At 67.9% G+C, this 57,406-nt stretch carries 47 protein-coding genes and 2 pseudogenes (1 of these 49 cut by a window edge); 19 read left to right on the top strand and 30 right to left on the bottom strand.

The genetic code is table 11. From position 1 onward, the window contains the following. Positions 1-72, top strand: the end of a protein-coding gene (locus tag BN3794_RS00240) for a YceI family protein (protein WP_078059482.1). The gene continues 627 nt to the left of window position 1, outside the view; only the last 72 of its 699 coding nucleotides appear in the window; its start codon lies beyond the left edge, outside the window; it ends in the stop codon at positions 70-72. Positions 73-762: 690 nt separating this feature from the next. On the opposite strand, the gene BN3794_RS00235 is transcribed toward BN3794_RS00240, so the two are convergent. Genes BN3794_RS00235 through BN3794_RS00225 form a run of 3 tightly spaced genes read right to left on the bottom strand, consistent with a single transcriptional unit; the run spans position 763 to position 2,519 of the window. Then, the gene (locus tag BN3794_RS00235) at positions 763-1,566 is read right to left on the bottom strand and encodes a siderophore-interacting protein (protein WP_066091594.1); all 804 of its coding nucleotides are present in this window, start codon (positions 1,564-1,566) and stop codon (positions 763-765) included. Beyond that, positions 1,556-1,915 carry a transcriptional repressor gene (locus BN3794_RS00230; protein WP_066091591.1) on the bottom strand — a complete coding sequence of 120 codons (360 nt, stop codon included), beginning with the start codon at positions 1,913-1,915 and terminating at the stop codon, positions 1,556-1,558. Before BN3794_RS00230 ends, BN3794_RS00235 begins: the two co-directional genes overlap by 11 nt. Continuing rightward, the gene (locus BN3794_RS00225; RefSeq protein WP_078059481.1) at positions 1,905-2,519 is read right to left on the bottom strand and encodes a PadR family transcriptional regulator; all 615 of its coding nucleotides are present in this window, start codon (positions 2,517-2,519) and stop codon (positions 1,905-1,907) included. The genes BN3794_RS00230 and BN3794_RS00225 overlap by 11 nt, the downstream gene beginning before the upstream one ends. Positions 2,520-2,713: 194 nt before the next feature. Between BN3794_RS00225 and aceE the strand changes: the two genes are divergently transcribed. From aceE to BN3794_RS00210, 4 genes are all read left to right on the top strand, one after another. Then, complete coding sequence (gene aceE / locus BN3794_RS00220) at positions 2,714-5,407, top strand: pyruvate dehydrogenase (acetyl-transferring), homodimeric type (protein ID WP_066091588.1); 2,694 nt, start codon at positions 2,714-2,716, stop codon at positions 5,405-5,407. Positions 5,408-5,441: 34 nt separating this feature from the next. Continuing rightward, entirely contained in the window at positions 5,442-6,212 is a 771-nt protein-coding gene (locus tag BN3794_RS16145; protein WP_147675597.1) for a hypothetical protein, read from the top strand. A 17-nt stretch (positions 6,213-6,229) separates the two neighbouring features. Continuing rightward, the gene (locus tag BN3794_RS00215; protein WP_066091585.1) at positions 6,230-7,855 is read left to right on the top strand and encodes an ORC-CDC6 family AAA ATPase; all 1,626 of its coding nucleotides are present in this window, start codon (positions 6,230-6,232) and stop codon (positions 7,853-7,855) included. Between the two features lie 439 nt (positions 7,856-8,294). Beyond that, positions 8,295-8,894 carry an XAC0095 family protein gene (locus tag BN3794_RS00210; RefSeq protein ID WP_066091582.1) on the top strand — a complete coding sequence of 200 codons (600 nt, stop codon included), beginning with the start codon at positions 8,295-8,297 and terminating at the stop codon, positions 8,892-8,894. Positions 8,895-9,236: 342 nt separating this feature from the next. Here the strand turns inward: BN3794_RS00210 and BN3794_RS00205 are convergent, their stop codons facing one another. From BN3794_RS00205 to BN3794_RS00180, 6 genes are all read right to left on the bottom strand, one after another. Continuing rightward, a complete protein-coding gene (locus BN3794_RS00205; RefSeq protein WP_201455239.1) occupies positions 9,237-9,812 on the bottom strand; it encodes a DUF6198 family protein in 576 nt (191 codons plus the stop codon). A 115-nt stretch (positions 9,813-9,927) separates the two neighbouring features. Then, on the bottom strand, positions 9,928-11,655 hold the full coding sequence (locus tag BN3794_RS00200; protein WP_078059480.1) for a M61 family metallopeptidase: 1,728 nt from the start codon (positions 11,653-11,655) through the stop codon (positions 9,928-9,930). A gap of 74 nt (positions 11,656-11,729) precedes the next feature. Beyond that, the gene (locus tag BN3794_RS00195; protein WP_078059479.1) at positions 11,730-13,001 is read right to left on the bottom strand and encodes an aminotransferase class V-fold PLP-dependent enzyme; all 1,272 of its coding nucleotides are present in this window, start codon (positions 12,999-13,001) and stop codon (positions 11,730-11,732) included. A 25-nt stretch (positions 13,002-13,026) separates the two neighbouring features. Further along, positions 13,027-13,545 (bottom strand): RidA family protein, encoded by a 519-nt coding sequence (locus BN3794_RS00190; protein ID WP_066091573.1) that lies wholly within the window; start codon positions 13,543-13,545, stop codon positions 13,027-13,029. 8 nt (positions 13,546-13,553) lie between these two features. Continuing rightward, a complete protein-coding gene (locus tag BN3794_RS00185) occupies positions 13,554-15,596 on the bottom strand; it encodes an amidohydrolase family protein (protein ID WP_147675595.1) in 2,043 nt (680 codons plus the stop codon). A 135-nt stretch (positions 15,597-15,731) separates the two neighbouring features. Beyond that, positions 15,732-17,981 (bottom strand): TonB-dependent receptor, encoded by a 2,250-nt coding sequence (locus BN3794_RS00180; protein WP_268872068.1) that lies wholly within the window; start codon positions 17,979-17,981, stop codon positions 15,732-15,734. A 275-nt stretch (positions 17,982-18,256) separates the two neighbouring features. Here BN3794_RS00180 and BN3794_RS00175 point away from each other — a divergent pair, with 275 nt between their 5' ends. Then, positions 18,257-19,057, top strand: coding sequence for a helix-turn-helix transcriptional regulator (locus BN3794_RS00175; RefSeq protein WP_066091563.1), 801 nt, complete (start codon positions 18,257-18,259; stop codon positions 19,055-19,057). 250 nt (positions 19,058-19,307) lie between these two features. Here BN3794_RS00175 and BN3794_RS15670 read toward each other — a convergent pair whose 3' ends face one another. The 5 genes from BN3794_RS15670 to BN3794_RS00155 form a co-directional block, all read right to left on the bottom strand. Further along, on the bottom strand, positions 19,308-19,814 hold the full coding sequence (locus tag BN3794_RS15670) for a transposase (RefSeq protein WP_078059501.1): 507 nt from the start codon (positions 19,812-19,814) through the stop codon (positions 19,308-19,310). Then, positions 19,763-20,686: a XamI family restriction endonuclease gene (locus BN3794_RS00165; RefSeq protein WP_078059476.1), complete on the bottom strand. Its 924-nt coding sequence runs from the start codon at positions 20,684-20,686 to the stop codon at positions 19,763-19,765. The genes BN3794_RS15670 and BN3794_RS00165 overlap by 52 nt, the downstream gene beginning before the upstream one ends. Continuing rightward, entirely contained in the window at positions 20,683-21,171 is a 489-nt protein-coding gene (locus BN3794_RS16730; RefSeq protein WP_236493087.1) for a hypothetical protein, read from the bottom strand. The genes BN3794_RS00165 and BN3794_RS16730 overlap by 4 nt, the downstream gene beginning before the upstream one ends. Then, positions 21,120-22,340: an Eco57I restriction-modification methylase domain-containing protein gene (locus tag BN3794_RS00160; RefSeq protein WP_236493080.1), complete on the bottom strand. Its 1,221-nt coding sequence runs from the start codon at positions 22,338-22,340 to the stop codon at positions 21,120-21,122. The genes BN3794_RS16730 and BN3794_RS00160 overlap by 52 nt, the downstream gene beginning before the upstream one ends. 103 nt (positions 22,341-22,443) lie before the next feature. Continuing rightward, complete coding sequence (locus BN3794_RS00155) at positions 22,444-22,728, bottom strand: helix-turn-helix domain-containing protein (protein ID WP_066091552.1); 285 nt, start codon at positions 22,726-22,728, stop codon at positions 22,444-22,446. Between the two features lie 384 nt (positions 22,729-23,112). On the opposite strand from BN3794_RS00155, the gene BN3794_RS00150 reads away from it, so the two are divergent. Further along, positions 23,113-25,518 carry a TonB-dependent receptor plug domain-containing protein gene (locus tag BN3794_RS00150; protein ID WP_066091549.1) on the top strand — a complete coding sequence of 802 codons (2,406 nt, stop codon included), beginning with the start codon at positions 23,113-23,115 and terminating at the stop codon, positions 25,516-25,518. 62 nt (positions 25,519-25,580) lie between these two features. Continuing rightward, the gene (locus tag BN3794_RS00145; protein WP_066091546.1) at positions 25,581-27,704 is read left to right on the top strand and encodes an Atxe2 family lasso peptide isopeptidase; all 2,124 of its coding nucleotides are present in this window, start codon (positions 25,581-25,583) and stop codon (positions 27,702-27,704) included. Here BN3794_RS00145 and BN3794_RS00140 read toward each other — a convergent pair. The 6 genes from BN3794_RS00140 to BN3794_RS00120 form a co-directional block, all read right to left on the bottom strand. Then, entirely contained in the window at positions 27,689-29,428 is a 1,740-nt protein-coding gene (locus tag BN3794_RS00140) for an asparagine synthase-related protein (RefSeq protein ID WP_066091544.1), read from the bottom strand. The genes BN3794_RS00145 and BN3794_RS00140 overlap by 16 nt on opposite strands. Then, complete coding sequence (locus tag BN3794_RS00135) at positions 29,428-30,111, bottom strand: lasso peptide biosynthesis B2 protein (protein ID WP_066091541.1); 684 nt, start codon at positions 30,109-30,111, stop codon at positions 29,428-29,430. Before BN3794_RS00135 ends, BN3794_RS00140 begins: the two co-directional genes overlap by 1 nt. A gap of 48 nt (positions 30,112-30,159) precedes the next feature. After that, a complete protein-coding gene (locus BN3794_RS16135; RefSeq protein WP_147675593.1) occupies positions 30,160-30,306 on the bottom strand; it encodes a benenodin family lasso peptide in 147 nt (48 codons plus the stop codon). Positions 30,307-30,538: 232 nt separating this feature from the next. Beyond that, positions 30,539-31,186 (bottom strand): GntR family transcriptional regulator, encoded by a 648-nt coding sequence (locus BN3794_RS00130; protein WP_236493077.1) that lies wholly within the window; start codon positions 31,184-31,186, stop codon positions 30,539-30,541. A 276-nt stretch (positions 31,187-31,462) separates the two neighbouring features. Further along, a complete protein-coding gene (locus BN3794_RS00125; RefSeq protein WP_236493075.1) occupies positions 31,463-32,260 on the bottom strand; it encodes a tyrosine-protein phosphatase in 798 nt (265 codons plus the stop codon). Between the two features lie 144 nt (positions 32,261-32,404). Then, a complete protein-coding gene (locus BN3794_RS00120) occupies positions 32,405-34,696 on the bottom strand; it encodes a TonB-dependent receptor (RefSeq protein WP_066091518.1) in 2,292 nt (763 codons plus the stop codon). A 72-nt stretch (positions 34,697-34,768) separates the two neighbouring features. Between BN3794_RS00120 and BN3794_RS00115 the strand changes: the two genes are divergently transcribed. Continuing rightward, entirely contained in the window at positions 34,769-35,464 is a 696-nt protein-coding gene (locus BN3794_RS00115) for a TetR/AcrR family transcriptional regulator (RefSeq protein WP_236493067.1), read from the top strand. Between the two features lie 544 nt (positions 35,465-36,008). Further along, entirely contained in the window at positions 36,009-36,761 is a 753-nt protein-coding gene (locus BN3794_RS00110) for a hypothetical protein (RefSeq protein ID WP_066091521.1), read from the top strand. Positions 36,762-37,131: 370 nt separating this feature from the next. Here BN3794_RS00110 and BN3794_RS00105 read toward each other — a convergent pair whose 3' ends face one another. Next, the gene (locus tag BN3794_RS00105) at positions 37,132-37,731 is read right to left on the bottom strand and encodes a hypothetical protein (RefSeq protein ID WP_147675590.1); all 600 of its coding nucleotides are present in this window, start codon (positions 37,729-37,731) and stop codon (positions 37,132-37,134) included. A 464-nt stretch (positions 37,732-38,195) separates the two neighbouring features. After that, positions 38,196-39,062: a glucose 1-dehydrogenase gene (locus BN3794_RS00100; protein WP_066091527.1), complete on the bottom strand. Its 867-nt coding sequence runs from the start codon at positions 39,060-39,062 to the stop codon at positions 38,196-38,198. Between the two features lie 744 nt (positions 39,063-39,806). Here BN3794_RS00100 and BN3794_RS00095 point away from each other — a divergent pair. The 5 genes and pseudogenes from BN3794_RS00095 (at position 39,807) to BN3794_RS00075 (ending at position 43,215) form a co-directional block, all read left to right on the top strand. Further along, positions 39,807-40,370, top strand: coding sequence for a peroxiredoxin (locus BN3794_RS00095; RefSeq protein WP_066091530.1), 564 nt, complete (start codon positions 39,807-39,809; stop codon positions 40,368-40,370). 152 nt (positions 40,371-40,522) lie between these two features. Further along, positions 40,523-41,071, top strand: coding sequence for a DUF2058 domain-containing protein (locus BN3794_RS00090; RefSeq protein ID WP_066092092.1), 549 nt, complete (start codon positions 40,523-40,525; stop codon positions 41,069-41,071). Between the two features lie 160 nt (positions 41,072-41,231). Then, on the top strand, positions 41,232-41,489 hold the full coding sequence (locus BN3794_RS00085) for a hypothetical protein (RefSeq protein ID WP_066091533.1): 258 nt from the start codon (positions 41,232-41,234) through the stop codon (positions 41,487-41,489). Between the two features lie 896 nt (positions 41,490-42,385). Further along, positions 42,386-42,712, top strand: a pseudogene (locus BN3794_RS00080) (hypothetical protein); the annotation flags it as partial. Between the two features lie 287 nt (positions 42,713-42,999). Beyond that, positions 43,000-43,215 carry an HP1242/YdcH family protein gene (locus tag BN3794_RS00075; RefSeq protein ID WP_066091535.1) on the top strand — a complete coding sequence of 72 codons (216 nt, stop codon included), beginning with the start codon at positions 43,000-43,002 and terminating at the stop codon, positions 43,213-43,215. A 72-nt stretch (positions 43,216-43,287) separates the two neighbouring features. Here BN3794_RS00075 and BN3794_RS00070 read toward each other — a convergent pair whose 3' ends face one another. Continuing rightward, a complete protein-coding gene (locus BN3794_RS00070) occupies positions 43,288-43,836 on the bottom strand; it encodes a YaeQ family protein (RefSeq protein WP_066091538.1) in 549 nt (182 codons plus the stop codon). A 2,004-nt stretch (positions 43,837-45,840) separates the two neighbouring features. Between BN3794_RS00070 and BN3794_RS00065 the strand changes: the two genes are divergently transcribed. Further along, positions 45,841-46,389 carry a YaeQ family protein gene (locus BN3794_RS00065; protein WP_066091538.1) on the top strand — a complete coding sequence of 183 codons (549 nt, stop codon included), beginning with the start codon at positions 45,841-45,843 and terminating at the stop codon, positions 46,387-46,389. Between the two features lie 72 nt (positions 46,390-46,461). Here BN3794_RS00065 and BN3794_RS00060 read toward each other — a convergent pair whose 3' ends face one another. The 5 genes and pseudogenes from BN3794_RS00060 to BN3794_RS00040 form a co-directional block, all read right to left on the bottom strand. Further along, complete coding sequence (locus BN3794_RS00060) at positions 46,462-46,677, bottom strand: HP1242/YdcH family protein (RefSeq protein ID WP_066091535.1); 216 nt, start codon at positions 46,675-46,677, stop codon at positions 46,462-46,464. Positions 46,678-46,964: 287 nt separating this feature from the next. After that, a pseudogene (locus tag BN3794_RS00055) lies at positions 46,965-47,291 on the bottom strand (hypothetical protein); the annotation flags it as partial. An 896-nt stretch (positions 47,292-48,187) separates the two neighbouring features. Then, positions 48,188-48,445, bottom strand: coding sequence for a hypothetical protein (locus tag BN3794_RS00050; RefSeq protein WP_066091533.1), 258 nt, complete (start codon positions 48,443-48,445; stop codon positions 48,188-48,190). 160 nt (positions 48,446-48,605) lie between these two features. Then, positions 48,606-49,154: a DUF2058 domain-containing protein gene (locus tag BN3794_RS00045; RefSeq protein ID WP_066092092.1), complete on the bottom strand. Its 549-nt coding sequence runs from the start codon at positions 49,152-49,154 to the stop codon at positions 48,606-48,608. Between the two features lie 152 nt (positions 49,155-49,306). Then, entirely contained in the window at positions 49,307-49,870 is a 564-nt protein-coding gene (locus BN3794_RS00040) for a peroxiredoxin (RefSeq protein WP_066091530.1), read from the bottom strand. 744 nt (positions 49,871-50,614) lie between these two features. Between BN3794_RS00040 and BN3794_RS00035 the strand changes: the two genes are divergently transcribed. Both BN3794_RS00035 and BN3794_RS00030 read left to right on the top strand, forming a co-directional pair. Then, the gene (locus tag BN3794_RS00035) at positions 50,615-51,481 is read left to right on the top strand and encodes a glucose 1-dehydrogenase (protein WP_066091527.1); all 867 of its coding nucleotides are present in this window, start codon (positions 50,615-50,617) and stop codon (positions 51,479-51,481) included. Positions 51,482-51,945: 464 nt separating this feature from the next. Beyond that, positions 51,946-52,545 carry a hypothetical protein gene (locus tag BN3794_RS00030; RefSeq protein WP_147675590.1) on the top strand — a complete coding sequence of 200 codons (600 nt, stop codon included), beginning with the start codon at positions 51,946-51,948 and terminating at the stop codon, positions 52,543-52,545. Between the two features lie 370 nt (positions 52,546-52,915). Here BN3794_RS00030 and BN3794_RS00025 read toward each other — a convergent pair whose 3' ends face one another. Further along, complete coding sequence (locus tag BN3794_RS00025; RefSeq protein WP_066091521.1) at positions 52,916-53,668, bottom strand: hypothetical protein; 753 nt, start codon at positions 53,666-53,668, stop codon at positions 52,916-52,918. A 544-nt stretch (positions 53,669-54,212) separates the two neighbouring features. Next, positions 54,213-54,908: a TetR/AcrR family transcriptional regulator gene (locus BN3794_RS00020; RefSeq protein ID WP_236493067.1), complete on the bottom strand. Its 696-nt coding sequence runs from the start codon at positions 54,906-54,908 to the stop codon at positions 54,213-54,215. A gap of 72 nt (positions 54,909-54,980) precedes the next feature. Here BN3794_RS00020 and BN3794_RS00015 point away from each other — a divergent pair, with 72 nt between their 5' ends. Further along, positions 54,981-57,272 (top strand): TonB-dependent receptor, encoded by a 2,292-nt coding sequence (locus BN3794_RS00015; protein WP_066091518.1) that lies wholly within the window; start codon positions 54,981-54,983, stop codon positions 57,270-57,272. Positions 57,273-57,406: the final 134 nt, after the last annotated feature.

Here is a 57,406-nt window from a genome sequence, read left to right as displayed (position 1 = left end):
AACGTCAGCGACGAGGTGCAGCTGAGCATCACCACCGAAGGCCTGCTGGACGACGCCCCGGCCGCCAAGTAACCCCGGCCGCGGTGCACGACGCGACAGGGCCCGCGCAAGCGGGCCCTGTCCGTTTCGGGCGCCGGTATTCCGTTGCGGCGGTGGCGGTGGCGGTGGCGGTCGCGGTGCTGATGCTGATGCTGATGCTGATGATGGTGATGGTGATGGTGATGGTGCCGATAGGGTGGCCTGCCAGGTTGCTTGACCGGCAAGAACACGACGGGCACCCCCTGCTGGCGCGCACGTCGCGTGCACGTATCGCGTATCGCTATCGCGGCACCCGCGCTCGCCAGCCTGTTCGCGTCGCGATGTATGCATCGGCCTGCACCGGCTGCGACCGCAGGCAGGCGCGGCGACAGGCATTGCCACCGCATCGCGGGCAGGACTTGCGCCGGATGGCGGAGACGCCGACGGCACCGACGTCGCGGTACCGGCAGGCGTGCAGCTGCAGCGCAGGGCATCGCCGGCGAGCGTGGATACACGACCGCCGACGGGAGGCACCGGACGCGGCGATGCCCGCCACGTCCGGCACCGGGCCGCTCCGCAGGAACGCCGGCCTCGGTCGCCGGCGCCTGCGCCAGGCAGCGAGGAATGCCGCCGGCACGGTACCGGCAGGCGCGCAGCTGCCGGGCGGGCCTGGCCGGCGTGCATGGATACCACCGGGGGCGCCGGACGCGGCCGGCCCCCGGTCGGCCTGGGGGCGGATCGGCCTCAGTCGTCGGCGTCGGGCGCGTCCGGGTCGGCCTTCCAGTAGCCGGTGGCGCGGATCGATTCGCGCGGCACGCCCAGGCGCTGCTCCAGGTACAGGCGCATGGCGCGGGCGCGGCGCGACTCGCAGGCGATCCACCAGAACGTCGTGTCCGCCGGCAGGTCGAAATCGAAGTCGCGCAGCGCATCCTCCAGCAGCGTGCTCGAGGCCGCATCCACGCCGTTGCGTTCCAGCCAGTGCACCTGCACGCCGTCGTCGTCGGGCAGCGGCTGGCGGTCGCCGGCCTCGGCGATCTCCACGAAGGCATCGATGCCGACGTGGCCGCCGTGTTCCTCGCACCAGCGCGCGATCGCCGGCAGCGCCGTCTCGTCGCCGACCAGCACGTGGTGGGCGTAGTCGCCGGCGACCAGGTGGGAACCGCGCGGGCCGCCGACGCCGAGCACGTCGCCGGGCCGGGCCGCGGCCGCCCAGCGCGAGGCGATGCCGTCGCCGTGCATGACGAAGTCCAGCGCCAGCTCGTTGCGCCCGGCATCGAAATGGCGCGGCGTGTAGTCGCGCGACGGCGACGGCGGCACGCCCTCGGCGAAGCGCATGCCGGCCTCGGTCATCGCCGGCAGCGCGATCTCGCCGGCGGCATTGGGGAAGAACAGCTTGACGTGATCGTCCGGGCTCGGACTGAAGAACCCGGCCAGGGCATCGCCGGCGACGACGATGCGGCGCATGTGCGGGGTCAGCGCCTCGGTGCGCACCACGTGGACGGTGCGGAAGCGCAGCTCATGGCGGACGCGGCGGTTGTCATGGGGCATGGGGAGTCCTCGTGGGCGAAACGGAAGGAGAGGGCGTGGCGGGCGCATGGCCATCGCCTGCCCGGGCCGTGGCCGGTACCAGGTCCGGGCGCAGTCGCCAGTGCATGCGCCCGCGCGGAGTCGCCTGCACCTGCAGCCAGCCCAGGCGCTCGAAGTCGCGCAGCCCGCGGTAGAGCGTGGACAGGTTGGCGTGGCCGCAGCGCGCCTGCATCAGCCGGTGCAGCTGCAGCGCGTCGGCGGGCGCGGGCAGGGCGCGCAGCACCTGCAGCAGCGCATCCCGCGCCGGGGTGCGGCGCAGGCCCGCGGCCGCGAGCAGCGCGCCCGCCGCGGCATCGTCCTCAGTCGCCATCGCCGCCGCGCTCCAGGGCCTGCGCCGCCGCCTCGAGCACGGCGGCCACGCGCGTGGCCTCGGCTTCGTCCCAGCGCTCCTGGCGCGCCAGCAGCGCCGTCTTGAGCCGGTGCATGGCCTTGCGTACCGGTGCCGGCAGGCTGGCCTTGGCGCGCAGCATGCGCGCGCTGGTGGCGGTGCGCTGCTGCGCGGCCACCAGGTCCTCGCGGTGGGCCTGCACGAAGGCCTGGCCATCGGCGGTGAGGCGGTAGCACTTGCGTCCGCCCTCCTCGCTGGCGTCGGCCTCGATCAGGCCGTGCGCCTCCAGGTGGGCGAGCACCGGGTACACCGCGCCGGGGCTGGGCTGGTACAGCCCGTCGAAGGCCTCGCCGATCTTGCGGATCAGCTCGTAGCCATGGCACGGCGCCGGCTCGATCAGCGCCAGCAGCAGCAGGCGCAGGTCGCCGTGGCCGAGGCGGCGCTCGCGGCCGGGCCCGCCGCGTCCGCCGCGCCCGGCGTGTTCGTCGCGGCCACCGCGTTCGGGCCTGCGCCCGGCACGCTCGCCGCGGTGGGGATGGCCGCCATGCGGGCGGTCGTCGAAACGGGAGGAGTCGAAGGGTCGCATCGTCTTTTCCGATATATCTGAAGTGGGCGGAACGATATATCGGATTGTCGGCGCCCGCAAGCCGCGCCGGTACCGCGTTCACCTTCCATACGCCTGCGTAGCGCGGCGTGCCTGCAAACGCTTGCGATACACTTCGGCCCTTCTTGCAACAGCCGTGGATCGCGCAGGTGCGCGGCCTCGAATCCGGGAGCGCTATGAACTGGTTGACCGATGTTCTCAACGACGATCCGAACCCCGCCGAGACCCGCGAGTGGATCGAATCGCTCAAGGCCGTCATCGACGTGGAGGGTGCCGAGCGCGCCCACCAGCTGCTCGAGGGCATGGTCGAGCTGACCCGCCGCAACGGCGCCTACCTGCCGTTCTCGCCGACCACCGAGTACGTCAACACCATCGATCCCCAGCACGAGGCCAAGAGCCCGGGCGACTCGGCCATCGAGTGGAAGATCCGCTCGCTGATCCGCTGGAACGCCATGGCCACCGTGGTGCGCGCCAACCGCAAGCCCGGCGACCTGGGCGGCCACATCGCCTCCTTCGCCTCCTCGGCCACGCTCTACGACGTCGGCTTCAACCACTTCTGGCGCGCGCCCAGCGAGAACCATCCCGGCGACCTGCTGTTCATCCAGGGCCACAGCGCGCCGGGCATCTACGCCCGCGCCTTCCTGGAAGGGCGCATCAGCGAGAACCAGCTCGACAACTTCCGCATGGAGGTGGACGGCAAGGGCATCTCCTCCTACCCGCACCCGTGGCTGATGCCGGACTTCTGGCAGACCCCGACCGTGTCGATGGGCCTGGGCCCGCTGGCGGCGATCTACCAGGCGCAGTTCATGAAGTACCTGGAGCACCGCGGCCTGATCGAGCCGTCCGACCGCAAGGTGTGGTGCTTCATGGGCGACGGCGAGTCCGACGAGCCCGAGAGCCTGGGCGCGATCGCCCTGGCCGGGCGCGAGGGCCTGGACAACCTGGTGTTCGTGGTCAACTGCAACCTGCAGCGCCTGGACGGGCCGGTGCGCGGCAACGGCAAGATCATCCAGGAACTGGAAGGCGTGTTCCGCGGCGGCGGCTGGAACGTCATCAAGCTGCTGTGGGGCTCGTACTGGGATCCGCTTCTGGCCCGCGACACCAACGGCGTGCTCAAGAAGCTGATGATGGAGACCGTCGACGGCGAGTACCAGAACTGCAAGGCCTTCGGCGGCGCCTACACGCGCGAGCATTTCTTCGGCAAGTACCCGGAGACACGCGAGATGGTGGCCAGCCTGTCCGACGACGACATCTGGCGCCTGAACCGCGGCGGCCACGATCCGCACAAGGTCTACGCCGCCTACCACCAGGCCATGCAGACCAAGGGCATGCCCACCGTGATCCTGGCCAAGACGGTCAAGGGCTACGGCATGGGCTCGGCCGGCGAATCGCTCAACCCGACCCACCAGACCAAGAAGCTCGACGACGACGCGGTGCGCACCTTCCGCGACCGCTTCAACATCCCGATCAGCGACAAGCAGCTGGCCGAGGCCGAGCAGATCCCGTTCTACCACCCGGGCGAGGATTCGGAAGAGGTCCAGTACATCAAGTCGCGCCGCGCCGCGCTCGGCGGCTACCTGCCCTCGCGCCGGCGCAAGGCCAGCAAGAGCTTCGTCGTGCCCGGCCTGGACAAGTACGAGCGCCTGCTGGCCGACAGCGGCGAACGCAAGTACTCCACCACCATGGCGTTCGTGCAGACGCTCAACATCGCCCTGCGCGACAAGGCGATCGGCCCGCACTTGGTGCCGATCGTGGCCGACGAGGCCCGCACCTTCGGCATGGAGGGCATGTTCCGCCAGATCGGCATCTACGCCCCGTTCGGGCAGAAGTACAAGCCGGTCGATGCCGACCAGCTCATGTACTACCGCGAGGACCAGTCCGGCCAGGTGCTGCAGCAGGGCATCAGCGAGCCCGGCGCGATCGCCTCGTGGATGGCCGCCGGCACCAGCTACTCGGTGTCCGACGTGCCGATGCTGCCGTTCTACATCTACTACTCCATGTTCGGCTTCCAGCGCGTGGGCGACTTCGCCTGGCAGGCCGCCGACATGCGCACCCGCGGCTTCCTGCTCGGCGGCACCGCCGGGCGCACCACCCTCAACGGCGAGGGCCTGCAGCACGAGGACGGCTTCAGCCAGGTGGTGGCCGGCGGCATCCCCAACGTGCGCAGCTATGACCCGACCTTCGGCTACGAGGTCACCGTCATCCTGCAGCACGGCATGAAGGCCATGCTCGAGGACCAGGTGGACGAGTACTACTACCTGACCCTGATGAACGAGAACTACGCCCACCCGGCCATGCCCGCGGGCGCCGAGGCCGGCATCATCAAGGGCATGTACCTGCTCAAGGACGCCGGCAAGCCGAAGAAGGGCGAGCTGCGCGTGCAGCTGCTGGGCAGCGGCACCATCCTGCGCGAGGCCATCGCCGCGGCCGAACTGCTGGACAAGGACTTCGGCGTCACCGCCGACATCTGGTCCTGCCCGAGCTTCAACGAACTGCGCCGCGACGGCTTCGCCGCCGAGCGCTGGAACCGCCTGCACCCGGAGGCCAAGGACCCGCGCAAGGCCTACGTCACCGAGCTGCTGGAGGCCCGCCAGGGCCCGGCCATCGCCGCCACCGACTACGTGCGCGCCTTCGCCGACCAGATCCGCGGCTTCGTGCCGATGAGCTACACCGTGCTGGGCACCGACGGCTTCGGCCGCTCCGACACCCGCGCCAACCTGCGCCGGTTCTTCGAGGTGGACCGCTACTACATCGCCCACGCCGCCATCGCCGCGCTGGCGAAGGATGGCAAGATGAGCGGGAAGGACGTGGCTCGGGCGATCAAGCAGTACAAGATCGATCCTGAGAAGGCTAATCCTGTTGGGGTTTGAGGTTGAGTTGAATTAGTCGGGAAAAAGGCGGCCGGTGGCCGCCTTTTTTTATACACTTTGGAGTGATGTCTACAATTTACAGAATCAAGGGGGGACAATGGGTATCTTGGAGCATTACAGGGGGTTGCATAAGAACGCAGGAATTGTCCTGGAGAGTTCGTTCTCGGACGATGGACTAAGAAAGATATTTACCGCTTCGCATAACTTCATCGGAGACTTTAATCTCATGAAGTTGCCAATGGATGCGCGTCCAGAGGTGGAGCTTCTTGATCTTGCAATCAAGGAGTATCAATTTGCATTGTACGCTGTATCAGTCGGTCAGTACCGGCATGCCTACATTGGCCTTCGACTATTCTTCGAGCTAGCTCTTTCTTGTATGCACTTTTCGGTGCGTGAATTCGAACTCAGGCAGTGGCTAGGGGATCGGCGAGATATTGTCTGGGCAAGCCTAAAAGATTTGGAAAATGGTATCTTTTCAAAGAATTTCATTTCTTTATTTGACGACAGTCTCGCGGAGTTTGGTCGACAATATTGCACCATTGCTGAGGCTGTATACAGAGAGTGCTCTGAATATGTGCACGGCAATGCGAAGACTCATGAGGCCATTCCATCTTCACTAGAATTCGATAAGGCTGCGCTCTGTGACTGGCATGAGAAAGCCAAGTCTATGCGGATGGTTTTGGTTTTTGCATTTTGTTGTCGGCACCTGCCTTCAATAAAGTCGGAAGATAGGGATAAGCTGGAAGTGATGTTACTTGAAGTTCTCGGTCATCTTGCGCCGGTGCGTAAATACTTTCAACAATAATTCTTCGGAGATTTTTAATGTCTGACTTTTTCTATCGTACTGAAGATATTCGGCCGGATGAAGTTCTCAACTATTTCGTCGAGACGCAACAAGATCGAGCCGTCATTGAAGCACTTAAGAGCAGAAATCCAACTATCTTGGTTGGCAGTCGTGGGGTTGGAAAATCTTTCCTCCTTCGGGTGGCGCAGAAGGAACTTCTTGACACCTTCGACAAGCAACGGGTTTTCCCGATCTATATAAGTTTTGTACGTAGCTCGTTGCTTCAATCTTCCGATGCAGAGCAATTTAAAAATTGGATGCTTGCGAGAATCTGTGCAGGTGTGATCCGCGCTTTAAGCAAAGAGGGCCTTCTTGGCGTGGTTCCGAGGAGTGTTTCGATTCTCGCAGGCGGCAATGTGGGTGGGGACCTAACTCAGACAAAGATTGAACGGATCGCCGAAGATTATGAGGAAACGTGGAGAAAGGCCGACGTCCAAGTAGATGCGAGTAAACTGCCATCTATTGACGACTTTCGTGAGGCAATTGAAGATCTTGCCGAATCACTGAGTATTGATCGTTTTGTGCTGTTCATCGATGAGGCAGCACATATCTTCTTGCCGGAACAGCAGCGACAATTCTTTACTCTTTACAGGGACCTGCGCTCGCACTGCCTGACCTGTAATGCAGCCGTCTATCCTGGCGTGACCAGTTACGGTGAAACTTTCCAGCCAGTCCACGATGCGACCATGCTCTCGATCGAACGTGATGTTTTGTCACAATCATATGTAGATAACATGAGGGAGATTGTGGAAAAACAGGCAGATAGCAGCGTCCTCAGCGCAATCGCTCAGAATGGTAGAAATTTCTCCACTCTAGCTTATGCATCTACTGGCAATCCGCGTCTTCTTCTAAAGACTTTGGCAAAAGCGCCAAAGGTCAATTCAAGTCAAATCAATGAGGTTATCAAGAATTTTTTCAGAACCGATATATGGTCTGAGCACTCAACTCTTTCTGAAAAGTACAGTGGTCACAAGGGGCTCATTGACTGGGGGCGTGATTTTATTGAGAATTACGTTATTCCAGAAACTAGGCAGAAAAATGATCAGTATCTCGTGTCAGGCGCAAGATCCAGCTCATCTGGAACCAGTGCTTTTTTTTGGATCCATCGGGATACTCCAGAGATTGTCAAGGAGGCGCTGCGTGTCCTCGCCTACACGGGAATAGTGGTTGAGTATGGATCCGGAATTAAGGCGAGCAGGAGCGAGATCGGGAAAAGATACTTGGTCAATCTCGGCTGTCTTTTCTCGCAGGAGCAAACTCCAACTAGTACTGCCTTCGAAATTGCGAAGGCGCTCGCGCCTAAGCGGATGACCGAGTACGGCGCCAATCACCCGTCACATAAGTCACTCGTGGATCGGGAGGTAAGCGAGGCGCAGGCTAAGGTAGCTTTGGCGTTAGAGGCGCAGCTTGCCAAGCCGATCTCCGTTCTTGATATAACTTCGTGGCAGAAGGAAAAGCTGCAGGAACTTGGGCTCACGACGGTAGGTGACATCCTGGGAGCCACCGAGGAGAAACTTAAGGAGGCCAGTTATGTGGGGGATGTGCGCGCTCGACGCATGAGGAACGCAGCGGTTGCGGCGGTGCTTGAGTATCTCTCAGGTTAACTAGCATGCCGGAAATCGTAGCCGGAAAAAGGACCCGGACAAAGGAGCTAGAGTAAATATCTGCTTGAAGTGGATTTTTACTCCTGCCCTTTTGGGTCCGCCCTTTGGGATCCCGGTTCTTTTTGGTTCGCCAAGCGGTAAGAAAAGCCTGACTCCGCCGTAGGTAATACCCTGTTGACTTTGCTCGAAATCGATAGCATTCTCGGTCTTAAGGAGCGTCGAAACTCCTCTAACAGCGGTACCCACCTCCGACAAACTGGTGGGTTTTTTGTGCCTGCACGTTTGCAGCGTACAGCCGACGCGATGCCTGTGTCGGGAGGGCGGCTAATACAACACCCGCAAGGGAAATACGCCCGCCGTCTGTTAGCGGTTTCGAACCTCCCGACTTCCCGTCCGCCGTTCATGGCGGGCGGGTCCTTCATGGAACGAGGAGGCAACGATGTCGCACTACCGTTTGGACGATGAAGACATGCCGGGCTACTTCCTGCCGGAGGAAAGCCAGTTCCGGCTGGTGAGGCTGAGCGATCACGTCAGGTTCCTGGCCCGGCTGGCGCAGCCGCGCACACAGGCGGAAGAGCGCGCTGCCGAGCCCAAGGTGTGCATGGGCGAGCTGGCGTTCTGCCTAGGGCTGCTGGCCGACCAGGTGGACCTCGTGCTGGATGAGGTGTCCGGGCCGGTGCGGCGTATCGACAATGTGCGTGTCGCCCGGTCCGATGTCACCGGCGCGTTGGCACGCGACACGGAAGGCGGCGCGTTCCGGGTTACGTTGGAGCAGATGGACCGGCTCAACCTGCTGGTCGAGACCGTCTCGGTCCATGCACGGGTGGTGGCGGTCGGCGATGCGACCGAGCGCGCCGGCCAGGCGCTGCCGGAGGTGGGCGACACGATCTGCGATGCGGTGGATCAGGTGCGGGCGCTGCTGCTTACGATCGAGAGCCAACCGCTGCGCGACCCAACGCCCAAAGGCGTGCGCGATGAGCGGGCGGTCTACGCGGTGGAGCGGGGCGCGCCGCCTGCCGGAGGTGGGCGGCTGCATTGATCCCGGCATTGTCCGGGTGCGGCATGGAGCAATGGGGGCAACCTGACCCCATTTCTGAACCCCGTTACTGTGGACGTTCGACGGCAGGTACGGAAGCGGTCGTTGCCCAAGGCATGACGCTGCAGGGTGAGGCGAATCATTTCGATCTCGCTGGCATCGGTACCGCTAGGGCGAGTTCACTGTATTCCTTCCATCGATCACTATCTGTCGAGCCGAGTGTTGGGTGCCGGTGATGCGGATCAACCCGTGGATCGTATACGCCCATCGCGTTGGTTCAATAGCGGATATCAGCGTCCAATCAGTATCCGAACGGCAGGGGGAATACGATTGGCCCGCTCGAGCTCAGGCAGCCGTGTACCAGTCGCGACGGTGATTGAAGGCGATGCTCAGGTTCATGACCAGCCCGCCCAGCACCGACAGCAGGACCGCACGCGCAGGCATGACCGCCAACGCGCAGGTCAGCAATGCGAGGTCGAAAAGTAGCTGCAACCAGCCAGCGCGGAAGCCGGTGCGGTCCTGCGTGTACAGCGCCAGGATGCCCATGCCGCCGCAGCTGGCGCCGTGGCGGAACAGGGCGATCAGGCCGATCCCGGAACTGAAGCCGCCTACCACTGCTGCCACCACCGGATGCAGGCGGTCGTATGACATCCACTGGCCGGCGTGGTCAGTCAGGAATCCGACCAGCACCACCGCCATCAGGCTGCGTAGTGTGAACGCCCAGCCGCGCACATGCACGGCGAAGACGTAGAACGGCAGGTTGACCAGCAGGAACAGCAGACCGAACGACACTCCGGTGATCTGGGCACCGAGCAGCGACAGGCCGGCCAACTGACCGGTGATCAGTCCGGCGGCCTTCAGCAGTGCGTTGCCGAAGGCCAGCATGACCACGCCGAATACCAGTCCCTGCAGGTTGTCCAACCAGGAATGGCTGGCGCTGCGATGTGTCTGCGGCGACGTAGCCGATGTGGTCGAGACGGTCATTGGGGGCGGGCGCGACGGGGAAAGGGGGAGGTGCGGGTAAAGGCGTGGTTGCTCACTTGCCAGGAAGCGAGCAGTGCGCCGCGTCGCTGCCGACCTTGCGCTGCCATTGCCAAGTGGCCACGGTCTCGCCGCGCGGGGCGTAGGACACCTCCAACGGCGTGCCGTCACGCAGCAGATGCAGGGTCAGGATGCCGTCTTGTTCGCCTTGCAACTGGTCCTGGCCGACTGGCCGGGTGATCTGGTCGCCGTTGCGCACGCCGGCGCGCTCGGCGGCCGAGCCGGGAACCAGTCCACGCACTACGCGTGGTGACTCGGTCAGCACCTCGGGAGCAAAGCCCAGCTCGTAACGGCGCATCGGCCGCGAGACACGTTCGAAGCAGGGACCGAAGGCGTCACTGGCCGGCAGCGGCGCGGCGCCGTCGAGCATGGCGTGCAGCTGCCGCACAGCATCATCGCCCAGGTGCGCACGCAGCACTGCTTCCCAATCTGCCACCTCGATGCGGCCCTGGTGCTGCTGCCGCGCCAGCATCTCCAGCATCAGGTCGTCGAGCGACTGGCGACCGTCGCTGGCCTTTCGCATGGCATCGTCGACGGTGACGAAGTACAGGAAGCCGCGGTCGTAGGGCAGGGTGCGGATCCGGGTGTCCTTCCAGAATCCGGCTGGAACCTCGCGGTTGGGCGTACTGCCCAGCAGGTTGGTGTAGTAGCGCGCCGCGGTGTAATTGAGGTCCTTCAGGAAGGCGTCGGCATCGATCATCCCGTAGCGCAGCGGCAGCCGTGCCTGGTAGAACACCGCCATCCCTTCGTTGAACCACGACGCAGCCAGTCCGCCGCCGCCGTCGTAGTCGGCACCCAGGCGTGGCTGGAAGGTATGGAACATTTCGTGGGCCAGAGTCAGCTCCAGCTGCTGTGGGTCGTTCCCACGGGTGTCGTCGTAGGTGACGATGAAGGAGTGGTACATGCCCATACCGCCGCCGGGATTGACCTTGTTGCGGCGCAGGAACACGCCATAGGGCGTGGCCGGAGTGGCGAAGAAGGCCTGGTAATGCCGGCGCAGCTGTTGGGTCCAGGCCAGCAGCTTTTCCGCGTCGAACGGTGTCGTGCCCTGCCAGGCAGAGAAGAAGCCGCTGGCGTCGGGTGCCTGCGGATACAGGCCGATGTGGCCGGCCATGAAATAGCTGCTGTCCAGTCCGTCCATGCTCACGTCCTCGGCGTTGCCGCCCTGCAGGCTGCTCAGGGCATGGGCCTGGGGGCCCAGCGCGCCGAGATCCCAATCCAGGGCGATGTCGTGTTTCCCGCCGGGCGGATGCAGCAGGAAGGTCACCCCCGCACCGGAGAATGCCTGCTCTTCGCTGCGCAATTCGGTCGGCGGAGCGGCGCCGCGTGCGGCCAGGGCTTCGGTCATCGCAGCGCGGTAGGAAAACCTCAGGATGCCGGCGACCGGGCGCTGTGCGTACCACTGGCGCTGCCGCTCCGTTCCCTCGCCCTGGTCGCGGTAGCGCAACGACAGCGCGCCCTGGTCGTCGTGGGCCTGCAGTTCGCCCACGCTGGAGGCAATGGTGGGCACGTTGCTGCTGACGTGAGGCATGGCCAGCAGCGTCGCGTCGGCTGGCGTGTCGGGCATCGGAATGGCCTCATCCACCACCACCGCATCGACCTGGCCATCGGCGCCAGCCAGTACGTGCAGGGTGATGGCATACGGAGCATCGGTGGCCTGCGCTGGCAGGCAGGCGGCCAGGGACAGGGCGAGGCCCCAGGGGAGGCAACGGAAGCGCTTCATGGGCGTGGCTCGTTCGGGGTGCGCATCGCCGGCGCACGCATGGGAGGACAGGGTCGGGGCCAGGGGTGATGTGTTCATGCCAGGGCCTGGATCAGGCGCTCCACGTCTTCGGGTCCATTGTGGAAAGACGGTGAGACGCGCAGGTAATGGGGGTAGAGGGTGACCGCCACACCGGCGGTCTTGAGCCTTGGCTCCAGTTCGGACTGGACATTGCGACGTGCGAAGGACACCACCGCCGAAGTGGAGTCCGGTGGCGTCATGGGTGCGAAGCCCAGTGGTGGGATGGCTTCCTGGAGTCGATGCAGCAGCGGCTGGCGCCATTGCGCGATGGCTTCCACGCCGATGCCTTCGAGCCATTCCAGCGAATGCGCCAGCGCCGCAGCGGCACCATTGTTGAGCGTGCCCACCTCGATCCTGCCTGCCAGGCCGGCGATCGGGCGAGTGTCCAGCGCACGCGCGCCGGGCGGGTCGAACGGGAGGATGTGGGAGATCGTTTCACCCTCCTGGCGATAACCCCACACCACCTGTTTCAGCGCGTCCTGGTGGTCGCGCCGGGCGTACAGCACGCCCAGGCCGAAGTCGCCCATCAGCCACTTGTAGGTGGCGCTGGCGGCGAAGTCCACGCCGCTGTCGTGCAGGTCCACCGGGGTGTTGCCGGCGGCCTGGATCAGGTCGGCGTAGACCAGCGCACCGCGGCTGTGGGCCAGCTCGCACACCGCCTTGAGGTCGTGCTGGAAGCCATTGACGCTGGATACCAGGGTCAACGCCACCAGGCGCGTGCCTGGGGTGATGGCCTTGTCCAGGTCCTCCAGTTGGATGCGATTGTCGCGCGGGCGCACCACCTCCACGTCCAGGCCGAGCTTGGCCAGCTCCATGTACATGAACAGCGAGCCATTGAAGTGGTAGGCGTCGGTGACCACGCGCTGGCGGCTGTGCGGGATGCCCAGGCCGTTCAGCACCAGGTTCTCGCCGAACATGGTGCTGGGGATCCAGGCCAGCTCGTCGCGGTCGGCATGCAGCAGCCGGCTCAGTGCGGCCATGGCGCGGTCGCGGTCGCCGCCCATGTCCACCCGGTCGGCACCGGCGTTCATCAGGCGTGCGTCGAGGAAATCCTTCTGTGCCTGTACCGCGGCGCGGCTCACCGGATGCATGAAGGCGCCATCCAGGTGGGTGCCGGCAATGTCGAAGGCCGAGCGCAGGCCGTGAAGGCCGCCGCCACCGGCGTCGTTCGTCGCGGCGACCGGCGAAGGCACCAGAGAGGCTGTGGCGCCGGCCAGGGGCAATGCACCCGCCGCCGCCAGCCAACGGCGGCGCGAGGGATCGAAGCGGTCGGAGGGAGTATCCATGGCGCCTACTCGGATTGGAGAGGGATCAGGCGAGCTCGGCCTCGGCCTCGATTTCCACCGGGATGCCGAACGGCAGTTCGATCATGCCCACCGCACTGCGGGCGTGCTGGCCGTGCTCGGGACCCCACAGTGCCAGCAGCAGGTCCGAACAGCCATTGATCACATTGGGGTGGCGCTGGAAGCCGGGCGCGCAGCGCACCATGCCGAAGATGCGCACCCAGCGCTTGATCCGGTCCAGGTTGCCCAGGGTGCGTTCCAGGCTGGCCAGCATCGACAGCGCGGTGAGCCGGGCCGCGGCGTAGCCCTGGGCCTCGTCCAGGTCCTGGCCGACTCGCCCGATCAGGCCGGACTGGCTGCCATCGGGGTTCTGTGGGCCGTGGCCGGAGACCAGGACGCGATTGCCGACCACATGCACGGGCGCGAACGGCAGTGCTACCCCTTCGGGCACGCGCAACGCAGGAGGCAGGACCAGCCCCAGCTGACGCAGGCGCAGCTGGATGGAATCGGAGGGAAGGAATCGGGGAAGTTCGGTGGGCGACGGCATGGATGAGTTCACTGGAGTTTGTTCGGTGCGGGTGCGAAGGGCGTCACGCCCAGGGCCCGGTAGATGTCGGCCGGCAGATACAACCGGTCGTCCTTGATCACCAACATGGGCCGGCGGATCGCGGAGATGTCGGTAGTCGGGTCGCCGGCCAGCAGCACCAGGTCGGCCTGCATGCCCGGATGGATACGGCCAAGGCGGTCGGTGCGTCCCAGGTGTTCTTCGCTCTGCCAGGTCGCTGCGCGCAGGGCCTCTTGCGGGGTCATGCCGGCCTTGACGTACAGCTCCAGCTCGCGGTGCACGGTGAAGCCAGTGGTGTCGTCGGTGCCCGGCAGCAGCAGCGTGCCTTGGCGATGCAGGCGGCCGAGCAAGTCCAGGGTCTTGGCGAAGGCCTGGCGGTAGGCGGCGTCGGTCTGTGGGGTCAAGTCGGACACGAAGGTACGCTGGCGATAGCGCCGGTAGGCCACCGGCATGTGCGACAGGTAGGATGCGTCGGCTTCGGACACGCTGCCGGCACGGCTGAGCATCAGCCGTTCCAGGATCACTTCGGTGGTGTCCAGGGCGATATCGCGTCGGCGCATCAAGTCCAGCGTGTGCTGGACCTTGGGGGAATCCAGGTCAAGCCCGGCCGCGCGCTGCATGCCGGTCAGCCGCAGCGGGGTGCGCGTGTCCTCCTGTGGCGCCAGCAGCCAGCCCAGCATCAGTTGGTTGACGTGGGCGATCTCGTCGTAGCCGGCGGCGATCATTGCGTCGGCATTGGTGAAGGCCGGGATGTGGCCGGTGACGGTCATCCCCAATGCATGGGCGCGCGCCGCGATCGGTGCTACCCACTGCGGATTCATCGAGTTGTAGAGCTTGATTTGCCAGTAGCCGTGGTCCTTGTACCACTGCACGTCGTTCAGCGCGTCGTCCAGCTTGTCCACCACGAAGCCGTCACGTGCCGAGTACGGGCTGCGCCCTTCCAGGAAGCCATTGCGCACGATGCGCGGACCGGCGATCTCGCCGCGGTCTATGCGCGCGGTAAGGTCCAGCAGGAAAGCGTTGTCGTTGCCCATGTCCCGGGTATTGGTGACCCCTGCAGCCAGGTACCACAGGCCCGAGGACAGGGTGCTGTGCGAATGCATGTCGTGCAGTCCCGGGACCAATGTGCCGCCGGCACCGTCATAGGCACTCTCGCCAGCGACCGGATTCCACCGTACATCCATCGAGACGATGTGGCCCTGTCGCACGTGCACGTTGAGCGGCTCGCTGCGCAGGCCGGTAGCCGGGTCGAATACGTGGACGTTGCGTATCCAGACGCCCTGTCCCGCCGGATGGGCGAGCTGGGCCTGCAGGGTGCGGGCGTGGACCAGCGCCTGGGCCTTGACCGCTTCGGTCACCACCGCGACCTGCGACTGGTAGCCTGCGCGGATGGCCACGGTGCCGTCGTCCACGTCGGCCAGCAGGTTGCCGGCGGGGTCCAGCGCCAGGTAGTGAGGCTCCAGGTCCAGGCCCGAGAGCCGTACCAGGCGGCCGCGCACGGCCGGCAGGCCTGCCTCGGCCTGCAGCGTCAGCGTGCCGGCCTCTTCCAGCCGCATGCGCCCACCCGGCAGTGCCTCAAGTTCATGCGCAGGGGCCGCCAGCAGCGCATTGGCATAGGTCCACATTGCCCACGGGCTGCTGTCGTTGGTCACGTAAAGAGCCGGGTGCGGCAGTGGCTCTCGCCCGTGGTCGGCCTGGCTGTCCCATTCGGCGACGCCTTCAGTCCATTGGTAGTGCTCGTCGACCGGCCCGCCCATCAGCGTAGTGCCCTTGACCGACCAGGAAATCGGCAGCCGGTCGGCACCCAGCACGATGTGCTCGTGATGCTTGGGGCCACGCCCATTGTTGTCTACGTGGTAGTCCACGTCGAACCCTTGCGTGGTGCTGGTACCCCGTAGGTAACCGACGTTCTCGCCATTGGCGATCAGTACAAATGATTGCGTGGTCTCGACTTCGGCTGCCCGCCCCGAGGTGCTGCAGCCGAGTGGACTGGCGCAGACCAGGAAAATGGCGAGCAGGGGCTTGGATGTCATGTTGGGGGCATCTGGCAAAAAGACGGCAGGGAGTGTCTGAACGCGCGGAAGACACGGAGTACGTTCGTTGACGTTGACGTTGACGTTGATGTTGACGGCGGCGGCCGCCCGTTGGTGGACGGCCGCCGCGCGCGGTCAGTAGTCCAAGCTCAGTGTCAGGCCGACGGTACGCGGCTGGATCAGCGTGGCGCCCCACGGCGAGGTCGCTAGCGAGCCGCGACGGTTGGCGTTGAGATATCCGACCTCGTCGGTGAGATTGCGTACGTACACAGTCGCCGTCCACGACTGTCCTTGGATGCCGGCATTCAGGCCAACCGTGGTGTAGCTGGGCAGGTGGATGCGCGGGATACCGGCCGAGGTGGTGAACTCCATGTAGCGATTGCCCATGTATGCCGCATCCAGCCCGGCGAAGCCGTCCAGTGAACCGGTCACCGGGAAGTAGCGGGTGACCGAAGCCGCGGCGCTGTTGCGGGCCGAATACGGCAAGCGGTCGCCGTCGCGGCCGTAGGCGGTGGAGCCATCCACATAGCCCGGGATGTCCTCGGCCAGCTTGGCATCGGTGAAGGCATAGCTGGCAGTGAGCTTCCAGTCGGCCGAGGGTGTCCAGGTGGCGGACAGTTCCACGCCCTGGCTCCTGGCCTTGCCGGCGTTGGTGGTATAGCTGTCGCCCAGCTGCGGGTCGATCTGCGAGACCTGCAGGTCGCTCCAGTCGATGTAGAACAGCGAGCCTTCCAGGCTCAGCGCGTGGTCGAGCAGCTGCTGCTTCAGGCCCAGCTCGTAGCTCCACAGGCTGTCGGACTTGAAGGTGTGCGGGGTGCCCTCGGACAGCAGGCTGCCGTTGCTGCCGCCGGCACGATAGCCCGAAGCCACGCGCAAGTAAGCCATCAGGTCGTCGCTGAAACGGTAGCGCGGCGAGAACAGGTAGGTCGCCACGTCGTCGCTGCTGGTATCCAGCGAGGTCGATTCGTCGGAGAGCAGTCCCCCTGCGAACGAATGGTCGCGCAGGCTGTTCTGCGCATAGCGCGCGCCTAGCTGGATGTCGAACTTCGGGGTGAAGTGGTAGGTCACATCGCCGTACAGTGCGCGCTCGCGGTAGGTGCTGCTGCTGGTGGAGATCAGCAGTGGGTAGCCGTTGTAGAGCGCGCCCGAGGACTTGTCGGCGATGTAGAAGTTCTGGGTGACGTCGATGTCTTCCTTGCTGTAGAACGCACCGAGCTGCCAGTCGATGCGCTGGTCGCCCTGCGAGGCCAGACGCAGTTCCTGGGTGGTGCGGTCGATGTCGTAGCGGTTGTCGATCAATGCGCTGGGGTTGTCGCTGTCCAGGCCGAAGATGCCGGCGAAGGTCGGGGCCAGCGCGCCGATGGTTGTGTAGCCCACGTCCTGGTAGGCCTTGCTGCGGTGCTGGGCATAGCCGCTGATGCTGTCCAGCGTGGCCCAGCCCAGGTCCCAGCTGAGCTTGGTGGTGTAGAAGCGCACCTGGCCGTCGTAGGTGTCGCCCTCATGGATGCGGTCGTGCGTGTACTGGCCGTACAGCGGGTGCAGGGTGGCGTCGGTGTCCACCACCGAGCTGGCGCCGGTCTGGGTGTCCTGGAACAGTGCCGAGGCGCGCACCGTGAAGGTGTCGGTCACGTTCCACAGGGCCGCGATCCGGCCACCGCGCACCTGGCTTTCGTTGGTGTCCTTGCCGTCGGGGTTCTGGACGAAGCCCGGGTCCTTGCGCTGGAACACGCTCAGGCGAAGGGCGAAATCGTCGGAGAACGGCAGGTTGACCGAGGTGCGCGCGTTGTAGCCATCGGTGCCGTGGGCGGCGTGCGAGGCGCCCGCCTCCACGTGGCCGAAAGTCGCGCCGGTATCGGGGTCGGCCATGTCGTACTTGATCAGACCGCCCATGCTGCTGGCCCCGTACAAGGTGCCCTGGGGTCCGCGCAACACTTCGAGCTGTTGCAGGTCCGAGGGATCCAGGTCGGGGATGGAGCCTGTGTTGGTGGACGAGCCGTAGGGCACGTTGTCGATGACCACCCCGGAGGTTGGACGCGATCCCAGGCCCGAGTCGGTAGCGATGCCGCGTAGCACGATGTTGCTGCTCATCGGCGCCTGGATGTAGGACAGACCCGGCAGCTGGGCGAAGTAGTCGGCCAGCTTGAAACTGCCCTGGCTGGAGAGTTTCTCGGCGCTGAGGACCTGGACCGACATGGGTACATCCTGCAGTCGCTCGGTGCGCTTTTGCGCAGTGACGGTCACCGTGTCCAGTTGCTTGGGCGTGGTCGCGGCTTCGTCCGCGGATTGCTGGGCCAGGGCGACGGACGGCAGCAATAGCAGCGCGGAGCCTTGGCAAAGCGTGCGTGAAATGACTTGGTAAAGGCGACTGCGGACAACAGTGCTCATATTCGGGACTCGGCTGGCGAATGGCTGAGGGGGAGGGGGTGATAAGCGCGGTATCGGTGGTGAGTTCGCTGAGGGTGTGGGCGAGCCGGATCCAGTGGGCGAAAGGGCATCGTCACATGACTTCAACATTTTGTTGATATACAAAAATAAATTGTATGTCAACGGTGAGGCCACATCTTCCGCCGAGCCCTGTCCCCCCTCTGACCTGCGTCTCGACGCGGGCCGGGCATCGCCGGCAAGATGACTGGCTCATCGCGCAAGGACCTAGCCATCGCATGGCCAACGCAAAGAAGACCGTGGCACCGGGCGCTCCCGCTTCCAGCCGCCGGCGCAAGGCCGCATCGGCCGTGGGTCCACAGGTGAGTGACGTATTCGCGTTGCTCGAGCCGGTGGTAGCCCTGCTGGGCGGCATGATCGGGGAGAACATCGAGGTCGTACTGCATGACCTGACCATCCCCGACGCCTCGGTGCGGGCGATCGCCAATGGTCACGTGTCCGGTCGCGGTGTCGGCGATCCGATCCTCAGTGGTCCCAGGGAGGATGCCGGTTTCCGCGAGCTCTATCGCGACGTGGAAGGCACCGGTCAGCTCAGCTGGTCGATCGTCGACGAATACCAGACCACCAGTGCGGCCGGGCGCACGTTGCGCTCAGCGACCCTGCTGTTCCGCGATGGCGCCGGCGTGCCCGTGGCCGCGCTGTGCCTGAATGCCGATATGACCGTGTTCGAGATGGCTCACGGCTGGCTCGAACAGATCCTGCACAAGAAGGCACAGCCAGCGCAGATCGATGCAGCCGCTGGCGCCGTCGGCCTGGAGACGATGATGCAGGAAATCATCGACGAGGCGGTCAAGCGCTTCATGAAGCCGCCCGAGCTGATGAACAAGGACGAGAAGATGTACGCGGTGGAGGCGATGATGCAGCGCGGCCTGTTCCTGATCCGGAACAGCGTGGAGCAGGTGGCGGCCGCGCTCGGAGTCAGCCGGTTCACCATCTACAACTACCTGGAGCAGATCAAGCGAAAGAGCGGTGGTACGCAGCAGGCGGCCAGCCGCTCGCGTCGGTCCCGGAGCGGGTAGGTCCCAGATTGGAGCCGGTCACCGGTGTCTGGTGGTTCGCAGCCTTGGCCTGGAGAGCGGCGACGTGACGGGATCAGGTCCACCGCTCGGTTGGAATGGCAGGTTCCACGGTCGGTGTGCGCCAGATGCCGGCGAAGCGTTGTGTCCTGGCTTGCACATGGCTTGTAGGCGCGGCGGCAGCCAGAGCCCGCAAGGATCTACGAAATCGGGTCGAAACCGGGGGGCGGAGTCTGAGCTATCCCCACGTTTATCAGCTCAAGACCATCTGGCTGTAGACGTGCTCGGGCGGTGTGCGTCGTCGCGCCATCCATTGGCCGGTGGGCTCCATCGGCCAGTGCCGGAGCAGGGCTTCGCGTCCGATGCGCAGGGTTGAATAAAGCTTCCGGCTCGTCTTGCATGGCGCCAGCCAAGCCACATGGCTGGACTGCTCATCGGCCATGCCTGCCAGCCAACAAGCGAAGCTGGCCAACGTGTTGAGCATCAGCAGGATGGTCAAGCGTTGACCCCGACGGGTCAGGCCGTCCTCAAAGGACGCGCCGTGGCGATGTGATTTGAGATCACGGAAGCTGTCTTCGATCTGTATGCGCCGCGTATACAGGCTGACCAGTTGGCGTGGGCTGGCTTCGATCAGATCTGGTGAGGCAATGATCAGCCAGGGCTCACGCACGCTCGCAGCCGCCTTACGGCTGTGCGAGCTGCGTGCATCTACCGGGTCGCCACGATGAAGTCGCCGAGATCTTCGAGGCGGTGCGCCCAGAACAGCGTCAGGCGCAGGGCCTGGGCCTGCTCCAGGTTGCGGACCTTGAACACGCCCGACAGCAGTGCGGCCGGAACCACCTGCGCGTCTCCCAGTCGCTGCATCCATGCGGAGGCCTTGGCGCCGGCATCCTTGTTCACGCGCTTGACGCTGTTCAGGGCGCTGTTGGAGACCTTGCATTCGATGAGCAGCAGGCGGGCGTCGAACAGGCGCACGACGATGTCGGCCTTGCGCCCGGCCACTTCGCTTTCGCCGCAGAACTCGCCGGGAGCCGGTGCCGTATAGAGGGTCTCGATCTTGCGGAGCCGCACTTCGGTGAGGCCGACCACATTGGCCAGATAGTCCTTGGCCGCCTGCTCCTGGCCGTTCTTGCCCTGGTGCCGCCGCGAGGTGGCAACGCGCTGCGCCGCCATCAGTACGGCCGTCGCCTGGATGGCGGCGCGCCATTCGGAAGCCTGCGCGCGGGTGTTCCTGTGCACCCATGGGAACCGGATCGGATCCAGCGTCTGCAGGAGAGTGCGCAACACGTTGCGCGCCGCGTGAGGGTCGCGCCGCAGTGCCGCGGGCGCCAGGGTCGAGCCGGCCAGGGCCTTCAGGTCGTCATGGGAAATGGGAGGCGCGGCGAGGTAGCGCAACGGCTCGCCCAAGTCGTGCGCGTACAGCTGCGCGATCACCCGGGAGGGTGGGCGGACAGGCTGGCGCAATCCCGTTTCGCGAAACGACCTGCGGACCTGCGCGCGACAGCGGTGGACCGTCGTCTTCCAGTTCGCCAGCAGCTCCCCGAGCCGTTCCCGGCGGAAATCGTCCAACGCCAGCGCGACATCCTGCGCCAGTTCGTCGGTGCTCCAGCGCGGCGGCCGGGCCGGGGTCATGCCGTCAGCACCTCCAGGTCCGGGACCAGCACCCGTTCCAGTTCCCCGGGTTCGAACTTGGTCAGGCCGCCGGCATAGGTGCGGCCATCGTCGGTGACGACGTTGCCGCGAAGCCAAGCGGCCAGCGCGTCCAGCGAAGACGCCGGGAGCTCCTGGCGCGGATAGATTCCATGGGCCACGTTGATGTGCCGGGCACCGCACAGGTTGCGCACGAAGGCGGGAGCGCGACGGGCCATGTAGGTCGAGAGGATGGGGGCGGGCGTCTTGAGGCCAACCGACCACCAGGCACGCCGGTGAAGAGCGATGTAGGAACCGTCGGCGCCCTGGGTCTTGGCCCATTTCAGAAAGCGTTCCACTGATTTCCTGGCCTCGTCGTCCAACTGGTCGAGGTCCGATGGAATGTCGATGACGCGTCGCAGCAGGTCCGGGTCGTTCAATCGCTCGCCGGCCGAAAGCAGGTCACGCGCCTTGGTGATGGTGGGCAACAGCACGCTTTCGGGAAGGTCGGCGGCATGCTTGCCGGCAATCCAGACGCTGTTCCCCCCGTGACCTGGCCGCGATGCACCCGGCACAGTTCGCCCAGCTCCACATAGCCTTCCGGGACAGGGCGTGACGGGCGGAACAGGGGAGACCAGCGGGCAGCGCTGCGCACTTGCTCCCACGGCACCACGTCGCCCTTGCTCAGGCCGTTCAGGGTTTCCAGGCTTTCCACCGAACGAACCCGCAGCCCTTGCGACTGCTCGCCCACCTTGAAGCAGGTGATGGCGCCAGTGGTGGCGACACCTTCGAATGGCCGGGCACGGGCATCGAGCACATGGATGGCGACGCCGCCCAGCCGCTCGGCCAGCAGGCGGCGCAGGGTGGCGCCGTAGTTCACATCCAGCCACTCGGCGGAGGTGATGAAGGTGCCCACGTCGCCAGGTCTGGCCAGCTGCAATGCACGCAGGAAGAAGTGGATATGCAGGCCGGCCAGCTTGCTCGCCTTGACCCCATATTCCTTCGCCGACACCGCGAACCACTGCTTCCAGTCCTCGCCGATGTCGTGGTGACGCACATAGGGGGGGGTGCCCAGGTAGAGAGTCCGGCCTTGGATCCGGGGAAGCTCGGCGAGGCGGAAATCCTCCACCAGCACAGTGGCGCGCTTGTCCAGCCCATGCACCGCGATGTTCGCTCGCAGCATGAGGGCCGCGAGCGGGTCCAGCTCCACGCCGACCAGCTGCGCCCCGGGAAACCGCTTCGCGGCGGCCACGAGGTAGCGGCCCGAACCCGCGCCTGGATCCACCACGCGTTGCGGCGTGCACTGCCCGGCGGCCCAAACCAGCATGGAGTGGATGATGGGGTCGGGGGTATAGACGGCGCCCATGCCACGGCGGGCCGCGGGCGTGCGCAGGCGCAGGAAAACCTCGCCGAGCGGGTCCGCGCCGTTGTGGATGTCGTCCCGCATCCGCTCGACCAGCATCGGCTCGGCCAGGGGCCTTACTCCCCTGGCAAGCACCCGCTCCGCTGGAGAAAGCGATGGACGCGGCCCCAGCAGCGCCAGGCACAGCGCCACCAGTTCGCGTTCGTTCTCGATCGAGCGGGGCGCCTGCGACTGCCCCTCGTTCTTGGCCGGGGCACGGCGGGCAGCGGCAGGCTTCTTCTTGTCACCTGTCATGGTCTTTCATCCGTGCGATGGCCCAGCCGGTCCACGATGGACGGGCCGGGCCGCTGCGTACTTTTTACCATGCCAGTCTCACGGGCCGATATTGCCTCCGGCGTCAGCGCTTGTGCTTGTCCTGGCGCTTGAAGCCGGAGATCAGCCGCGCGAGCTCGTCGTCCTCGGCGTAGAAGTAGGCCAGCGGCAGGTCGAGGACCTCCGCCAGCCGTTGCAGGGTCTGCAGGTCGGGCTGGTGGACGCCGGTCTCGTAACGGTTGACGCGGGCGCTGGCGACGAAGTCGTCCAGCCCGGCCTTGATGCCCAGGTTGCGCTGCGAGATGCCATAGGCCTCCCGTGCCTCGCGCAGCCGGCGGCTGTAGACGGGGAGCTGTCTCTTCTCAGCCAAGTGCGTGCGCGTCCGGGACTTCCATGCAGGGAAGCTTCCGGAATAGCACTTGACTTCGATACTACGTTAAACGTAGCTTTATGTGCGTATTGGGTTAACTGTATGTCACCCAATGCGTGTTGCCCGGCAGAGGGCTCGGGCAAATCCATATCTGGATGGCGTGGCGGGGCCGGGGATGCACCGGGGCGGTGGGTAGCCAGCGCAGGAATGGGGCTGGCTACGCCGTGGGCATGGATTCGAAGGTGGGACAGGGGCGTTCTGCGGAGGTCACGTGTCCGCGTGCGGATGCGATGCGGATCCGGTCCTGCCTGTGCCCTGGTCGCGGAAGAACGCCCCGCAACGACATGCCGGAAGACCAACCAGGCGGAATCCAAAGGACCCAGCATGAAGAAACGAGCATTACGTGATGCCATTTCCATGGCTCTGTTCGCCATGGCCTCCGGCACCAGCGCGCTGACCCTGGCCCAGGAGGCCGAAGCAGGCGCCCCGGCCGTAACCAGGAATCCGGAGGAAGGCCCGCGGCCTGAAGACTCCGAACCGAGGCATTCGCCGAAGCCCGGGTCGCAAGCGGCATCGGTAGCAACGGAGCTTGAGGCGATAACGGTCACCGGCACGCGCATCCGCGGCGGCACGACGCCATCGCCGGTGATCACCATCGGCAGCGAGCGCATCCGGGAGGAGGGCTTCACCGATCTGGGCGAGGTCATCCGTAGCCTGCCGCAGAACTTCTCGGGCGGGCAGAACCCGGGCGTGACCGGCGCCGCGAGCGGCGTGGGCAACCAGGACCTCACCGGTGGCTCCTCGTTGAACCTGCGTGGGCTGGGCGCCGATGCGTCGTTGACCCTGCTCAACGGGCGGCGGCTCGCCTACGACGGGTTCTCGCAGGCGGTGGACATCAGCGCAATCCCGGTGGAGGCGGTCGAGCGCCTGGAGATCATCCCCGACGGTGCCTCGGCGATCTACGGTTCCGATGCCGTGGGCGGCGTGGCCAACGTGGTCCTGAAACGCGATTTCGACGGCGTGGCCGTGGGGGCACGCTACGGCGGCGCGACGGACGGCGGCCTGGCCACGCGCGAGTACAGCGCGACCGCCGGTACCGCGTGGTCCAGCGGTGGGCTGATCGCCACCTTCAAGGACACGTCGTCCGACCCCATCCAGGCGCGCCAGCGCCGCTATACCCGTCACCTGGTCGAGCCGTACACGATCTATGGCGGCAGCGACACGCGCAGCGGCCTGGTCAGCCTTCACCAGTCGGTGAGCGACGTGGCCGAGCTGCGGCTCGATGCGCTCAGGACCGATCGCGACATGGAACGGTACGTCAGCCAGGCGGGGTCCTATTACCGTTACACCCCGGAGACGTCGATCACGCTGGTCTCGCCCAGCATCGCGTTCTTTCTCCGCAACGATTGGTCCCTCACCCTCGGTGGGGCGCATGGCAAGGACGAGAACATCGACGAGCGCTATCTCGTGTCCGCGACGGGAAGCCGCCTGGCGACGCAGACCTGCTATTGCAACGAGAGCCTTTCCTACGAGATCGGTGCGGAAGGCCCGCTGTTCCCGCTTGGAGGAGGGGAGGCACGCTTGGCGATCGGCGTCGGTTCCCGAAAGGACGAGTTCCGCTACCGTCCCAACATTTCCGGCACGCCCTACGGCGGCAGCGAGCGCGCCCGGTCTGCGTACGCCGAACTTGGCCTCCCGTTCGTCTCGCCTTCGTCCGGCATCGCGGGCATCCACCGCCTGGAATTCAGCGCGGCGATCCGTGGCGAGGACTACGACAGCTTCGGCCGGGTCACCACGCCGAAGCTGGGCCTGATCTACGATCCCAATGCCGACCTCACGTTCAAGGCCTCCTGGGGGAAATCGTTCAAGGCGCCAACCCTGCTGCAACGCCACCAGGACAGGATGGCCTACCTGTGGAGCGCTTCCGCGGTCGGTGCGAGCGGGAGTTCCGCCGATGACACCGTGCTGATGTCCTATGGTGGCAACACCGAGCTGCAGGCCGAGCGGGCACGCACCTGGGCGGCCGCGCTGGCGTTGCATCCGGAGGCGTTGCCCGGATTCGAGGCCGAGGCGACCTGGTTCGACATCGACTACACCGATCGGGTGGTCGAGCCGGTCAACTACCTGCAGGCGTTGAGCAACCCGGCCTATGCGGAGTTCGTGGACCTTGCGCCGACGCCGGGGCAGGTGGCGGACGTGCTCGCGGTCTACGGCAGCGCCTTCTACAACCTGTCCGGCGTGGCCTTCGACCCGGCCAACGTGGTGGCGATCATCCGCGACCAGTACGTGAACGCGGCACGGCAGCGGATCAAGGGCGTAGACCTGTCGGGTTCGTACCGGTTCGATCTCGGTAGCGGCCAATTGACGATCCGTGGCTCGTCCAGCTGGCTCGACAGCACGCAGAAGACCAGCGCCGGCCAGCCCGAGTATGCGCTCGCGGGAACACTCGCCAATCCTGCGAGGTTCAACGGCCGCCTGGGTGCGGTGTGGACATCGGGCGGCTTCACGACCTCGGGCTTCGCCAACCACACCAGCGGCGTGACCAGTCATCTCGGATCGACGGCGGGAAAGACCGCTTCGTTCACCACGGTGGATGCCACGATGAGCTATGTCTTCGGCAGGCGCGGCGGTGGCATCCCGGAGATGACGCTCGGGCTGTCGGTGCAGAACCTGCTGGACCGCGCGCCGCCGCTGTATGCCCCCGCGGTCGCGACTTACGTGCCCTACGACGCCACCAACTATTCGGCGATAGGGCGGTTCGTCAGCGCCTCGCTCTCGGCGCACTGGTAGGGGGAGCGATCGTGCATAACCGTTTCCCACTGGCTCCGTGGGCGGCAGTGGCGGTACGCGTGATGGACGCGGCGGCCGGGGCGCGTCATGTGCGCTGGCTCGCCCTGTCTGTCCTGCTGGCGGGCGCCGCCATCGGCCACGATTCGCATGCGGGCACGATCTCGCCACGGCGCCTGCTGGAGGTAAGCGATCTGGGCAATCCGGCGATCTCGCCCGATGGGCGCCAGGTGGCGTTCCGGGTGGAGCAGGCGTCGGTCGAGCGCAATACCTACGACACCACGTGGTACGTACAACGCCTGGATGGGCGGACGCCTCCACGTCGTGTTGCCGATGGCGGAGAGCCGTTGCGCGAATACGTCACGGGTTTGGTGCTGCCATCGCCGGTCACCTGGTCGCCGGACGGGCGATGGATCTACTACCGTGCGCGGCTCGATGGCCGGATCTCGGTCTGGCGCGCGGCGGCGGACGGGTCCGAGGTGCGTGAGGTCACCTCCGACAGCGCGGACGTGCGCGACTTCGAGCTGGATGGCGATGGCCGGACGCTGCGCTACAGCGTCGGTGCCACGCGGGAGGAGGTCGTTGCCGCCGAGCTGTCCGAGTACGACCAGGGCGTGCGCATCGACGACTCGGTGGTGATGGCCGGTGGCTTGTTCCGTTCCAGCAGGGTCGAGGGGCGAGCGGCCACGCAACGGTTCCTGGGCGACTGGTTCTCGACCGGGCCGTTGCTGGCCAAGGTGCCGGACCGCTGGAAGGCCGTCGACCTGGCCACCCGGGCGACGCGGGAGTTGCCGTCGTCGGAGGCACCATTGCCGCCGCCGACCCCGGCCGACCTGTCCCGGAAGCTGCCCGAGCCGACGAAGCTCGCCCTTCATCCGGGCGACGGACGTATCGCCGTACTGCTGTCGGCCGGGAATGCGGAGGCCGGCATGCTGCAGCGGCCGGACGCCGAGCTGGCGGTGCTGCCGGACAGGCGGTCCTCGCGCCCGTTGCGTTGCACGGATGCACTTTGCCGGCAGCGGACCATCGCCGACATCCGCTGGCGGCCGGGAAGCGACGAGGTCGTGTTCACGACGACCGACTACGACCGGGGGCGCGCGCAGTCGATCTACCGATGGAACGTCGCCACGGGCATCGTCCATCCCATCGTGGTGTCGGACGGGCTCGTGAGCGGAAGCCAGCGCCACTGGGACGTCCCGTGCGCGTTGTCGGCCGACACGCTGGTGTGCGTTGCGGCCGAGGCCGATCGTCCGCCGCGCCTGGAAGCGATCGACATCGAGAGCGGGCAGCGCCGGATCCTGTTCGAGCCGAACAAGGGGCTGGAAGCCGACATCGCGGCCACCGCGCCGGCGAGGTTGTTGCGCTGGAAGGACGGGCAGGGCAGGGAGTTCACCGGCCAGCTGTTCGAGGCGCAGGGTGTGGGCGGGAGCGATCCGCCGCCACTGTTCGTCACGTTCTATACCTGCCAGGGTTTCCTGCGTGGTGGCCTGGGCGACGAGTGGGCTCTGGCTTCGCTGGCCGAGCAGGGCATCTCGGCGCTGTGCATCAATGCGCTGCCCGGCTTCCGCCTGGATTACGTGGAACGCCATGACCAGGGCCGTGCGGCGGTGGAAAGCGTGGTGGCGCTCCTGTCTGAGCAGGGGCGCATCGATCGCAGGCGAGTGGGCATGGGTGGGCTCAGCTACGGCAGTGAAGTGACGCTATGGACGCTCGCACACTCGGACGTGATTGCGGCCGCGTCCGTCAGCAGTATCTCCACGACGCCGAGCTACTACCTCCTCAACAGCCTGCGCGACACCTTCCGTTCCCAGCTTGGGCAGATGTGGCAGCTCGGAGCGCCCGAGGAAACGCCCGGGCGATGGAGGGAGATATCGCCGGTGTTCCAGCTCGACAGGATCCGCGCACCGATCCTGTTCCAATTGCCGGAGCAGGAGTTCCGGATGCTGCTGGACTATGCGGTGCCCTTGCTGCGCAGGCACCAGGGGGACCTATACGTGTTCCCCGAGGAGGCGCACATCAAGTTCCAGCCGCGGCACAAGCTGGCGGTGTACGAGCGCAACACCGACTGGTTCCGCTTCTGGCTGCAGGGCTACGAGGACCCGAGTCCGGACAAGGCCGGGCAGTACCGTGCTTGGCGGCGGATGAAGTCGGAGGGTGCACGGGCTGCTGTTGATCACGCGGGGGATTGAGCCTGGTGTCGCACCCAGTTCTCGGCGGCGCACAGGTCGAAGATGCGCAGGAACGACAGGTCGCGGGGCGCCAGTTCCCTGGCGAAGAAGGCCGCCAATGCGGAGCGGTCGAGCAGGCCGTGGGCGCAGAGTTCGCCCTCTTCGAGGAACTGGCGCATACCGGATTTGTTGCGTGCATAGACGGCCGCCATGTAGCCGGTGTACGAGCCTTTGCTGCGCCGATCGAGGATGCCGCGCGGCAGGAGATCGGCAAAGGCGTCCCGGGCGACTGCCCGGTTCCGGCCACCGGAGATCCACATCCAGGTGGGCACCTTCAGGCAGGCCTCCACGACGGGCTGGGCCAGCAGTGGAAAGTGCATGGTGCGCCCCTCTCCACGTGGCGCCGTGTCCCGGAACAGTTGCGTACCGATGAGGTCCTGGATCTTCTCGCGGTCGCCAGGCAATGCATCCGGTGGTGCATCCAGCCACGGGTGGTATTCCGGAGCTGTCGGAACGTGGGCCGGATCGAGGAAGCTGCCATCTGTCTTCCACGTGGTGCGCGGCATGTGTCGGAGCTTGCGGAGTGCGAGCTTCCCGGCCTTCCAGACCGTGCATTGATGCAATTCCGACAGGTCGCGGACGGCGGCGAGAGCTGCCATCGTGCCGCGTTCCCTGAAAGCATCGGCGGCCGGCGCTGCTGTCTTCAGGTAGCAGAAGACGGTATCGCCGCCACCGCCCGAGAAGAAGCTATCCACGCCGTGCCGGGCACCCGCTGCCTTCCAGGCCTCGTTGACCGCGTGCTGCAGGATGCCCATTGCGGGCGCGACGGACCAGGGCGGGGGAGGGAAGACGAAGCGCACATGGTCGAAGCCGACCTCCACGGGCACGAGCTCGCGTCCCAGGATGCCCGCTACCAGTTCGGCGTATGGGCGTTCGTCGGTGCCGGCCACGGGCATCACCAGTGTGCAGAACGTGCCGCGCGATGCCCGTTCGTGCAGGCACGCCGCGACGATGGAAGAATCAAGCCCGCCCGACAGTTCCACCATGAAGCTTTCGTCCAGTGCGGACAGCGCCGTGACCACGCTGGAGACGGCAATTCGCACTTCGTCGGCTGCCGCCAGTGCGTCAGCGTGCCGGACGCCGGGTGCCACGAAGCGCCAGGGCGACCAGGCGGATTGCGTCGAGACATCGTGTCCCCGGCAGGTCAACGTGCTGCCTGGGAGAAGTTCGCGGACATGCTTCAACGCGGTGCGATCTGTCCGGAAGTAGGGAAACGCGAGGCCGTGAGCGATGGCTCGCCAGTCGACTTCGCGGACATGAAGCCCGAGGTTGGTCGCGAGTGTGATGTCGGAGGTAATGAATCCCTCGCCCTTGTTCAGGGCGTAGACGCATGGAACGGAGCCGGAGGGATCGCGCAGCAGGACGAGGCTTCCACTCTCGTCCACGTAGAAGGCTACGTACTCGCCCCATGCGTTCTGCAGTAGGTGATTGACCAGTTCGCTTGCTGTCCCGTCGAAGTCCAGTTCCGTGATCGGCTCGCCGGCCTTGCCGAAGAGCCGGCCGATGACCAGGCCATGGCCTGGAACCGGTACCGTGGGCGTGCCTGCGGAGACGAACAACCTTGCCGAGGCCGTCCGCATCTTGCATGTCATCCCGGCTGCGCGTAGCGCCGCTTCCGGTGGCGCGCGCGCGCGGCCGGCGCCGTTGAGTTCGCTGTCGAGCAGAAGAAGGTAGCGCCGTTTCATCAGATCGTCCTGATGGGCGTATGCGCATTGGCGTCGGACAGCGTCTCGTTGAGGACGACATCGCCGGCCTGCACCCAGCAGTGGGCCGCGAATGGCGCGAGCGTTACGCCGAAGACGATCCTTGCCGGCAATCTCCGTCGCGACAGGAACCGGAGCAGCGACAAGGAGTCCAGCAGACAGCGTGGCTCGATCGGCACATAGCGCCGTGCACGCGCGAATCGCATCGCCGCGTCCAGCGGTTCGCCGCCGAGGAGGGCGGCTGCGGCGGTGTGTGCGGACGTTCGAATGCTTCTGTAGGCGATGGCGTCCTCGATGACGGCCTTGAGTGTCCGGTGCCTCAGCTTCCGCCGTACCGACCAGGTGATCGTCGCGACTTCGATCAGGGTGGCAGGGCCTGGGGCGCGACCGGTGGCTGCGGTTTGCGACTCGATTGCGCTGCGTGTCGGGCGAGGGATGTCCGGCATCCGCGCATGGCCGGGGGGGTCCATTCCAGCGACGAGTATTCCCTTGGCGACTAGGGCATCTAGCTGTTCTGGCGGCACGTCCTCCTGTGCGAGGAAGCGCCGCAAGGCCATCTCAAGAGCATCGTCCATCCTGAAGTAGCGATCCTGCGCGATGTCGAGGAAGACCAAGTGACCATCGACGTCGCAGTACGACAGGTCACTGTTGATGAGATGACACATTCTTTCCTCCCAGGCAGGACGCGCACCGTGGTGCGCGTCCTGGAACGGTCACTCTTCGGAGATTCCCGGAATCATCGGAAGGCCCGGTCCGGTCGGTTCACCGAAACCGGCACCGCCTTTTGTCTCGACGCTGGCGACGCCAAGCACGATCAGGTCTTCCGCCGTGTTGGTGCGGGTGTTCTGTTTCGTATCCATCGCTGTCTCCTACGGTTGCGTCATGGACGTCCCATGACAGGCGCAGCGTAGGAGCCAGGATTTTTTGTTTTCAAATGATTATTCCGCTGTAATTCGTTGATTCTTGCTGGACTGTGATGCCTGTCCTGCAATGCCGAATTCAGGTGTGGCGGCGCTTGCGAGGCTGCATGCGACGCGTATCGATCGCGTCGGCAGGAGAGGGCTGTGTCGCCGCGATTGCGGTGACGTACCACTAGTGCAGGTAGTCGCCGCCGTCGCTCAGCGTGGCCACGATGCATGGCACCAGTTGCTTGCGGTGCTCGTGGTAATCGCGCAGGGCGGCCTTGAGCGCCGGGATGTCGCGTTCCTGCCAGTACCGGTCCAGCGTCGAGAACTCCTCGCATGCGTGCTCGATCAGGTCCCGCTTGGCGCGCCGTACCGGTGCCAGCCGGTCGTTGGCCTGCCTCACGGCCTGGTGCAGGGAACGGTGGCCGGTGGCCTGGGCGATCGCGTCGAACAGCTGCCAGGTCCGCTTCACCACGTCGTCGCCGGTGGGAGCGGGCCGGGGCTCGGCAGCCCTGCGCGCCGGCGGCGCGAAACCGATGTCGCAGGCCATCAGCAGCAAGCGCTCCATCCAGTCGTAGAGGTCGCGCATGGCCACTTCGTTGGGCAACGGCACGTGCAGGCCGCCGCGGGCGTGGTCGGCGACCAGGCCTTCGCCGACCAGGCGGTACAGGGCGAAACGCACGGGCGTGGGGCTGGTGTGGAACTCCGCGGCCAGCGTGCCGGGATCGATCCGCTGGCCGGGAACGTAGCGCCCCGATTGCAGGGCGCGCCTGACCTGCCGGTACAGCAGTTCACTCTTGGAGTGGATCGCGTTCGAATTCGCGCTCGTACCCATCGCGGAACTCCATGTCTGCGTATGTGGCCTCCCTGGCCCGGATGTTACAGGGATCGGCTCCTGGCGACGGGAGGAGGATCACGTCTTGCGCGTGTCCCGGCCTGGTACGGATCCCGCCGCGCGTGGCCCGCTTTCCCCGGTATGGGCAGCACCCGCGATGCCGGCCGGCGGGCGCATCGAGGAAAGGCGGGACAGCTCGCTCCGCGTGCTAGGCCAACCTGTCCGTCGCTTCCGTTCTTTTGGGGGATGGCGAGACAGCCGGAATGGCCCCCGGGGCTACAGGGCTGCGCTTGCCGCTCGGCCGGACTGTCCCAGCCGGGTTTTCAGCTGCTGGATCTCGGCCTCGCTGAGGCCGATGGACTTGAGGTAGTTTTCGGCGCCGCCGTGCTGCCGGTGCAGGGCGTCCAGGAACATCTCCATGTTCTCCGGCGCGGTACCGGCCATGGCGGCCATCTTCCTGCCGATCTCCGGGTTCTGCCTGACCAGCGCCATGATCTGCGCGTTCATGGCGCTGTCGCGGGGCTGGCTCTCCAGGTAGTGCGCGGAGATCGCATAGTCGTGCACGATGTCCGCGTCGGCCACCCCGGCCAGGTCCAGCAGCATCGCGGCGATGATGCCGGTGCGGTCCTTGCCCGCGGTGCAATGGAACAGCACGGTGCCGTCGCGCTCGGCGGCCATGCGCTGGAACACCTGCTTGAACTGCGGCTGGCTGTGGTCCAGCCACTGCACGTAGGCCGCGCCCAGTGAATCCGGGAAGGTGTCCATCATCTTCTGCAGGTCCATCTTCTCGGTGCCCATCAGCGAGGTGCGCTGGTAGTCGAAGCGGGCGTCGTCGGCCAGGCGGTCCGGCGATTGCGACTGCTCGTCGGCGGTGCGCAGGTCGATGTCCAGCGTCACTCCGGTGGCGGCCAGCGTGTCGCGGTCGGCGTCGGTCAGCCGGCCCAGGTCCGAGGTGCGGACGAACGCGTTGGCCGGGATCGGCCCATGGGCGCCCTGCAGCCCGGCGAAGGTGCGGGTGTTCCATGCGCCCTGCAGCGGGATGAAACGCGATGCGTCGGCGGCGACCGGCTGCACGTTGCCGGTGCGGTGGTACGGCCTGGGCGGCCTGGGCGGCCGCGCGGGCGATGCCGCCGTCGGCCAGCAGTGGCAGGCCAAGGCCCAGTGCCAGGGCCAGTGCGATCCGGGTGCTTCGGTTCTTCATCGGGGACTCCGAGGGGGTCAGAAGTGGACGGTCACGTCCACGCCGTAGGTGCGCGGATCGTTGAAGATGCCGGTCTGGCCGAGGGCGGCGCTGTTGAGCTTGTAGAACAGGTGTTCCTCGTCCAGCAGGTTGCGGGCCCACAGCGAGAAGGCGATGGTCGAGCCGGTGCTGTTCAGCGGGACGTCGATCAGCGCCACGCGAGCATTCACCACGAACGAGCTGTCGGTGAGCGTCTGGTCGTATTCGCTGGTGTAGAAGCCGTCGGACCAGTTGCCGTCGAGATGGAACTTGAGCCCGGAGAAGTTGGCGAACGGCACCAGGTAGTCCAGCGACACGGTGCCGGCGTTCTTCGGGGCAAGCAGCGGTTGCACGGTGACCTCCACGCCCGCGCCGAACGGGTCGACGGCGGTCAGCGCATCGATCTTGGTGTAGGCGTAGTTGAGACCCAGGGTCAGGTTGTCCGCCGGCATCACGCTGAACTCCAGTTCCGCGCCGCGCGAGGTACCGGTGCTGAGGGCGTTGGTGGTGACCATCGTGGTGCGGGTCTCGCCGCTGTTCGGGTCGAACGGCAGGGTGAAGTCGATCTGCCTGTGCTTGATCTTCGAATCGAACAGCGCCAGGTTCAGGCGTGCGCGGTTGTCCCAGAACTGCGACTTGAAGCCGAGCTCGAACGCGCTCACTTCTTCCGGGCCGAAGGCGGTGTAGGTGGTGGAGCGCGAGTTGGCGCCGCCGGCCTTGAAGCCGGTGCTGTACTTGGCATACACCATTGCGCTGTCGCCCAGGTCGTAGGCGATGTTCACCATCGGGTCGAAGCGCCCCCAGGTATCGTGGAAGGCGAGGTCGGTGGCCATGCCGTTGACCGTGTAGAGGCTGCCCTTCTTGTCGTCGCGGGTGTAGCGGCCGCCGGCGGTCAGGTGCAGGCGCTCGAGCGAGGCCGGCGTCCAGGTGGCCTGGCCGAAGAGGCCCAGGCTGTCGGTCCAGGCCTTGCTGGCGCGATCGATGCGGATGTTGGCCAGGTCCAGCGGGTTGGTTTCCGGGTTCAGCGTGTAGCTGTTGCCGTCCGGTCCCCACAGCAGCATGTTCGGCGTCTGCGCGTTGTCGCCCGCGGTCTCGTGGTAGTAGAAGGCGCCGGCCAGGAACTGCACCTGCGAGGTGTTGCCGATCAGCTGGAATTCCTGGCTGTACTGGTGCTGGTAGACCTGCGCCAGGCTGTAGCGGCCGAAGGCGGTGTACGGGCCTCCATAGGCGGAAATCGCATCGACCAGGCCCATGTCGAACTGGCCCTGGGTGAGCTCGCGGTAGGAGCTGATGGACTTCAGTTCCAGGTTGTCGCCGAGCGTCCAGTCCAGGGTGAGCAGGTGGCCGCTGGTGCGGCCGATGTTGTCTTCCTGCGGGCCACCCAGGATGGAGGAATCGCGCCGGTCCGTGCTGGCGCCGGCCTGCTGCAGCGGGCTCATGTACGGGCCGGCCACCAGCACCTGCGTGTGGTACGGGGTGGTGGCGTCGTAGGAGCGGTCGAACGCGTACAGCGCGGAGAAGGTGTCGCTGGGCTGCCACAGCGCGCTCAGCCGCGCGCCGCGCTTGTCGTAGCTGTTGAAGTCGCGCTCGCCGTGCATCGGGTTGTCGGTGGTGCCGCCGCGCTTGGCCTGCACCGCGTCGATCTTGAAGCTGAAGTCGCCGACCTTGGGCAGGTCCAGGTGCAGGCCGCTGCTGTAGCCGCTGTAGTTGGACACGCCGGCGTTGACGCTGCCGCCGAACTCGCCGGTAGGCTGCCGGGTGACGATGCTGATCGCGCCGCCCTCGGTGTTGCGGCCGAACAGCGTGCCTTGCGGCCCCTTCAGCACTTCGATGCGCTCCACGTCGTAGAGCATGCTGCCCAGGCCCTGCGCGCGGCCCATGAACACGCCATCGACGTACACGCCCACGCCGGCGTCGCGCGCAGGCTGGTTGGCATCGCTGGAGGCGCCGATGCCGCGGATGCCGATGTTCAGCGCGGAACTGCGGGTGGCGAACGGGGTCACCCGCAGCGACGGGATCGAACCATCGGCCAGGCTGCCGATCGAGATCGCGCTGCGGTCCTTCAGCGCTTCGGCGTCCACGACGGAGACGGAGATCGGCGTCTCCTGCAGGTTGGTCGCGCGCTTCTGCGCGGTGACCACGACCTGGTCCAGCGCGACCACGTCGCGGGCGGCGGTGTCGGCGGAGGAGGCGTCGGCAGGAGTGTCGGCGTCGTCGGCCATGGCGAGGGCCGGCAGGGCGGTGGCGACGGCAAGGGCCAGCAGTTGGCGGTGCAGCGGGACGTGGCGCATCGGCTTGGTTCGTGGGAGTGGGGGCCGGCGCAGTCTGGTTGCCCAAAATGACGAATGAATGACCGTTCATTCATGAGATGGCTGGCGTACCATCCGCGCACCCTGGACATCCTCACGCCGCCGATGACGCCGAAGGTCCCTGCTGTCCCGTCCGTCGAAGACACCGCTGCCACCCGTGTGGAGGCCCAGCGCCAGCGCATCCTCGATGCCGCCCAGCGCTGTTTCATCGCCCGCGGGTTCCATGCCGGCTCCATCAGCGAGATCGCGGCGCAGGCGGATATCAGCCAGGGACTGATGTATCGCTACTTCGAGAACAAGCGGGCATTGATCCTGGCGCTGATCGAGCGCCAGCTCGTGCATGACAAGGGCGCGATCGGCCACATGCCGGCATCGCCGGACCTGGTCGAAGGCCTGCTGGGCTGCTACCGGCAGTGGGCACGCGGGGAGACGCTGGATACGCGCGGCAACACCATCGCCAACGTCGCCCTGTATGCGGAGATCACCGCCGAGGCGCAGCGCGACCCGGTGGTGGCCGAGGTCCTGCGCCGGTACGACAAGCAGACCGGCGCCGCCATCGCCGACTGGTTGCGCCAGTACGACCTGGCGCGGGGACGCACGGTGGACGAGGGCGACCTCGTCCGGCGCACCCTGCTGCTGCGGTTGCTGGTGGAAGGCCTGGCGATGCGCGCCGTGCGCGATCCCGACCTGGCGCCGGACACCGTTCGTCAGCTGCTGGCAAACGTGATCTCGAACGTGCTGGCCGAGTGAGGCCGGTCCGGCCGGCATGCTGTCGCCCGGCGCCGGACTCGCACATGTGCCGGTTGGATTTGCCGGAGCGTTGGCAACCGCCCTGCCACGCAACCGGGCCGAGTCGCGCAGTGCGGTAGCGCCCGGCTGGGATTCGGCAGGCATGGGGCGAAGCAGCCGGGAAAGGGGGGGCGCAGTGGGCCGGTTGCCAGGCAGGGTCACCGGTTTCCTGTGCGCCATGGCCAGCGGGCGGACGAGAGCGCCATGTGCCGGCTGACATGCCCTCCTGCAACGACGACAATTCAACCGCGACTATGCCGCTCCCATGCCCTGCCGGGCGGCGGCGAGCCCGGCCCGTGCGCGTTGGCAGCGGTGGGGAGGGCATCGGCCACGAGGCAGGCCATTTCTCCGCGTAGGCCTTTCGATCCGGCTCCGGCTCTGGCTCCGGTCGTGGGCGGGCGAAATCGCGGGTCGTGGCATTGGTCTGGCGTGGGTGGACCCGGTCGGCGCGGCAGCGGGGACTGGGCAATAATCGCCGGCATCCTTTCCGCGGTATCGCATCCCGATGCGCAGCCTGGTGCTGGCTCTTGGCCTGTTCCCGTTCGCGTCACCGGCGCTGGCGCTGGCGCAGGGCGCGCGGGTCGCGCCGGCGCCCGGGTGCCTGGACGCGCGCACCGTGAGCGAGATGCGCCAGCCCGGGCCCGGGGAGGTGGTCGTCAACACCACGGCCGGGACGAATTACCGCATCGGCCTGGCCGCCGACTGCCCGGGGCTGGAGGCCGATCCGGACGCGCAGCTGCTCGCCAGGGAGGGCTGGGTGTGCGGCGCCGGGCAGGAGTTCGTGCGCAGCGGCGAGAGGCTGTGCCCCGTGGTGCGCATCGAGCGCATCGATGCCCGCGACTATGCCGCGGCCGCGCGTCGTGCCGACAGCACGGGCGTGACGACGTTGCCGACGGTATCGGTGCGCCCGGGAGAGCCGGAGAAGCGCCGCGGCTTCGGCGGTTCATACCGCTACTGCTTCGATCCGCGCGGCATGCGCAGCTGGAGCGAGGACCCGCGCGGCCTGACCGTGGAGGTCGCGCCGCGGCGCAATGCCGGCAACCGCCGGTACCGGGTGGAACTGGCGGGCAGCTGCCCGATCCTGGGCTCCTCGCCTACGCTCGATTTCGAGTCGGGCATGGGCATCGGCGTGATCTGCGGCAACCCGGGCGACGTGATCGTGTCCACGCTGGACCGGCCGGGGCTGGACGTGCAGGCGCCCAGCCGCCTGGTCAGCGGCGCGCGCTGTGCGATCACCGCGGTCTATCCGCAGGACTGACGCGGCCGGCGCGGCGTCCCGCCTGCGGGTGGCGCCCGTGCGCGAATGTCGGGGCCGCGGATCGCTTGACGCGTTCTGCACTGCCCGGGGGCCAGGAGCCTTCGATCTCGGCCGGCGATCGCCTGCTGCGCGATCGTTGCGGCCCGGTTGCACCTGGTGATGTCCCTGGATGCAAGGCGGACCGCGCCTGCAGGAAGACGGGATGGCCCGCGACACTGCATGGCCATCGCGCGGAAGCGGGATCGCCGCGAGTACGGCCTTGGCACTGTCGTGGCATCGCCTGCTGCCGGATCGTGCCCGCGGCGGCGCAGCCCGTCCATGGCACCGCGCCTCATCGTTCCTGGCCACCGGCGGGTGCCGCCCGGGCGCGTCAGCGAGCGGTATCCACCGATTTGGCGCGTTCCAGGCCAGTGGCCATCAGCCGCCGCGTGCTGGCCAGGTACTCGCATACCGGCTTGCCCTGGCAGGCCGGGATCAGCTCGCTGTCGAGGCGCTGCAGGATCTGGCTGTACTGCATCGCCATCGTGTTGGTGAACGCGGTGCGGTAGGAGTTCTCGTCGTCGTAGGCCGCCAGCGCGTCGAGCCGGCTTTTCGCACCTGCCTGCTGCACCTGCACCGCCGGGCCCGATTCCACCGCGCCGAGCGCGCGGCCGCGCGCGATGTTGTCGTTGTGCTGGCGGACCACCTGGCGCGCGAAATCCTCGGTGGACGAGCCGATGTGCCGGTCGATGGCCTGCTGCGCCAGGGCTACCAGGTTCCGGTCGAGCACCGCCACGGTGCCCAGGATCTCCGCATCGTTGCGGGCAAGCGGCGCGCCCGCATCCATCGCCCGCGGCTCGCTGGCCACGTGCGGGGCGGTGCTCGAGGTCGGGTCGCCCGGACGGTTGCACGCGCCCAACAGGGCGAGGGCGACGAGCAGCACGCCCGGGCGAAAGGCGATGGGGCGAGGGACGATCGTGTCTGCGTTCATGGGGCGGACTCCGCGGGATCGGGGACTGCGTGGCGGCGATACGTGCCGGCGATGCATTTCGGCGAGGGTGGGCCGGTGTCCTTCGGCGCTGGTGCTGGCGTGGATGGGAGATACGGGGTGAGGTCGCCGGCCGGGCATCGGGACGACGCATCCCGGAGGCAGGGCATTCCCGTCGTCGCGCGCCCCGCAATGGCGGGTTCGCGCCGACGCGGTGATGGTCGCGGCCGGCCGGTTGCCGGGCGCTCGCGCACAGGCCTGCGGATGGGGGGCGTTCCTGTGCGGGTCGGCGTCGGACATGTCGTGGTCCTTTCCACGCGCCTTGCCGTTGCCCAGCGTGTTCGGAGCGTGCGCGTTCCCGCGGTCGCCAACCCGGCCGGGGGATGGGCGGCCTTCCATGTCACTGGCCTGGCTCCCATGGGGCGTACGAACGGCACGCGATGGCCGCCGCGCAGGCGCGTATGGCCTCATACCACCACCGCGCCGCCGGCGATGGTGAGCAACGCGCCCGAGGTGTAGCTGGCCCGGTCGCTGGCCAGCATCACGTAGGCCGAGGCCAGCTCCGCGGGTTGCCCGGGCCGGCCGAAGGGCGTGCTCGCGCCGAACGTTTCAACCTCCTCGGCTGCCATGCCCGCGGGGATCAGCGGTGTCCAGATCGGGCCGGGCAGCACTGCGTTGACGCGGATATGGCGCTCGGCCAGCAGCCCGGCCAGGCCGATCGTGAGGTTGGCCAGCGCTCCCTTGGTCGCCGCGTACGGCAGCAGGTTGGGATTGGGCCGCATGGCGTTCACCGAGGCGGTATTGATGATGGCGCCGCCGCCTTCCAGCAACGGCACGCTCAGCCGCACCAGGTTGAAGACGGCATGGACGTTGGTGTCGAAGGTCTTGTGCCACTCCTCCAGGCTGATCGCGTCGAAACTGTCGAAATAGCGCTGGTAGGCGGCGTTGTTGACCAGGATGTCGAGTCCGCCGAGTTCGTCGTCGACCTGCTCGATCAGCGCGCGTGCCTGGTCCGGGTCGCTGATGTCGCAGGCGATGCGCACGGCCTTGCTTCCGGCTTCTTCGATCAGCCTGGCGATGCGTTCGGCATCGTCGCGGTCGTCGGGCAGGAAGGCGATCGCCACGTCCGCGCCTTCGCGTGCGAAGGCGATGGCCACCGCCGCGCCGATGCCCGAATCCCCGCCGGTGACCAGCGCCTTCTTGCCGCGCAGCTGGCCGCTGCCGACATAGCTCGCCTCGCCATGGTCGGGGCGGGGAGCCATGCGGTCGGTCTTTCCGGGGAACGCCTGCTGCTGGCGCTTGAACGGCGGCGCGGGATATCGAGGAAACGACATGGTCTGCTCCTGCGATTCGGCAGTGCATTGTCGAGGGCGTGCCGTTAAAGGGGCGGCCACGTCGCACCCGTGCGTCCTCACGCGGCGTGTAGATACGACGAGCGCCGCTCGGCGCGCGTTGGACGAGGTGGCGGCGTGTCGAACGGCTTTACTGCCCGGCACTGCCCGCTGGATGGCTCCGGCTGGATTGCAGGCTCGACCATGGTCATCCTGCGATGCCGCGATGCCGCGATGCCGCGATGCCGCGATGCCGCGATGTCGCGACGCCGCAGGCACTTGTCCGGATGCTGCGCGCCTGGGCGGCGTGGATCGCGCGAGGTACCGCGCAAGTGGACGAGAGCGGTGGCGTGCAGGGCGCGGTTGTCTCCCGCGTCTCGTGGGTGATCGCGATGCCCGCGCGGCCACCGCCGTCGCACGTTGCGGTGCAGGAGGCCGCCGGGCGGTCCCGGGATGGCCGGCCGGCCGGTTGCTCGGTGGCACGTCCGGACGCATGCCCGCGGGCGGTTGCAGGCAACTGCGCCGCAATGCCGATACGCCCGGCACGTTCCCAGGACCGGCCTGCCGGCGTCGTCAAGCGGCGGTGACGGCGGCGGGTGCATAGTGGCGCCGTCCCCCGCCCCATCGTCCGGCTCGCGGGTGTCACGGGTCGCATCGGCACCGTGTCCCGGCACCGGCGCCCCAGGTCCGATAGCCGGGTCGTGTGCCACCCTGTCCCTGGTCGTATCCCCTCATTGGAGCCTCGTAATGAAGACCACGAAGAAGTTCGTCCGGCGCCTGGCCATCTCGCTGGCGGCCGGTCTTGCGCTGCCGGTCATGACCGCGCTGGCCGCCCTGCCGCAGGGTGCCACCGCGCCGGAGTTCAGCCTGAAGGCGGCCCTGGCCGGCAAGCCGATGACCTTCGACCTCGACCAGGCGCTCAAGCGCGGGCCGGTGGTGCTGTATTTCTTCCCGGCCGCCTTCACCGCCGGCTGTACCCTGGAAGCCCACCGCTTCGCCGAGGCGACCCCGGAGTTCGAGAAGCTGGGCGCGACCGTGGTCGGCGTCACCGCCGGCAACATCGAGCGGGTGGAGGAGTTCTCCAGCGTCGAGTGCCGCGACAAGTTCGCCGTCGCCGCCGACCCGGGCGCCAAGGTGGCGGCGAAGTTCGATGCCACCATGCAGGCCGACGGCAAGGTGCTGTCCAACCGCACCTCGTTCGTGATCGCGCCGGACCACAAGATCCTGCTCAGCTATACCGACCGCAGCCCCGAGAAGCACGTGCAGATGGCGATGGACGCGGTCAAGGCGTACCAGGCTGGCAAGAAGTAGGGCCCGGCGCCGCTGCGCCGGGCCGGGCAGGGATGCCGGTGCCGCCGGCCATCCCGCGATCGGGCCGGCCGCACCGTTTTCCGGGTGTGCGCCTCGCAGCCTGGACGCGCTACCCTGCCGCGCTCGTTCCCCGACATCGCATCGCCATGGCCATCCGCAACCCGCTCCAGGAACAACTGCTCAAGGCCGGCCTGGCCAAGAAGGGCAAAGTGGACCAGATCGCGCGCGAGCAGGCGCGGGCGCGCCACGGCAAGGGTGCGCCGGCACCGGCCGCGGCCGACAAGGTCGATGCCGCGCGCCTGCAGGCCGAGCGTGCCGAGCGCGACCGCGCCCTGGCCGCCGAGCGCAACGCCCAGGTGCGCCTGCACGAGCGCCAGGCGCAGGTCCGCCAGATCGTGCAGACGCACCAGGTCAAACGCGCTGGCGAGCTGGAATACCGCTTCGCCGACGGCAACGCCATCCGCACGTTGCTGGTGGACGCCCAGCAGCGTGCCCAGCTGGCCAGCGGCGCGCTGGTGATCGTGCGCCACGACGACGGCGTGGCACTGGTGCCGCGCGCGACGGCGGAGAAGATCCGCGAGCGCGACGCCACTGCGATCCTGGCCGATCACGGTACCGCGCCCGCTCCGGCCTCCGAGGCGGGCGACGACGGCTTCTACGACCAGGAGCGCTTCAAGGTGCCCGACGACCTGGTCTGGTGATGCACCGCCCGGGGCCTTGCCGGCGGCAAGGGCTTGGCGTGCGTCATGACGACGGCGTGGTGCTGGTACCACGCGTGACACGGGGAAGACCTCTAGCGTGACGCCAGTGCGATCCAGGTCGATCACGGGGATCCTGCACCGGCCTCCGAAGCGGGCGGCGATGGTTTCCAAGACCAGGCGCGCCTCAAGGTGCCTGGCGACCGGGTCTATTGACGCACCGTTCGTCCTGGGTCTTGCCGCCGGCAAGGACTCGGCGTGCGTCATGACGATGGCGTGGTGCTGGTACCACGCGCGACACGGGGAAGACGCCAGTGCGATCCAGGTCGATCACGGGGATCCTGCACTGGCCTCCGAAGCGGACGACGGTGGCTTCCACGACCGGGGGTGCTTCAAGGTGCCCGACGACCTGGTCTGGTGATGCACCGCCCGTCGCCTTGCCGGCGGCAAGGGCTCGGCGTGCGTCACGACGACGGCGTGGTGCGGGTGCGGCGCGGCGGCGGAGAAGATCCTGGAGCGTGACGCCGTGCGATCCAGGTTCGATCATGATGATCCCGCACCGGCCTCCGAAGCGGGCGGCGACGGTTTCCAAGACCAGGAGCGCCTCAAGGTGTCGGGCGACCTGGCCTGGCGACATTCCGCTCGTTGGGCGCCATGCAGCCGGCAAGGGCTCAGCGTGGCGAGCCGGCGTGTGGCGGAAATGGCGCCGGACGGGAGTGGTTTTGCTCTCCTGCCATGGGCTCCTGTTGCCGGGCATGTCCGCGATCCGCGGTGCGCCTGCGCCGCATCGCGCCGGCGATGCGGCCGGATGAACGGATCGCGGTACCGCACTTGCCGGTGCTTGAGGTGGCGGGACGTCGCCCTGGCTATGTGCAGCCCGTCGTTGGTAGACGCAACCGGGCAGGCGTGGCGGCGCTGATGTCGCCGGCAGTCCGTGGATATCGTGTCGGCGCACGGTGCGGATATCGATCCCGGCCCGCATCCCGGCCATGCAGCGGTGCAGGCGAGGCTGGCGTGGGAGCGAAGTCGCCGGACGGGACGTCGCTCTGGCCTGTACGTCCGGGATCCGAAGGCGCGGCCGGGTCGGCGTGGCGGTGGTGAAGTCGGCAGCGATGCGCGAATGCCTGGGTGTCGCTCGGCGCAGGGATGGCGATCCCGGCGTGCATTCCGCCCGCGCGGCCATGCGGGTGTGGCCGACGTGGGACGGCAGTCGCCGAGGCCCCCGAACGTGGACGGCAGGCCGCCGGATCCGTGCTGTTCACGCCGCACCCGTACCGGCGCCGGCAAGCTGGCCTCTGCTCCGCCGCGCATGCCGAAATGGACGACGCACGCCGAACCCCGGATGGACGTTACCTCGTGGTCCGTGGCCGCCTGTGGCGCACCGCGGATCCGCGCCTGCCGCCGGACCGGCGCGACGCGTTGGTCAAGGCGCTGATGGCGGCCCGGCGCGAGGTCGGCGCCGCTCGCCGCGCCGGCGACGTCGAGCGCCTGGCGGCGGCCCGGGCCGCGGTGGACGCGGCCAAGGTCGCGCTGGGCGAGCGCGGACCGCCGTGGTGGGACGACGGTGCGCCGGACTACAACCGCCACCTGGCCCGCAATACGCCCTATGCCGCCTGGTATGCGGCGTTGCCGGCGGCGGGCCCGGGCGCCGTTCGGGCCACCGGTACGAGGCCGGGGATCGTGCGCGGGCGCGGCGGCCACGCGGCGGGAGATGCCGGGAGGCGGGGAACCCTCCCCGCGAAGTCGTCCGGCTGACCGTGCGGCGGGGGCGTCTGGGCGCCGCTCCGCTCCCTCCCGATGCCGGTTTGCGGCGGACCTGCATTGATCCAGATCCTTGTGCCGCCCGCCAGGCCGGGCCAAGGTGCAGGTGTTCCCGTTCCACCGGTGGCCGATCGAAGGCCACCTTTCCCGCACTTGCCAGAGGAGCCGCCATGTTTCCCGAATACCGCGACCTGATCACCCGCCTGAAAGGCAGCGACGAGCGCTTCACCCGCCTGTTCGACGAGCACAACGCGCTGGACCACCAGGTCAGGAGCCTGGAGACCGGCACCGGCACGCAGGCGCAGATCGAGGCGCTGAAGAAGCAGAAGCTGGCGCTGAAGGACCAGCTCTATGCCTTCCTGCAGAAGGCGGCGGGCAACGCCTAAGCGATACGCGCCCGGCACCGACCGGGCGTGGCGCCGCAGCGGGGCGGGACGCGTCTTCCAGACCCGCTGCGATCAGGCCGCCAGCGCCATCCGCACGCGCGGGGTCAGGGCGACGTTGTCGCGCTCGCTCATCAGCTGCAGCTCGCCGTCCTGGATCATCGCGGTCAGGCGCATGCTGCGTTCGAGCAGCGCCACGGCGCGCTCGATGGCGTCGGGATCGAGGTCGATGACGGTCAGGTGCTTGAGCCGTGCCAGCGTGGCGGCATGCCGGTTCCACCAGATGTCGGCGCTGTTGCCGCTGTAGTTGACGATCGTGACCCGGCGCGCGCGCCCGCAGGCCTTGCGGATGCGGCTCTCGTCCGGCTGGCCCAGGTCGATCCAGTGCACGATGTCGCCGGTGTAGTCGCGTTGCCACAGGTCGGGTTCTTCCTCGTTGCTGAGGCCGCGTCCGAACTCCAGGCGTTCGTCGGCATGCAGCGCGAAGGCGACCAGCCGCGCCATCAGCCGTTCCGGGGTTTCGGAGGGATGCTGCGCCAGGGTCAGGCCATGCTCGGCGTAGTAGTGCCGGTCCATGTCGCTGACCTGCAGCTCCAGCCGGTAGATCGTTGCATTGGGGGCCATGGGCGCGCCTGCTCGAAAGAGACGCGATTGTAGTGGCCAGCGATGAACGGCGAGCGGCGACGCCGGGTGGGTGGGTGAGCGGTTCACTTCCGTCGCCACGTGTTTTGCGCGCGGTGCGCGGCGATGTGGGCGACGCCGGGGGGACGCAGGTGTCGCCGGCACCGCGGCCGCCGGCGCTGGTCGAGGGGGCGACGCTGCCGAAGCGACGTGCGGCCGGGACCGTCGATCATGTCGCCGCGGCCTTGGCGGGGCCAGCCATGGTGCGCCCCGTCAGCGGTGGGATGCGGCCGTGGCCGCGGAACCCGATGCCGCCCGGAAGCGCGGCGACGGGCGGCTGCCGATGCGCGCGGCGCATCCCGTGCGCTGCGTCGCCGGGGCGATTCCATGCGGCAGCGTGGTCGCCGTGCCCGGCAGAGCAGTGGTGCGATGCCCCGGAAGGGAGCAGCGCGCGGAGGCGCGGCCGATACCGCGCGCGCAGCCTGTCGCGGCCGCCAAACGATGGCAAACGGCGCAATATTTTCCATGGTCTGATACCGCGTCCTTCGCAACTTGAATGGCCACTGCCCCGGTTCCGGAAACAGCCCCGCGCTCAAGTTGCAGATAGGTTCGGAGCCTATATTTGCCCTTCGTCAGACCCTGTGCCCTGGAAGAAGCCGCTGCCATGAAAGCCGTTCTCTACGCGTCGATGCTGGCCGTCCTGTGTGCCGTGGCGACGGCGCAGGCCCACGATGGGCCGCGTGGCGATGGACCGCGCCGGGGCGCGCCGGCGGCCGGGCGCGGCGGCCCGGGGCCCGGGCCCGCGGACCATCGCCGGTTCTACGGGGACTATCGCCATTTCGGTCCGGACGACCGCGCGCTGTGGGCGCGCGGTGGCTGGCGCCACGAGTACCACGATGGCCGCTGGGGCTGGTGGTGGTTCGTGGACGGCCTGTGGTACTGGTACGACCAGCCGGTCTATCCCTATCCCACGACGGTGTCGGTGGTGACCTACGCCCCGCCGGCGCCGGCGGGGCGTAGGTCACCACCGACACCGTCGTGGGATAGGGATAGACCGGCTGGTCGTACCAGTACCACAGGCCGTCCACGAACCACCACCAGCCCCAGCGGCCATCGTGGTACTCGTGGCGCCAGCCACCGCGCGCCCACAGCGCGCGGTCGTCCGGACCGAAATGGCGATAGTCCCCGTAGAACCGGCGATGGTCCGCGGGCCCGGGCCCCGGGCCGCCGCGCCCGGCCGCCGGCGCGCCCCGGCGCGGTCCATCGCCACGCGGCCCATCGTGGGCCTGCGCCGTCGCCACGGCACACAGGACGGCCAGCATCGACGCGTAGAGAACGGCTTTCATGGCAGCGGCTTCTTCCAGGGCACAGGGTCTGACGAAGGGCAAATATAGGCTCCGAACCTATCTGCAACTTGAGCGCGGGGCTGTTTCCGGAACCGGGGCAGTGGCCATTCAAGTTGCGAAGGACGCGGTATCAGACCATGGAAAATATTGCGCCGTTTGCCATCGTTTGGCGGCCGCGACAGGCTGCGCGCGCGGTATCGGCCGCGCCTCCGCGCGCTGCTCCCTTCCGGGGCATCGCACCACTGCTCTGCCGGGCACGGCGACCACGCTGCCGCATGGAATCGCCCCGGCGACGCAGCGCACGGGATGCGCCGCGCGCATCGGCAGCCGCCCGTCGCCGCGCTTCCGGGCGGCATCGGGTTCCGCGGCCACGGCCGCATCCCACCGCTGACGGGGCGCACCATGGCTGGCCCCGCCAAGGCCGCGGCGACATGATCGACGGTCCCGGCCGCACGTCGCTTCGGCAGCGTCGCCCCCTCGACCAGCGCCGGCGGCCGCGGTGCCGGCGACACCTGCGTCCCCCCGGCGTCGCCCACATCGCCGCGCACCGCGCGCAAAACACGTGGCGACGGAAGTGAACCGCTCACCCACCCACCCGGCGTCGCCGCTCGCCGTTCATCGCTGGCCACTACAATCGCGTCTCTTTCGAGCAGGCGCGCCCATGGCCCCCAATGCAACGATCTACCGGCTGGAGCTGCAGGTCAGCGACATGGACCGGCACTACTACGCCGAGCATGGCCTGACCCTGGCGCAGCATCCCTCCGAAACCCCGGAACGGCTGATGGCGCGGCTGGTCGCCTTCGCGCTGCATGCCGACGAACGCCTGGAGTTCGGACGCGGCCTCAGCAACGAGGAAGAACCCGACCTGTGGCAACGCGACTACACCGGCGACATCGTGCACTGGATCGACCTGGGCCAGCCGGACGAGAGCCGCATCCGCAAGGCCTGCGGGCGCGCGCGCCGGGTCACGATCGTCAACTACAGCGGCAACAGCGCCGACATCTGGTGGAACCGGCATGCCGCCACGCTGGCACGGCTCAAGCACCTGACCGTCATCGACCTCGATCCCGACGCCATCGAGCGCGCCGTGGCGCTGCTCGAACGCAGCATGCGCCTGACCGCGATGATCCAGGACGGCGAGCTGCAGCTGATGAGCGAGCGCGACAACGTCGCCCTGACCCCGCGCGTGCGGATGGCGCTGGCGGCCTGATCGCAGCGGGTCTGGAAGACGCGTCCCGCCCCGCTGCGGCGCCACGCCCGGTCGGTGCCGGGCGCGTATCGCTTAGGCGTTGCCCGCCGCCTTCTGCAGGAAGGCATAGAGCTGGTCCTTCAGCGCCAGCTTCTGCTTCTTCAGCGCCTCGATCTGCGCCTGCGTGCCGGTGCCGGTCTCCAGGCTCCTGACCTGGTGGTCCAGCGCGTTGTGCTCGTCGAACAGGCGGGTGAAGCGCTCGTCGCTGCCTTTCAGGCGGGTGATCAGGTCGCGGTATTCGGGAAACATGGCGGCTCCTCTGGCAAGTGCGGGAAAGGTGGCCTTCGATCGGCCACCGGTGGAACGGGAACACCTGCACCTTGGCCCGGCCTGGCGGGCGGCACAAGGATCTGGATCAATGCAGGTCCGCCGCAAACCGGCATCGGGAGGGAGCGGAGCGGCGCCCAGACGCCCCCGCCGCACGGTCAGCCGGACGACTTCGCGGGGAGGGTTCCCCGCCTCCCGGCATCTCCCGCCGCGTGGCCGCCGCGCCCGCGCACGATCCCCGGCCTCGTACCGGTGGCCCGAACGGCGCCCGGGCCCGCCGCCGGCAACGCCGCATACCAGGCGGCATAGGGCGTATTGCGGGCCAGGTGGCGGTTGTAGTCCGGCGCACCGTCGTCCCACCACGGCGGTCCGCGCTCGCCCAGCGCGACCTTGGCCGCGTCCACCGCGGCCCGGGCCGCCGCCAGGCGCTCGACGTCGCCGGCGCGGCGAGCGGCGCCGACCTCGCGCCGGGCCGCCATCAGCGCCTTGACCAACGCGTCGCGCCGGTCCGGCGGCAGGCGCGGATCCGCGGTGCGCCACAGGCGGCCACGGACCACGAGGTAACGTCCATCCGGGGTTCGGCGTGCGTCGTCCATTTCGGCATGCGCGGCGGAGCAGAGGCCAGCTTGCCGGCGCCGGTACGGGTGCGGCGTGAACAGCACGGATCCGGCGGCCTGCCGTCCACGTTCGGGGGCCTCGGCGACTGCCGTCCCACGTCGGCCACACCCGCATGGCCGCGCGGGCGGAATGCACGCCGGGATCGCCATCCCTGCGCCGAGCGACACCCAGGCATTCGCGCATCGCTGCCGACTTCACCACCGCCACGCCGACCCGGCCGCGCCTTCGGATCCCGGACGTACAGGCCAGAGCGACGTCCCGTCCGGCGACTTCGCTCCCACGCCAGCCTCGCCTGCACCGCTGCATGGCCGGGATGCGGGCCGGGATCGATATCCGCACCGTGCGCCGACACGATATCCACGGACTGCCGGCGACATCAGCGCCGCCACGCCTGCCCGGTTGCGTCTACCAACGACGGGCTGCACATAGCCAGGGCGACGTCCCGCCACCTCAAGCACCGGCAAGTGCGGTACCGCGATCCGTTCATCCGGCCGCATCGCCGGCGCGATGCGGCGCAGGCGCACCGCGGATCGCGGACATGCCCGGCAACAGGAGCCCATGGCAGGAGAGCAAAACCACTCCCGTCCGGCGCCATTTCCGCCACACGCCGGCTCGCCACGCTGAGCCCTTGCCGGCTGCATGGCGCCCAACGAGCGGAATGTCGCCAGGCCAGGTCGCCCGACACCTTGAGGCGCTCCTGGTCTTGGAAACCGTCGCCGCCCGCTTCGGAGGCCGGTGCGGGATCATCATGATCGAACCTGGATCGCACGGCGTCACGCTCCAGGATCTTCTCCGCCGCCGCGCCGCACCCGCACCACGCCGTCGTCGTGACGCACGCCGAGCCCTTGCCGCCGGCAAGGCGACGGGCGGTGCATCACCAGACCAGGTCGTCGGGCACCTTGAAGCACCCCCGGTCGTGGAAGCCACCGTCGTCCGCTTCGGAGGCCAGTGCAGGATCCCCGTGATCGACCTGGATCGCACTGGCGTCTTCCCCGTGTCGCGCGTGGTACCAGCACCACGCCATCGTCATGACGCACGCCGAGTCCTTGCCGGCGGCAAGACCCAGGACGAACGGTGCGTCAATAGACCCGGTCGCCAGGCACCTTGAGGCGCGCCTGGTCTTGGAAACCATCGCCGCCCGCTTCGGAGGCCGGTGCAGGATCCCCGTGATCGACCTGGATCGCACTGGCGTCACGCTAGAGGTCTTCCCCGTGTCACGCGTGGTACCAGCACCACGCCGTCGTCATGACGCACGCCAAGCCCTTGCCGCCGGCAAGGCCCCGGGCGGTGCATCACCAGACCAGGTCGTCGGGCACCTTGAAGCGCTCCTGGTCGTAGAAGCCGTCGTCGCCCGCCTCGGAGGCCGGAGCGGGCGCGGTACCGTGATCGGCCAGGATCGCAGTGGCGTCGCGCTCGCGGATCTTCTCCGCCGTCGCGCGCGGCACCAGTGCCACGCCGTCGTCGTGGCGCACGATCACCAGCGCGCCGCTGGCCAGCTGGGCACGCTGCTGGGCGTCCACCAGCAACGTGCGGATGGCGTTGCCGTCGGCGAAGCGGTATTCCAGCTCGCCAGCGCGTTTGACCTGGTGCGTCTGCACGATCTGGCGGACCTGCGCCTGGCGCTCGTGCAGGCGCACCTGGGCGTTGCGCTCGGCGGCCAGGGCGCGGTCGCGCTCGGCACGCTCGGCCTGCAGGCGCGCGGCATCGACCTTGTCGGCCGCGGCCGGTGCCGGCGCACCCTTGCCGTGGCGCGCCCGCGCCTGCTCGCGCGCGATCTGGTCCACTTTGCCCTTCTTGGCCAGGCCGGCCTTGAGCAGTTGTTCCTGGAGCGGGTTGCGGATGGCCATGGCGATGCGATGTCGGGGAACGAGCGCGGCAGGGTAGCGCGTCCAGGCTGCGAGGCGCACACCCGGAAAACGGTGCGGCCGGCCCGATCGCGGGATGGCCGGCGGCACCGGCATCCCTGCCCGGCCCGGCGCAGCGGCGCCGGGCCCTACTTCTTGCCAGCCTGGTACGCCTTGACCGCGTCCATCGCCATCTGCACGTGCTTCTCGGGGCTGCGGTCGGTATAGCTGAGCAGGATCTTGTGGTCCGGCGCGATCACGAACGAGGTGCGGTTGGACAGCACCTTGCCGTCGGCCTGCATGGTGGCATCGAACTTCGCCGCCACCTTGGCGCCCGGGTCGGCGGCGACGGCGAACTTGTCGCGGCACTCGACGCTGGAGAACTCCTCCACCCGCTCGATGTTGCCGGCGGTGACGCCGACCACGGTCGCGCCCAGCTTCTCGAACTCCGGGGTCGCCTCGGCGAAGCGGTGGGCTTCCAGGGTACAGCCGGCGGTGAAGGCGGCCGGGAAGAAATACAGCACCACCGGCCCGCGCTTGAGCGCCTGGTCGAGGTCGAAGGTCATCGGCTTGCCGGCCAGGGCCGCCTTCAGGCTGAACTCCGGCGCGGTGGCACCCTGCGGCAGGGCGGCCAGCGCGGTCATGACCGGCAGCGCAAGACCGGCCGCCAGCGAGATGGCCAGGCGCCGGACGAACTTCTTCGTGGTCTTCATTACGAGGCTCCAATGAGGGGATACGACCAGGGACAGGGTGGCACACGACCCGGCTATCGGACCTGGGGCGCCGGTGCCGGGACACGGTGCCGATGCGACCCGTGACACCCGCGAGCCGGACGATGGGGCGGGGGACGGCGCCACTATGCACCCGCCGCCGTCACCCCCGCTTGACGACGCCGGCAGGCCGGTCCTGGGAACGTGCCGGGCGTATCGGCATTGCGGCGCAGTTGCCTGCAACCGCCCGCGGGCATGCGTCCGGACGTGCCACCGAGCAACCGGCCGGCCGGCCATCCCGGGACCGCCCGGCGGCCTCCTGCACCGCAACGTGCGACGGCGGTGGCCGCGCGGGCATCGCGATCACCCACGAGACGCGGGAGACAACCGCGCCCTGCACGCCACCGCTCTCGTCCACTTGCGCGGTACCTCGCGCGATCCACGCCGCCCAGGCGCGCAGCATCCGGACAAGTGCCTGCGGCGTCGCGACATCGCGGCATCGCGGCATCGCGGCATCGCGGCATCGCGGCATCGCAGGATGACCATGGTCGAGCCTGCAATCCAGCCGGAGCCATCCAGCGGGCAGTGCCGGGCAGTAAAGCCGTTCGACACGCCGCCACCTCGTCCAACGCGCGCCGAGCGGCGCTCGTCGTATCTACACGCCGCGTGAGGACGCACGGGTGCGACGTGGCCGCCCCTTTAACGGCACGCCCTCGACAATGCACTGCCGAATCGCAGGAGCAGACCATGTCGTTTCCTCGATATCCCGCGCCGCCGTTCAAGCGCCAGCAGCAGGCGTTCCCCGGAAAGACCGACCGCATGGCTCCCCGCCCCGACCATGGCGAGGCGAGCTATGTCGGCAGCGGCCAGCTGCGCGGCAAGAAGGCGCTGGTCACCGGCGGGGATTCGGGCATCGGCGCGGCGGTGGCCATCGCCTTCGCACGCGAAGGCGCGGACGTGGCGATCGCCTTCCTGCCCGACGACCGCGACGATGCCGAACGCATCGCCAGGCTGATCGAAGAAGCCGGAAGCAAGGCCGTGCGCATCGCCTGCGACATCAGCGACCCGGACCAGGCACGCGCGCTGATCGAGCAGGTCGACGACGAACTCGGCGGACTCGACATCCTGGTCAACAACGCCGCCTACCAGCGCTATTTCGACAGTTTCGACGCGATCAGCCTGGAGGAGTGGCACAAGACCTTCGACACCAACGTCCATGCCGTCTTCAACCTGGTGCGGCTGAGCGTGCCGTTGCTGGAAGGCGGCGGCGCCATCATCAATACCGCCTCGGTGAACGCCATGCGGCCCAATCCCAACCTGCTGCCGTACGCGGCGACCAAGGGAGCGCTGGCCAACCTCACGATCGGCCTGGCCGGGCTGCTGGCCGAGCGCCATATCCGCGTCAACGCAGTGCTGCCCGGCCCGATCTGGACACCGCTGATCCCCGCGGGCATGGCAGCCGAGGAGGTTGAAACGTTCGGCGCGAGCACGCCCTTCGGCCGGCCCGGGCAACCCGCGGAGCTGGCCTCGGCCTACGTGATGCTGGCCAGCGACCGGGCCAGCTACACCTCGGGCGCGTTGCTCACCATCGCCGGCGGCGCGGTGGTGGTATGAGGCCATACGCGCCTGCGCGGCGGCCATCGCGTGCCGTTCGTACGCCCCATGGGAGCCAGGCCAGTGACATGGAAGGCCGCCCATCCCCCGGCCGGGTTGGCGACCGCGGGAACGCGCACGCTCCGAACACGCTGGGCAACGGCAAGGCGCGTGGAAAGGACCACGACATGTCCGACGCCGACCCGCACAGGAACGCCCCCCATCCGCAGGCCTGTGCGCGAGCGCCCGGCAACCGGCCGGCCGCGACCATCACCGCGTCGGCGCGAACCCGCCATTGCGGGGCGCGCGACGACGGGAATGCCCTGCCTCCGGGATGCGTCGTCCCGATGCCCGGCCGGCGACCTCACCCCGTATCTCCCATCCACGCCAGCACCAGCGCCGAAGGACACCGGCCCACCCTCGCCGAAATGCATCGCCGGCACGTATCGCCGCCACGCAGTCCCCGATCCCGCGGAGTCCGCCCCATGAACGCAGACACGATCGTCCCTCGCCCCATCGCCTTTCGCCCGGGCGTGCTGCTCGTCGCCCTCGCCCTGTTGGGCGCGTGCAACCGTCCGGGCGACCCGACCTCGAGCACCGCCCCGCACGTGGCCAGCGAGCCGCGGGCGATGGATGCGGGCGCGCCGCTTGCCCGCAACGATGCGGAGATCCTGGGCACCGTGGCGGTGCTCGACCGGAACCTGGTAGCCCTGGCGCAGCAGGCCATCGACCGGCACATCGGCTCGTCCACCGAGGATTTCGCGCGCCAGGTGGTCCGCCAGCACAACGACAACATCGCGCGCGGCCGCGCGCTCGGCGCGGTGGAATCGGGCCCGGCGGTGCAGGTGCAGCAGGCAGGTGCGAAAAGCCGGCTCGACGCGCTGGCGGCCTACGACGACGAGAACTCCTACCGCACCGCGTTCACCAACACGATGGCGATGCAGTACAGCCAGATCCTGCAGCGCCTCGACAGCGAGCTGATCCCGGCCTGCCAGGGCAAGCCGGTATGCGAGTACCTGGCCAGCACGCGGCGGCTGATGGCCACTGGCCTGGAACGCGCCAAATCGGTGGATACCGCTCGCTGACGCGCCCGGGCGGCACCCGCCGGTGGCCAGGAACGATGAGGCGCGGTGCCATGGACGGGCTGCGCCGCCGCGGGCACGATCCGGCAGCAGGCGATGCCACGACAGTGCCAAGGCCGTACTCGCGGCGATCCCGCTTCCGCGCGATGGCCATGCAGTGTCGCGGGCCATCCCGTCTTCCTGCAGGCGCGGTCCGCCTTGCATCCAGGGACATCACCAGGTGCAACCGGGCCGCAACGATCGCGCAGCAGGCGATCGCCGGCCGAGATCGAAGGCTCCTGGCCCCCGGGCAGTGCAGAACGCGTCAAGCGATCCGCGGCCCCGACATTCGCGCACGGGCGCCACCCGCAGGCGGGACGCCGCGCCGGCCGCGTCAGTCCTGCGGATAGACCGCGGTGATCGCACAGCGCGCGCCGCTGACCAGGCGGCTGGGCGCCTGCACGTCCAGCCCCGGCCGGTCCAGCGTGGACACGATCACGTCGCCCGGGTTGCCGCAGATCACGCCGATGCCCATGCCCGACTCGAAATCGAGCGTAGGCGAGGAGCCCAGGATCGGGCAGCTGCCCGCCAGTTCCACCCGGTACCGGCGGTTGCCGGCATTGCGCCGCGGCGCGACCTCCACGGTCAGGCCGCGCGGGTCCTCGCTCCAGCTGCGCATGCCGCGCGGATCGAAGCAGTAGCGGTATGAACCGCCGAAGCCGCGGCGCTTCTCCGGCTCTCCCGGGCGCACCGATACCGTCGGCAACGTCGTCACGCCCGTGCTGTCGGCACGACGCGCGGCCGCGGCATAGTCGCGGGCATCGATGCGCTCGATGCGCACCACGGGGCACAGCCTCTCGCCGCTGCGCACGAACTCCTGCCCGGCGCCGCACACCCAGCCCTCCCTGGCGAGCAGCTGCGCGTCCGGATCGGCCTCCAGCCCCGGGCAGTCGGCGGCCAGGCCGATGCGGTAATTCGTCCCGGCCGTGGTGTTGACGACCACCTCCCCGGGCCCGGGCTGGCGCATCTCGCTCACGGTGCGCGCGTCCAGGCACCCGGGCGCCGGCGCGACCCGCGCGCCCTGCGCCAGCGCCAGCGCCGGTGACGCGAACGGGAACAGGCCAAGAGCCAGCACCAGGCTGCGCATCGGGATGCGATACCGCGGAAAGGATGCCGGCGATTATTGCCCAGTCCCCGCTGCCGCGCCGACCGGGTCCACCCACGCCAGACCAATGCCACGACCCGCGATTTCGCCCGCCCACGACCGGAGCCAGAGCCGGAGCCGGATCGAAAGGCCTACGCGGAGAAATGGCCTGCCTCGTGGCCGATGCCCTCCCCACCGCTGCCAACGCGCACGGGCCGGGCTCGCCGCCGCCCGGCAGGGCATGGGAGCGGCATAGTCGCGGTTGAATTGTCGTCGTTGCAGGAGGGCATGTCAGCCGGCACATGGCGCTCTCGTCCGCCCGCTGGCCATGGCGCACAGGAAACCGGTGACCCTGCCTGGCAACCGGCCCACTGCGCCCCCCCTTTCCCGGCTGCTTCGCCCCATGCCTGCCGAATCCCAGCCGGGCGCTACCGCACTGCGCGACTCGGCCCGGTTGCGTGGCAGGGCGGTTGCCAACGCTCCGGCAAATCCAACCGGCACATGTGCGAGTCCGGCGCCGGGCGACAGCATGCCGGCCGGACCGGCCTCACTCGGCCAGCACGTTCGAGATCACGTTTGCCAGCAGCTGACGAACGGTGTCCGGCGCCAGGTCGGGATCGCGCACGGCGCGCATCGCCAGGCCTTCCACCAGCAACCGCAGCAGCAGGGTGCGCCGGACGAGGTCGCCCTCGTCCACCGTGCGTCCCCGCGCCAGGTCGTACTGGCGCAACCAGTCGGCGATGGCGGCGCCGGTCTGCTTGTCGTACCGGCGCAGGACCTCGGCCACCACCGGGTCGCGCTGCGCCTCGGCGGTGATCTCCGCATACAGGGCGACGTTGGCGATGGTGTTGCCGCGCGTATCCAGCGTCTCCCCGCGTGCCCACTGCCGGTAGCAGCCCAGCAGGCCTTCGACCAGGTCCGGCGATGCCGGCATGTGGCCGATCGCGCCCTTGTCATGCACGAGCTGGCGCTCGATCAGCGCCAGGATCAATGCCCGCTTGTTCTCGAAGTAGCGATACATCAGTCCCTGGCTGATATCCGCCTGCGCCGCGATCTCGCTGATGGAGCCGGCATGGAACCCGCGGGCGATGAAACAGCGCTGGGCGGCATCGAGGATGCGCTGGCGCTGGGCCTCCACACGGGTGGCAGCGGTGTCTTCGACGGACGGGACAGCAGGGACCTTCGGCGTCATCGGCGGCGTGAGGATGTCCAGGGTGCGCGGATGGTACGCCAGCCATCTCATGAATGAACGGTCATTCATTCGTCATTTTGGGCAACCAGACTGCGCCGGCCCCCACTCCCACGAACCAAGCCGATGCGCCACGTCCCGCTGCACCGCCAACTGCTGGCCCTTGCCGTCGCCACCGCCCTGCCGGCCCTCGCCATGGCCGACGACGCCGACACTCCTGCCGACGCCTCCTCCGCCGACACCGCCGCCCGCGACGTGGTCGCGCTGGACCAGGTCGTGGTCACCGCGCAGAAGCGCGCGACCAACCTGCAGGAGACGCCGATCTCCGTCTCCGTCGTGGACGCCGAAGCGCTGAAGGACCGCAGCGCGATCTCGATCGGCAGCCTGGCCGATGGTTCGATCCCGTCGCTGCGGGTGACCCCGTTCGCCACCCGCAGTTCCGCGCTGAACATCGGCATCCGCGGCATCGGCGCCTCCAGCGATGCCAACCAGCCTGCGCGCGACGCCGGCGTGGGCGTGTACGTCGATGGCGTGTTCATGGGCCGCGCGCAGGGCCTGGGCAGCATGCTCTACGACGTGGAGCGCATCGAAGTGCTGAAGGGGCCGCAAGGCACGCTGTTCGGCCGCAACACCGAGGGCGGCGCGATCAGCATCGTCACCCGGCAGCCTACCGGCGAGTTCGGCGGCAGCGTCAACGCCGGCGTGTCCAACTACAGCGGCTACAGCAGCGGCCTGCACCTGGACCTGCCCAAGGTCGGCGACTTCAGCTTCAAGATCGACGCGGTGCAGGCCAAGCGCGGCGGCACCACCGACAACCCGATGCACGGCGAGCGCGACTTCAACAGCTACGACAAGCGCGGCGCGCGGCTGAGCGCGCTGTGGCAGCCCAGCGACACCTTCTCCGCGCTGTACGCGTTCGACCGCTCCTACGACGCCACCACCCCGTACCACACGCAGGTGCTGGTGGCCGGCCCGTACATGAGCCCGCTGCAGCAGGCCGGCGCCAGCACGGACCGGCGCGATTCCTCCATCCTGGGTGGCCCGCAGGAAGACAACATCGGCCGCACCAGCGGCCACCTGCTCACCCTGGACTGGACGCTCGGCGACAACCTGGAACTGAAGTCCATCAGCTCCTACCGCGAGCTCACCCAGGGCCAGTTCGACATGGGCCTGGTCGATGCGATTTCCGCCTATGGAGGCCCGTACACCGCCTTCGGCCGCTACAGCCTGGCGCAGGTCTACCAGCACCAGTACAGCCAGGAATTCCAGCTGATCGGCAACACCTCGCAGGTGCAGTTCCTGGCCGGCGCCTTCTACTACCACGAGACCGCGGGCGACAACGCGCAGACGCCGAACATGCTGCTGTGGGGACCGGACGGCAACAGCTACACGCTGAACCCGGAAACCAACCCGCTGGACCTGGCCAACATCCGCATCGATCGCGCCAGCAAGGCCTGGACCGACAGCCTGGGCCTCTTCGGCCAGGCCACCTGGACGCCGGCCTCGCTCGAGCGCCTGCACCTGACCGCCGGCGGCCGCTACACCCGCGACGACAAGAAGGGCAGCCTCTACACGGTCAACGGCATGGCCACCGACCTCGCCTTCCACGATACCTGGGGGCGCTTCGACCCGATGGTGAACATCGCCTACGACCTGGGCGACAGCGCAATGGTGTATGCCAAGTACAGCACCGGCTTCAAGGCCGGCGGCGCCAACTCGCGCTCCACCACCTACACCGCCTTCGGCCCGGAAGAAGTGAGCGCGTTCGAGCTCGGCTTCAAGTCGCAGTTCTGGGACAACCGCGCACGCCTGAACCTGGCGCTGTTCGATTCGAAGATCAAGCACAGGCAGATCGACTTCACCCTGCCGTTCGACCCGAACAGCGGCGAGACCCGCACCACGATGGTCACCACCAACGCCCTCAGCACCGGTACCTCGCGCGGCGCGGAACTGGAGTTCAGCGTGATGCCGGCGGACAACCTGACCCTGGGTCTCAACTACGCCTACACCAAGATCGATGCGCTGACCGCCGTCGACCCGTTCGGCGCGGGCGTGGAGGTCACCGTGCAACCGCTGCTTGCCCCGAAGAACGCCGGCACCGTGTCGCTGGACTACCTGGTGCCGTTCGCCAACTTCTCCGGGCTCAAGTTCCATCTCGACGGCAACTGGTCCGACGGCTTCTACACCAGCGAATACGACCAGACGCTCACCGACAGCTCGTTCGTGGTGAATGCTCGCGTGGCGCTGATCGACGTCCCGCTGAACAGCACCGGCTCGACCATCGCCTTCTCGCTGTGGGCCCGCAACCTGCTGGACGAGGAACACCTGTTCTACAAGCTCAACAGCGCCGCCCTCGGCCAGACCGGCATCTTCAACGATCCGCGCACCTACGGCGTGGACGTGACCGTCCACTTCTGACCCCCTCGGAGTCCCCGATGAAGAACCGAAGCACCCGGATCGCACTGGCCCTGGCACTGGGCCTTGGCCTGCCACTGCTGGCCGACGGCGGCATCGCCCGCGCGGCCGCCCAGGCCGCCCAGGCCGTACCACCG

The sequence above is a fragment of the Xanthomonas massiliensis genome (assembly GCF_900018785.1).
Lineage (GTDB): Bacteria > Pseudomonadota > Gammaproteobacteria > Xanthomonadales > Xanthomonadaceae > Xanthomonas_B > Xanthomonas_B massiliensis.
This window is presented reverse-complemented; position numbering and strand designations above follow the sequence as displayed.

Excerpts from the sequence above, each read along its gene's own strand:
- BN3794_RS00235 (WP_066091594.1), bottom strand. The coding sequence starts at position 1,566 with ATGCCCCATGACAACCGCCGCGTCCGCCATGAGCTGCGCTTCCGCACC.
- BN3794_RS00230 (WP_066091591.1), bottom strand. The coding sequence starts at position 1,915 with ATGGCGACTGAGGACGATGCCGCGGCGGGCGCGCTGCTCGCGGCCGCG.
- BN3794_RS00225 (WP_078059481.1), bottom strand. The coding sequence starts at position 2,519 with ATGCGACCCTTCGACTCCTCCCGTTTCGACGACCGCCCGCATGGCGGC.
- aceE (WP_066091588.1), top strand. The coding sequence starts at position 2,714 with ATGAACTGGTTGACCGATGTTCTCAACGACGATCCGAACCCCGCCGAG.
- BN3794_RS00215 (WP_066091585.1), top strand. The coding sequence starts at position 6,230 with ATGTCTGACTTTTTCTATCGTACTGAAGATATTCGGCCGGATGAAGTT.
- BN3794_RS00210 (WP_066091582.1), top strand. The coding sequence starts at position 8,295 with ATGTCGCACTACCGTTTGGACGATGAAGACATGCCGGGCTACTTCCTG.
- BN3794_RS00200 (WP_078059480.1), bottom strand. The coding sequence starts at position 11,655 with ATGAAGCGCTTCCGTTGCCTCCCCTGGGGCCTCGCCCTGTCCCTGGCC.
- BN3794_RS00195 (WP_078059479.1), bottom strand. The coding sequence starts at position 13,001 with ATGGATACTCCCTCCGACCGCTTCGATCCCTCGCGCCGCCGTTGGCTG.
- BN3794_RS00190 (WP_066091573.1), bottom strand. The coding sequence starts at position 13,545 with ATGCCGTCGCCCACCGAACTTCCCCGATTCCTTCCCTCCGATTCCATC.
- BN3794_RS00185 (WP_147675595.1), bottom strand. The coding sequence starts at position 15,596 with ATGACATCCAAGCCCCTGCTCGCCATTTTCCTGGTCTGCGCCAGTCCA.
- BN3794_RS00180 (WP_268872068.1), bottom strand. The coding sequence starts at position 17,981 with ATGAGCACTGTTGTCCGCAGTCGCCTTTACCAAGTCATTTCACGCACG.
- BN3794_RS00175 (WP_066091563.1), top strand. The coding sequence starts at position 18,257 with ATGGCCAACGCAAAGAAGACCGTGGCACCGGGCGCTCCCGCTTCCAGC.
- BN3794_RS00165 (WP_078059476.1), bottom strand. The coding sequence starts at position 20,686 with ATGACCCCGGCCCGGCCGCCGCGCTGGAGCACCGACGAACTGGCGCAG.
- BN3794_RS00160 (WP_236493080.1), bottom strand. The coding sequence starts at position 22,340 with ATGACAGGTGACAAGAAGAAGCCTGCCGCTGCCCGCCGTGCCCCGGCC.
- BN3794_RS00150 (WP_066091549.1), top strand. The coding sequence starts at position 23,113 with ATGAAGAAACGAGCATTACGTGATGCCATTTCCATGGCTCTGTTCGCC.
- BN3794_RS00145 (WP_066091546.1), top strand. The coding sequence starts at position 25,581 with ATGGACGCGGCGGCCGGGGCGCGTCATGTGCGCTGGCTCGCCCTGTCT.
- BN3794_RS00140 (WP_066091544.1), bottom strand. The coding sequence starts at position 29,428 with ATGAAACGGCGCTACCTTCTTCTGCTCGACAGCGAACTCAACGGCGCC.
- BN3794_RS00135 (WP_066091541.1), bottom strand. The coding sequence starts at position 30,111 with ATGTGTCATCTCATCAACAGTGACCTGTCGTACTGCGACGTCGATGGT.
- BN3794_RS16135 (WP_147675593.1), bottom strand. The coding sequence starts at position 30,306 with ATGGATACGAAACAGAACACCCGCACCAACACGGCGGAAGACCTGATC.
- BN3794_RS00130 (WP_236493077.1), bottom strand. The coding sequence starts at position 31,186 with ATGGGTACGAGCGCGAATTCGAACGCGATCCACTCCAAGAGTGAACTG.
- BN3794_RS00120 (WP_066091518.1), bottom strand. The coding sequence starts at position 34,696 with ATGCGCCACGTCCCGCTGCACCGCCAACTGCTGGCCCTTGCCGTCGCC.
- BN3794_RS00115 (WP_236493067.1), top strand. The coding sequence starts at position 34,769 with ATGAGATGGCTGGCGTACCATCCGCGCACCCTGGACATCCTCACGCCG.
- BN3794_RS00110 (WP_066091521.1), top strand. The coding sequence starts at position 36,009 with ATGCGCAGCCTGGTGCTGGCTCTTGGCCTGTTCCCGTTCGCGTCACCG.
- BN3794_RS00105 (WP_147675590.1), bottom strand. The coding sequence starts at position 37,731 with ATGAACGCAGACACGATCGTCCCTCGCCCCATCGCCTTTCGCCCGGGC.
- BN3794_RS00100 (WP_066091527.1), bottom strand. The coding sequence starts at position 39,062 with ATGTCGTTTCCTCGATATCCCGCGCCGCCGTTCAAGCGCCAGCAGCAG.
- BN3794_RS00095 (WP_066091530.1), top strand. The coding sequence starts at position 39,807 with ATGAAGACCACGAAGAAGTTCGTCCGGCGCCTGGCCATCTCGCTGGCG.
- BN3794_RS00085 (WP_066091533.1), top strand. The coding sequence starts at position 41,232 with ATGGTTTCCAAGACCAGGCGCGCCTCAAGGTGCCTGGCGACCGGGTCT.
- BN3794_RS00075 (WP_066091535.1), top strand. The coding sequence starts at position 43,000 with ATGTTTCCCGAATACCGCGACCTGATCACCCGCCTGAAAGGCAGCGAC.
- BN3794_RS00070 (WP_066091538.1), bottom strand. The coding sequence starts at position 43,836 with ATGGCCCCCAATGCAACGATCTACCGGCTGGAGCTGCAGGTCAGCGAC.
- BN3794_RS00065 (WP_066091538.1), top strand. The coding sequence starts at position 45,841 with ATGGCCCCCAATGCAACGATCTACCGGCTGGAGCTGCAGGTCAGCGAC.
- BN3794_RS00060 (WP_066091535.1), bottom strand. The coding sequence starts at position 46,677 with ATGTTTCCCGAATACCGCGACCTGATCACCCGCCTGAAAGGCAGCGAC.
- BN3794_RS00050 (WP_066091533.1), bottom strand. The coding sequence starts at position 48,445 with ATGGTTTCCAAGACCAGGCGCGCCTCAAGGTGCCTGGCGACCGGGTCT.
- BN3794_RS00040 (WP_066091530.1), bottom strand. The coding sequence starts at position 49,870 with ATGAAGACCACGAAGAAGTTCGTCCGGCGCCTGGCCATCTCGCTGGCG.
- BN3794_RS00035 (WP_066091527.1), top strand. The coding sequence starts at position 50,615 with ATGTCGTTTCCTCGATATCCCGCGCCGCCGTTCAAGCGCCAGCAGCAG.
- BN3794_RS00030 (WP_147675590.1), top strand. The coding sequence starts at position 51,946 with ATGAACGCAGACACGATCGTCCCTCGCCCCATCGCCTTTCGCCCGGGC.
- BN3794_RS00025 (WP_066091521.1), bottom strand. The coding sequence starts at position 53,668 with ATGCGCAGCCTGGTGCTGGCTCTTGGCCTGTTCCCGTTCGCGTCACCG.
- BN3794_RS00020 (WP_236493067.1), bottom strand. The coding sequence starts at position 54,908 with ATGAGATGGCTGGCGTACCATCCGCGCACCCTGGACATCCTCACGCCG.
- BN3794_RS00015 (WP_066091518.1), top strand. The coding sequence starts at position 54,981 with ATGCGCCACGTCCCGCTGCACCGCCAACTGCTGGCCCTTGCCGTCGCC.